58 protein-coding genes and 1 other RNA gene (1 of these 59 cut by a window edge) are annotated in these 56,890 nt (G+C 55.8%); 27 read left to right on the top strand and 32 right to left on the bottom strand.

The features are described 5' to 3' along the window. Positions 1-673, top strand: partial view of a fused MFS/spermidine synthase gene (locus IPM58_15245; GenBank protein MBK9308397.1) — the end only. Its footprint begins 878 nt before the window's first position; the window shows 673 of its 1,551 coding nt (coding positions 879-1,551); its start codon lies beyond the left edge, outside the window; it ends in the stop codon at positions 671-673. A 74-nt stretch (positions 674-747) separates the two neighbouring features. On the opposite strand, the gene otsB is transcribed toward IPM58_15245, so the two are convergent. Further along, entirely contained in the window at positions 748-1,506 is a 759-nt protein-coding gene (otsB, locus tag IPM58_15240) for a trehalose-phosphatase (GenBank protein ID MBK9308396.1), read from the bottom strand. Between the two features lie 18 nt (positions 1,507-1,524). Next, a complete protein-coding gene (locus tag IPM58_15235) occupies positions 1,525-3,756 on the bottom strand; it encodes a trehalose-6-phosphate synthase (GenBank protein ID MBK9308395.1) in 2,232 nt (743 codons plus the stop codon). Between the two features lie 352 nt (positions 3,757-4,108). On the opposite strand from IPM58_15235, the gene IPM58_15230 reads away from it, so the two are divergent. Then, a complete protein-coding gene (locus tag IPM58_15230; protein MBK9308394.1) occupies positions 4,109-4,546 on the top strand; it encodes an XRE family transcriptional regulator in 438 nt (145 codons plus the stop codon). 86 nt (positions 4,547-4,632) lie between these two features. On the opposite strand, the gene IPM58_15225 is transcribed toward IPM58_15230, so the two are convergent. Next, on the bottom strand, positions 4,633-5,235 hold the full coding sequence (locus IPM58_15225; protein MBK9308393.1) for a hypothetical protein: 603 nt from the start codon (positions 5,233-5,235) through the stop codon (positions 4,633-4,635). A gap of 61 nt (positions 5,236-5,296) precedes the next feature. Here IPM58_15225 and IPM58_15220 point away from each other — a divergent pair, with 61 nt between their 5' ends. Further along, entirely contained in the window at positions 5,297-5,770 is a 474-nt protein-coding gene (locus IPM58_15220; protein MBK9308392.1) for a hypothetical protein, read from the top strand. Positions 5,771-5,865: 95 nt separating this feature from the next. Next, the gene (locus IPM58_15215; GenBank protein ID MBK9308391.1) at positions 5,866-6,309 is read left to right on the top strand and encodes an OB-fold nucleic acid binding domain-containing protein; all 444 of its coding nucleotides are present in this window, start codon (positions 5,866-5,868) and stop codon (positions 6,307-6,309) included. A gap of 126 nt (positions 6,310-6,435) precedes the next feature. On the opposite strand, the gene IPM58_15210 is transcribed toward IPM58_15215, so the two are convergent. The 4 genes from IPM58_15210 to IPM58_15195 form a co-directional block, all read right to left on the bottom strand. Next, positions 6,436-6,678, bottom strand: coding sequence for a hypothetical protein (locus tag IPM58_15210; GenBank protein MBK9308390.1), 243 nt, complete (start codon positions 6,676-6,678; stop codon positions 6,436-6,438). Between the two features lie 599 nt (positions 6,679-7,277). After that, positions 7,278-7,478: a hypothetical protein gene (locus tag IPM58_15205; protein ID MBK9308389.1), complete on the bottom strand. Its 201-nt coding sequence runs from the start codon at positions 7,476-7,478 to the stop codon at positions 7,278-7,280. Between the two features lie 55 nt (positions 7,479-7,533). After that, positions 7,534-7,857 (bottom strand): helix-turn-helix transcriptional regulator, encoded by a 324-nt coding sequence (locus IPM58_15200; GenBank protein ID MBK9308388.1) that lies wholly within the window; start codon positions 7,855-7,857, stop codon positions 7,534-7,536. Further along, positions 7,844-8,203 carry a type II toxin-antitoxin system RelE/ParE family toxin gene (locus IPM58_15195; protein ID MBK9308387.1) on the bottom strand — a complete coding sequence of 120 codons (360 nt, stop codon included), beginning with the start codon at positions 8,201-8,203 and terminating at the stop codon, positions 7,844-7,846. The genes IPM58_15200 and IPM58_15195 overlap by 14 nt, the downstream gene beginning before the upstream one ends. Positions 8,204-8,858: 655 nt before the next feature. Here IPM58_15195 and IPM58_15190 point away from each other — a divergent pair. Beyond that, positions 8,859-9,014, top strand: coding sequence for a hypothetical protein (locus IPM58_15190; protein MBK9308386.1), 156 nt, complete (start codon positions 8,859-8,861; stop codon positions 9,012-9,014). Between the two features lie 26 nt (positions 9,015-9,040). Here IPM58_15190 and IPM58_15185 read toward each other — a convergent pair whose 3' ends face one another. Next, entirely contained in the window at positions 9,041-9,178 is a 138-nt protein-coding gene (locus tag IPM58_15185; GenBank protein MBK9308385.1) for a hypothetical protein, read from the bottom strand. An 82-nt stretch (positions 9,179-9,260) separates the two neighbouring features. Between IPM58_15185 and IPM58_15180 the strand changes: the two genes are divergently transcribed. Beyond that, positions 9,261-11,045 carry a recombinase family protein gene (locus tag IPM58_15180; protein ID MBK9308384.1) on the top strand — a complete coding sequence of 595 codons (1,785 nt, stop codon included), beginning with the start codon at positions 9,261-9,263 and terminating at the stop codon, positions 11,043-11,045. On the opposite strand, the gene ssrA is transcribed toward IPM58_15180, so the two are convergent. The 5 genes from ssrA to IPM58_15155 all read right to left on the bottom strand — a co-directional run bounded on the left by ssrA (position 11,024) and on the right by IPM58_15155 (position 16,859). Further along, positions 11,024-11,373: a transfer-messenger RNA gene (ssrA, locus tag IPM58_15175) on the bottom strand. The genes IPM58_15180 and ssrA overlap by 22 nt on opposite strands. A gap of 488 nt (positions 11,374-11,861) precedes the next feature. Further along, positions 11,862-13,106: an NnrS family protein gene (locus tag IPM58_15170; GenBank protein MBK9308383.1), complete on the bottom strand. Its 1,245-nt coding sequence runs from the start codon at positions 13,104-13,106 to the stop codon at positions 11,862-11,864. Positions 13,107-13,162: 56 nt separating this feature from the next. Continuing rightward, positions 13,163-13,585 carry a hypothetical protein gene (locus IPM58_15165; GenBank protein MBK9308382.1) on the bottom strand — a complete coding sequence of 141 codons (423 nt, stop codon included), beginning with the start codon at positions 13,583-13,585 and terminating at the stop codon, positions 13,163-13,165. Between the two features lie 188 nt (positions 13,586-13,773). Further along, on the bottom strand, positions 13,774-15,243 hold the full coding sequence (locus tag IPM58_15160; GenBank protein ID MBK9308381.1) for a DUF3482 domain-containing protein: 1,470 nt from the start codon (positions 15,241-15,243) through the stop codon (positions 13,774-13,776). After that, positions 15,240-16,859, bottom strand: a complete 1,620-nt coding sequence (locus tag IPM58_15155; GenBank protein MBK9308380.1) for a DUF2868 domain-containing protein — start codon at positions 16,857-16,859, stop codon at positions 15,240-15,242. Before IPM58_15155 ends, IPM58_15160 begins: the two co-directional genes overlap by 4 nt. Before the next feature lie 284 nt (positions 16,860-17,143). On the opposite strand from IPM58_15155, the gene IPM58_15150 reads away from it, so the two are divergent. Together IPM58_15150 and IPM58_15145 are read left to right on the top strand one after the other, a co-directional pair. After that, on the top strand, positions 17,144-17,365 hold the full coding sequence (locus IPM58_15150; GenBank protein MBK9308379.1) for a hypothetical protein: 222 nt from the start codon (positions 17,144-17,146) through the stop codon (positions 17,363-17,365). 569 nt (positions 17,366-17,934) lie between these two features. Then, positions 17,935-19,455 (top strand): vanadium-dependent haloperoxidase, encoded by a 1,521-nt coding sequence (locus tag IPM58_15145; GenBank protein MBK9308378.1) that lies wholly within the window; start codon positions 17,935-17,937, stop codon positions 19,453-19,455. Between the two features lie 104 nt (positions 19,456-19,559). Here the strand turns inward: IPM58_15145 and IPM58_15140 are convergent, their stop codons facing one another. From IPM58_15140 to IPM58_15130, 3 genes are all read right to left on the bottom strand, one after another. Next, positions 19,560-21,413 carry an ATP-dependent DNA helicase RecQ gene (locus IPM58_15140; GenBank protein MBK9308377.1) on the bottom strand — a complete coding sequence of 618 codons (1,854 nt, stop codon included), beginning with the start codon at positions 21,411-21,413 and terminating at the stop codon, positions 19,560-19,562. A 211-nt stretch (positions 21,414-21,624) separates the two neighbouring features. Beyond that, on the bottom strand, positions 21,625-22,152 hold the full coding sequence (locus IPM58_15135) for a hypothetical protein (GenBank protein ID MBK9308376.1): 528 nt from the start codon (positions 22,150-22,152) through the stop codon (positions 21,625-21,627). A gap of 43 nt (positions 22,153-22,195) precedes the next feature. Next, the gene (locus tag IPM58_15130) at positions 22,196-22,969 is read right to left on the bottom strand and encodes an NAD(P)H-binding protein (GenBank protein ID MBK9308375.1); all 774 of its coding nucleotides are present in this window, start codon (positions 22,967-22,969) and stop codon (positions 22,196-22,198) included. 54 nt (positions 22,970-23,023) lie between these two features. Here IPM58_15130 and IPM58_15125 point away from each other — a divergent pair, with 54 nt between their 5' ends. From IPM58_15125 to IPM58_15090, 8 genes are all read left to right on the top strand, one after another. Further along, positions 23,024-23,461 (top strand): hypothetical protein, encoded by a 438-nt coding sequence (locus tag IPM58_15125; protein ID MBK9308374.1) that lies wholly within the window; start codon positions 23,024-23,026, stop codon positions 23,459-23,461. A 125-nt stretch (positions 23,462-23,586) separates the two neighbouring features. Then, positions 23,587-23,928 carry a hypothetical protein gene (locus IPM58_15120; protein ID MBK9308373.1) on the top strand — a complete coding sequence of 114 codons (342 nt, stop codon included), beginning with the start codon at positions 23,587-23,589 and terminating at the stop codon, positions 23,926-23,928. 376 nt (positions 23,929-24,304) lie between these two features. Beyond that, a complete protein-coding gene (locus IPM58_15115; protein ID MBK9308372.1) occupies positions 24,305-25,492 on the top strand; it encodes a methyltransferase domain-containing protein in 1,188 nt (395 codons plus the stop codon). Beyond that, complete coding sequence (locus IPM58_15110) at positions 25,492-25,848, top strand: winged helix-turn-helix transcriptional regulator (protein MBK9308371.1); 357 nt, start codon at positions 25,492-25,494, stop codon at positions 25,846-25,848. Before IPM58_15115 ends, IPM58_15110 begins: the two co-directional genes overlap by 1 nt. 23 nt (positions 25,849-25,871) lie before the next feature. Beyond that, complete coding sequence (gene arsS, locus IPM58_15105; protein MBK9308370.1) at positions 25,872-26,909, top strand: arsenosugar biosynthesis radical SAM protein ArsS; 1,038 nt, start codon at positions 25,872-25,874, stop codon at positions 26,907-26,909. A gap of 10 nt (positions 26,910-26,919) precedes the next feature. Further along, positions 26,920-28,062 (top strand): inorganic phosphate transporter, encoded by a 1,143-nt coding sequence (locus IPM58_15100; GenBank protein ID MBK9308369.1) that lies wholly within the window; start codon positions 26,920-26,922, stop codon positions 28,060-28,062. Positions 28,063-28,144: 82 nt separating this feature from the next. After that, a complete protein-coding gene (hflK, locus tag IPM58_15095; protein MBK9308368.1) occupies positions 28,145-29,272 on the top strand; it encodes an FtsH protease activity modulator HflK in 1,128 nt (375 codons plus the stop codon). Continuing rightward, positions 29,269-30,129: a protease modulator HflC gene (locus IPM58_15090; GenBank protein ID MBK9308367.1), complete on the top strand. Its 861-nt coding sequence runs from the start codon at positions 29,269-29,271 to the stop codon at positions 30,127-30,129. The genes hflK and IPM58_15090 overlap by 4 nt, the downstream gene beginning before the upstream one ends. Positions 30,130-30,134: 5 nt before the next feature. Here the strand turns inward: IPM58_15090 and IPM58_15085 are convergent, their stop codons facing one another. The 4 genes from IPM58_15085 to IPM58_15070 all read right to left on the bottom strand — a co-directional run bounded on the left by IPM58_15085 (position 30,135) and on the right by IPM58_15070 (position 35,099). After that, a complete protein-coding gene (locus tag IPM58_15085; GenBank protein MBK9308366.1) occupies positions 30,135-31,817 on the bottom strand; it encodes a formate--tetrahydrofolate ligase in 1,683 nt (560 codons plus the stop codon). A 129-nt stretch (positions 31,818-31,946) separates the two neighbouring features. Continuing rightward, positions 31,947-32,978 carry a M23 family metallopeptidase gene (locus tag IPM58_15080; GenBank protein MBK9308365.1) on the bottom strand — a complete coding sequence of 344 codons (1,032 nt, stop codon included), beginning with the start codon at positions 32,976-32,978 and terminating at the stop codon, positions 31,947-31,949. Positions 32,979-33,100: 122 nt separating this feature from the next. Then, the gene (locus tag IPM58_15075; GenBank protein ID MBK9308364.1) at positions 33,101-33,430 is read right to left on the bottom strand and encodes a divalent-cation tolerance protein CutA; all 330 of its coding nucleotides are present in this window, start codon (positions 33,428-33,430) and stop codon (positions 33,101-33,103) included. Positions 33,431-33,731: 301 nt separating this feature from the next. Further along, the gene (locus tag IPM58_15070) at positions 33,732-35,099 is read right to left on the bottom strand and encodes a M20/M25/M40 family metallo-hydrolase (protein ID MBK9308363.1); all 1,368 of its coding nucleotides are present in this window, start codon (positions 35,097-35,099) and stop codon (positions 33,732-33,734) included. Positions 35,100-35,200: 101 nt separating this feature from the next. On the opposite strand from IPM58_15070, the gene IPM58_15065 reads away from it, so the two are divergent. From IPM58_15065 to IPM58_15050, 4 genes are all read left to right on the top strand, one after another. Next, positions 35,201-35,659: a hypothetical protein gene (locus tag IPM58_15065; GenBank protein ID MBK9308362.1), complete on the top strand. Its 459-nt coding sequence runs from the start codon at positions 35,201-35,203 to the stop codon at positions 35,657-35,659. A gap of 117 nt (positions 35,660-35,776) precedes the next feature. Further along, a complete protein-coding gene (locus IPM58_15060) occupies positions 35,777-36,337 on the top strand; it encodes a LemA family protein (GenBank protein MBK9308361.1) in 561 nt (186 codons plus the stop codon). A gap of 8 nt (positions 36,338-36,345) precedes the next feature. Continuing rightward, positions 36,346-38,118 carry a DUF2207 domain-containing protein gene (locus IPM58_15055; protein MBK9308360.1) on the top strand — a complete coding sequence of 591 codons (1,773 nt, stop codon included), beginning with the start codon at positions 36,346-36,348 and terminating at the stop codon, positions 38,116-38,118. Between the two features lie 9 nt (positions 38,119-38,127). After that, the gene (locus IPM58_15050; GenBank protein MBK9308359.1) at positions 38,128-38,862 is read left to right on the top strand and encodes a hypothetical protein; all 735 of its coding nucleotides are present in this window, start codon (positions 38,128-38,130) and stop codon (positions 38,860-38,862) included. Here the strand turns inward: IPM58_15050 and IPM58_15045 are convergent. The 8 genes from IPM58_15045 to IPM58_15010 all read right to left on the bottom strand — a co-directional run bounded on the left by IPM58_15045 (position 38,854) and on the right by IPM58_15010 (position 49,499). Next, the gene (locus tag IPM58_15045) at positions 38,854-39,927 is read right to left on the bottom strand and encodes an outer membrane beta-barrel protein (GenBank protein MBK9308358.1); all 1,074 of its coding nucleotides are present in this window, start codon (positions 39,925-39,927) and stop codon (positions 38,854-38,856) included. The two genes, IPM58_15050 and IPM58_15045, sit on opposite strands and share 9 nt — an antisense overlap. Positions 39,928-40,247: 320 nt before the next feature. Then, entirely contained in the window at positions 40,248-40,940 is a 693-nt protein-coding gene (locus IPM58_15040) for a response regulator (GenBank protein MBK9308357.1), read from the bottom strand. A 49-nt stretch (positions 40,941-40,989) separates the two neighbouring features. Next, positions 40,990-43,686 carry a sensor histidine kinase KdpD gene (locus IPM58_15035; GenBank protein MBK9308356.1) on the bottom strand — a complete coding sequence of 899 codons (2,697 nt, stop codon included), beginning with the start codon at positions 43,684-43,686 and terminating at the stop codon, positions 40,990-40,992. A 172-nt stretch (positions 43,687-43,858) separates the two neighbouring features. Continuing rightward, on the bottom strand, positions 43,859-44,431 hold the full coding sequence (kdpC, locus tag IPM58_15030; GenBank protein MBK9308355.1) for a potassium-transporting ATPase subunit KdpC: 573 nt from the start codon (positions 44,429-44,431) through the stop codon (positions 43,859-43,861). A gap of 40 nt (positions 44,432-44,471) precedes the next feature. Then, complete coding sequence (gene kdpB, locus IPM58_15025) at positions 44,472-46,589, bottom strand: potassium-transporting ATPase subunit KdpB (protein ID MBK9308354.1); 2,118 nt, start codon at positions 46,587-46,589, stop codon at positions 44,472-44,474. An 18-nt stretch (positions 46,590-46,607) separates the two neighbouring features. Continuing rightward, positions 46,608-48,413: a potassium-transporting ATPase subunit KdpA gene (kdpA, locus tag IPM58_15020; GenBank protein ID MBK9308353.1), complete on the bottom strand. Its 1,806-nt coding sequence runs from the start codon at positions 48,411-48,413 to the stop codon at positions 46,608-46,610. Beyond that, positions 48,413-48,502, bottom strand: coding sequence for a K(+)-transporting ATPase subunit F (gene kdpF / locus IPM58_15015; GenBank protein ID MBK9308352.1), 90 nt, complete (start codon positions 48,500-48,502; stop codon positions 48,413-48,415). Before kdpF ends, kdpA begins: the two co-directional genes overlap by 1 nt. Positions 48,503-48,746: 244 nt before the next feature. Beyond that, positions 48,747-49,499, bottom strand: coding sequence for a zinc ribbon domain-containing protein (locus tag IPM58_15010; protein MBK9308351.1), 753 nt, complete (start codon positions 49,497-49,499; stop codon positions 48,747-48,749). A gap of 164 nt (positions 49,500-49,663) precedes the next feature. On the opposite strand from IPM58_15010, the gene IPM58_15005 reads away from it, so the two are divergent. The 5 genes from IPM58_15005 (at position 49,664) to IPM58_14985 (ending at position 53,028) form a co-directional block, all read left to right on the top strand. Further along, the gene (locus tag IPM58_15005) at positions 49,664-49,909 is read left to right on the top strand and encodes a type II toxin-antitoxin system HicB family antitoxin (protein MBK9308350.1); all 246 of its coding nucleotides are present in this window, start codon (positions 49,664-49,666) and stop codon (positions 49,907-49,909) included. Continuing rightward, positions 49,893-50,132, top strand: a complete 240-nt coding sequence (locus tag IPM58_15000) for a type II toxin-antitoxin system HicA family toxin (protein MBK9308349.1) — start codon at positions 49,893-49,895, stop codon at positions 50,130-50,132. The genes IPM58_15005 and IPM58_15000 overlap by 17 nt, the downstream gene beginning before the upstream one ends. A gap of 600 nt (positions 50,133-50,732) precedes the next feature. Then, the gene (locus tag IPM58_14995) at positions 50,733-51,737 is read left to right on the top strand and encodes a hypothetical protein (GenBank protein MBK9308348.1); all 1,005 of its coding nucleotides are present in this window, start codon (positions 50,733-50,735) and stop codon (positions 51,735-51,737) included. 52 nt (positions 51,738-51,789) lie between these two features. Further along, positions 51,790-52,536 carry a hypothetical protein gene (locus IPM58_14990; protein MBK9308347.1) on the top strand — a complete coding sequence of 249 codons (747 nt, stop codon included), beginning with the start codon at positions 51,790-51,792 and terminating at the stop codon, positions 52,534-52,536. Between the two features lie 198 nt (positions 52,537-52,734). After that, positions 52,735-53,028: a PIN domain-containing protein gene (locus tag IPM58_14985; GenBank protein MBK9308346.1), complete on the top strand. Its 294-nt coding sequence runs from the start codon at positions 52,735-52,737 to the stop codon at positions 53,026-53,028. Positions 53,029-53,226: 198 nt separating this feature from the next. Here IPM58_14985 and IPM58_14980 read toward each other — a convergent pair whose 3' ends face one another. From IPM58_14980 to IPM58_14965, 4 genes are all read right to left on the bottom strand, one after another. After that, positions 53,227-53,802, bottom strand: coding sequence for a hypothetical protein (locus IPM58_14980; GenBank protein ID MBK9308345.1), 576 nt, complete (start codon positions 53,800-53,802; stop codon positions 53,227-53,229). A gap of 120 nt (positions 53,803-53,922) precedes the next feature. Continuing rightward, positions 53,923-54,135, bottom strand: a complete 213-nt coding sequence (locus IPM58_14975; GenBank protein MBK9308344.1) for an IS3 family transposase — start codon at positions 54,133-54,135, stop codon at positions 53,923-53,925. Positions 54,136-54,795: 660 nt separating this feature from the next. Further along, complete coding sequence (locus IPM58_14970) at positions 54,796-55,755, bottom strand: tetratricopeptide repeat protein (protein MBK9308343.1); 960 nt, start codon at positions 55,753-55,755, stop codon at positions 54,796-54,798. An 85-nt stretch (positions 55,756-55,840) separates the two neighbouring features. Then, positions 55,841-56,059: a hypothetical protein gene (locus IPM58_14965; protein ID MBK9308342.1), complete on the bottom strand. Its 219-nt coding sequence runs from the start codon at positions 56,057-56,059 to the stop codon at positions 55,841-55,843. A 230-nt stretch (positions 56,060-56,289) separates the two neighbouring features. Here IPM58_14965 and IPM58_14960 point away from each other — a divergent pair, with 230 nt between their 5' ends. Together IPM58_14960 and IPM58_14955 are read left to right on the top strand one after the other, a co-directional pair. Next, positions 56,290-56,526 (top strand): DUF433 domain-containing protein, encoded by a 237-nt coding sequence (locus tag IPM58_14960; GenBank protein MBK9308341.1) that lies wholly within the window; start codon positions 56,290-56,292, stop codon positions 56,524-56,526. Further along, positions 56,523-56,852: a DUF5615 family PIN-like protein gene (locus IPM58_14955; GenBank protein ID MBK9308340.1), complete on the top strand. Its 330-nt coding sequence runs from the start codon at positions 56,523-56,525 to the stop codon at positions 56,850-56,852. The genes IPM58_14960 and IPM58_14955 overlap by 4 nt, the downstream gene beginning before the upstream one ends. The last annotated feature ends 38 nt before the right edge of the window (positions 56,853-56,890 follow it).

The following is a 56,890-nucleotide window of genomic DNA, read 5'->3' as shown; positions in this document are numbered from 1 at the left end:
CGGCCTCATCCTTGGGCATGGCGGTGGCTCCATAGCCAAATGGTTGGCAACACATTGGCCGACATTGGAACTCGATGTCGTTGAGTTTGATCCGGTGGTGGTTCACATGGCTGAAGAATTTTTCGATTATCACCCCCCAGGAAACCATCATGTGTTCGTGAAAGACGGGCGGGCGTTTCTCAATGCCACGGAGCAGACCTACGATCTCATGTGGATCGATGCCTTCGCCCGAGACATGATCCCTTTTCATCTCACCACGGCGGAGTTCTACACCTTAGTGCGGGCGCGACTGAATCCAGACGGAGTCCTTGCAGTGAACCTCGCCTCATCCAGCAAGGAAGGAGACCTTGCCCGAGCTGCCGCCGTCGTACAAACTATGCGTCAGTCCTTCCCCTCTCTCCTGACATTCGCGGTCGAAGGCCCATGGAGGACCAGCATGACGCCGGCAAAAAACTTAATCTTTTTTGGGGGCCGTCCCATCGAAGCTGAACCCGCAGAAGAAATTGCAACTCGGATTTCTGCGATGGCTCAGAGTCATCGTCTACCAATGGAATCCATCGCGCTACTGGGTACCCGCCGGACGGAACCTTGGCCTGCCGGTGTCGTCTTGACCGATGACTTTGCTCCCTATGATTTACTCCTCGGACAGGAGCGATCGCCATTAGCGGAATAGTGCTGAAGCTCGTGCGGATTCTTCAGAAAAGGCACGGAGTCACATTCACCCCAGCCGGTCCAAGCAGGAATACTTCACCCAGCCATCTCAACAATCAACCGTAAGACCTGCGCGATTTCTGTTTGGCGATTGAGGAAGAACCGAGCTGATGAGGCATTCTTCTTCCCGATTCTCACGGTAAGGACCCGAGGATCTCGTAGAGCAAAAACATCTTCATCGGTTACATCATCTCCCACATAGAGGGCGGTCGTACAACCAAGTTGGCGTATGCATTCCTGCAACGCCGTTCCCTTGTGCCACGCCGTTGTTGGCATGACATTGACCACCGATTTCCCCAGCACGATCCGAGGAGTGGGATCCAATTCAGTAACAATCCGAGAGATCAGCGCCCGGGCCTCGCCTCGCTGTTGAACTGTTCGATAGTGGAATGAGAGCGAGTACGACTTCTGTTCAACCAACACGCCACATTCGAGTAACTCAGTCTGAAATTGTTCGGTGATCAGTTGAAGCCAGCCGTGACAGATCTCTTGGACTTGGAACATATCCTCCTGTACTACATGAGGACCTTCTGCACCATGGTTCCCGACCAGACAAGAGACCACAGCCCCGACACGAGCCCGAAGGTCCTTCAATGAACGACCTGAGATCACGGCGGTCTGAGCGCGTGTTGCGAGTGCCTCGAGCCAGAATTGGACCGAGCGCCCTAGGCGAGCACTACCAGGATCGGAAACGATCTTGGCGAGGGTGCCGTCAAAATCAAACGCGTACAGACACCGCCTCTTCGAGAGCGCCTCCAGCTCTCGTCTTCCATTTTCAGACAAGAGGTAGTCCATTGCTCGATCCCCACCCTATCAGGTCAACAAACTTGCCTGCCCGACTTGCTTCATCACTCGCTCCTTTTGACGCATGCGAGCGGCATCCATCAGCATACGCCCAGCCCAGCGATAGACGTTACACTCTTGAATCAGTCCACGCATGCTTTGCATACGGGCTCGTTGTTCCGTTTTGGGCATCGTCAACGCAAGGTGCAGCGCCTCGGCAAATTGATCGATGTCGTACGGATTGATCACCAGCGCTTCCGTCATCTCTCGAGCGGCACCGGTGAACTGGCTCAAGATCAACACACCCTGCTCGTCATCACGGGCACCGACAAACTCCTTGGCGACGAGATTCATCCCATCGTGCAGACTGCTCACGACGCACAGGTCCGCGCCACGATAACACTCGTACACCTCCGCCGGCTCATGATGTCGGATCTTTACGGCGATCGGCTGATAGCCGGCTCGACCAAACCGCTTGTTGATCTGTTCCGCCAACGCCAAGACCTGTCTGTTAAAACTGTTGTATTGCTCGATGACCCATCGACTGGGAGCCGCGATCTGAAGAAAAGTAAATCGCCCGATCCACTCCGGCTGAAGTTCCAGCAGCCGTTCCACCGCCATGAACCGTTCGATGATCCCCTTGGTGTAATCCAAGCGCTCCACTCCCAGCCCGATAAGGCGATCGGAAGGCATTCCGTAGCGCTCTCGTAGACTCATTCGGCATTCCGACACCGGCTGCTGGTCCGCCAGCCATTGGATAGGCCATTCAATGGAAATCGGATAGGGGTTGACCGCGGTCATCTTGCCTCCGAAGGAGATCGTCGAACTGTTGCGATCGATCCGTGTTTCGAGCAGCCGATCGACACTATCGATGAAATTATTGCAATGCACTCTGGTATGGAATCCTAGAATGCTGCTTCCCAGCAGGCCATCGAGAACTTCCTCCCGCCAGGGGCAGATCCCGAAGCTCTCGGCATTCGGCCAGGGGATATGCCAGAACATGATGATCGTCGCATTCGGTAATCGATCTCGAATCAACCTTGGAAGCAAGGCAAAATGGTAGTCCTGCACGAGCACGACCGGATTGTCGGTCGTCGCCTCCTCATATACGGCCTGCGCAAACCGCTCGTTGACGGCGGCATACTGTTTCCAATCAGACGACCGGAATGTGGGCCGGACATGGGCGATATGGCAGAGCGGCCAGAGCCCCTCATTGGAAAATCCATAGTAGTACCCAGCTTCTTCTTCCGGCGTCAGCCATACCCGACGAATCTGATACGTAGGATGGGTAGGTGGGACGGCAACATGATCCCGTTGGTCCACCATGGCTCGATCCGCCGATCCGCTTCCATGCGCAATCCATGTCCCGGAACAGGCCCGCATGACTGGTTCAAGGGCCGACACCAGGCCGCTCGCCGGCACCTGCACCACAATGTTCTGATCCTGCCAATTATGGGCGTAAGGTTGCCGATTGGAGACAATCAGGACTTGGTCCCCGGCAAGCTGTTCATGAAGGATCGACCTAAGGCTGGCCGGACTCCACGATACCTGGCTTTCATCGCGCATGCGGCGATCAGTCTCGAGCGCTTGAACCAGCGACCGCAGATCCTGAGCCAACGGGCGAAGTTCCGGCGCATGGTCCTCGTGCTTCAGACGAGCGAGAAGCCCTTCCCCGCCCAGCATGGCTCGAACACTTACGACCCATCCATGCCAGCTGATGTGTGCAACCGACACCGTGATCAGCGAGATCACCGCCGCGAGTCCCACAAAAAAATAGACGATGTACCACCTGGTGTCGCGGCTGCGTTGCTCGATGAAACTCATATCGTGGAGCAGAACCAGCCGTCCGATGGGATGCCCGCTTGATTCGATCGTCGCTGATGTAATGTGAACGAACCCATGGCCGAGCGAGATCATGGTCGACGAGCCTGGAGAGAGACTCATTGTCGCCTGGCACGTCACGTCTTCGGGGTAGGATTGGGTCTCGTACAACAGGCGGTTCTCACGACTGCAGAAGCCGATCGCATACAGCCGTTCATCCTGGGCGATACGAGTAAAATACGCCCGAATCTTGCTCTTGGAATTCGTCGCGACGAGGTCGGCGAGCGGCCTTTCCATCGTGCCGACCATCAGCTTGGACCGCAGGTCCAGATCCCGGACGAACCATTTTCGCTCCAGAGAATCGACAAGGCTGATGACCCCATAGGCGATAAAACCCAACACGAACGCCAGCGGGATGATGAATCGCAGTGAGAGTCTCATATGAGGCCAATAGTGTACGTTGCACTCATAGACTAAATATACCCGTGTTGTATACTTAGGTTATTCTTTTTATTTCCATAGAAGATCCGTTTCGAATAGGAGGAGATATACATGTCCGTTCGCTCCATTGCGATAGAGCGATGAAAGGCATGCGGCGCGCACGAAGTAATAGAAGCGGGAAGTCAGAGAAAGATTACTGGAGAGGCCATATCTCGGCGCCACCAGTCTCGATACTAGGACAAAAAGGCACCGGTACGCGCAAACGAGGTATTAGGAGGAATGGGACTACCGGAGGTGTTGATCCGCGGGCGCTAGTCCGATAAATCGAAAGAGAGCCCGCGGCACGCACGAAGTGCGGATTGAAGTGCGGATTGGTGGAGGCGACGCTGCGCCATCCCGATCTCGCCACCACGCGCAAGTGGCGATCACAGGCTTCGAGAACCACCTGATTTTCTACATCCCACAACCTGACGGCGTCTCGATCGTGCGCGTGCTGCACGCGGCGCGTGATTGGTGGAGTCTATTAGGTCTCGAAACCTCGTGGAGCAGCCGGATACCCATGAAGTGTGGGAGTCAGGCGTTGGGGATTAAAGGTGTTGCATGCGTTTCAGAAAAAAGCCCGGGCCACGAGCGTGCGCGATCTACGCTCATGCGGCAGATCACCGAATTCATTGAGGGGAACGGGTGTGCTCAAATAGAAGTGGGCACTAAACGGGGAGTCACGCAACCTCACATCAATAATCTTCTTCACGGACGGATCTCTCGCTCTCAATTGGATGCACATCGGTAAGATCCGATGTGGATGAATCCTCACCGTTGACTACCTTGCAAGAACTGTTCGCACCCGCTCCAGAACGCTCCGAATCGTAGAATCTGCTATATGCATTCCATGACCGACATCCAAATCAGCATGCTGCAATCGAGCAAGGCGAGCCGGTACATCGTGATATGCGGTGGGTCCTTGATTGAGAGAACTACATAGACTTCTCTGGCTTCGTCGTACTGTTTATTGGATTCGAGGGTTCGGGCCCACAAATATCGCACCGCTCGGCTTTCGTCGTGAGTAGCCGAACCATGCGTTGAGGCTTCCTGCAACACTCCTAATGCCTCCTCGTGTCTTCCCACGGCCTTAAGACACAATCCCTTCTGGGCAAGTGCCTTGACGGCCCAGGAATTCTGTGTGGCCAGCCGATCGAAGAACACAATCGCTTGTGTATATTCCCCGGATTCCTTCAGCGCCAGCCCTTCGCGGTACAGAGATGAAGGATCTTTCCCTTCCCGAGTCCTAGCAGTCTCCGCATCGCTCACCTCGATGAAATGACACGCAGGCACCTCACCTTGAGCCTGCCCTTCTGTTAAAACATTGATTTTGAGCCGTTCAGCAGCGAGTTCCTGTTCAGACAAGTTAATGTCCTCTGGTGATACCGCGAATGGGAAGACCCCATGTTTGGCTCGCGCCGTTGCGGCTGCTCGAACCATATGACCGGTGATGGTATCCAATCGCTCGCAGCGATCTCACACAATCTGGTGGCGCTATACTATGAGTATGCACACCTCGACACGGAACAGCGTCCCTGTGCTGATGGCCCTGCTGTCCGTTGTAACGGCAAGTGTCAGTACCGCAGACCCCCTTCCTGGATCGAAGCCGCCTGCCTGGCGCTCGTATTCCGTCACCTCCATTCAATCGATTCTGTCCGACCCAAGACACTATCAATTCCGACTCGTCCGGATCCGAGGCGTGGTGCAATCCATTTCTCAGGTTCCGCAGCAGACCGCGTGTGGGTTAGGAGTCGGCTATCAGATTCGCGTGAAGGATGAGTCTGGCGAACTGACCGTGATTGATCTTGGGCCGTGCGGACGAGGGAATAGAGGACCGGTGTTACCAGAAACGCTGGCCGGCGGTGAGCACATTGATGTGCTCATTCTCGTTCCGTTCACCAATACCCCGCGAGAAGCCCCCAACCCACCTGAGGGGCTTCTCCAGTGGCTTGAACGAACCCCATCACACGATTGAACAGCTCTTTTCTTCTCAGCATGCACAGGATCGGAACACTCCACGAGGGGGAACGAAAGGGCCCGCACGGTATACTTGGGACAGTAGGAGGAGGCATGTCCGTACAGCCGTGGTTGATCAGCAGACTGCTCACGCTGAGTTTCTTCCTGGGTGTCAGCAGCGTCAGTGCCGGTGACCCAGAGCGTGTTTCGATTCAGACCTTGTTCTCACCACAAGCCCTCTCCTACCAACAACATGCCGTGACCGTCGAGGGGGTGATACAGGACCTCCAGATGTTCTCCCCATTTGATCGCACGAATGGTCGATCGACTCCCGCAAAATGTCTGCTCTATGGTCGAGCCGCCTTCCTACTCGAAGATGAGACGGGAATTATCCCCGTTGAAGTATTGGGAACCTGTCACCCAGACGTGGTGGAAGTACTGCCGCACAATGGCGATCATGTCCGCATCACGGGGCTCGTCCAGGTGCTGAAGAGTGAGGCTCCCCGTCTCGTGCGCATCCAGGCGATGACGATTCAGATTCTGGAATCGACGCCCTAGTGCTATCGCCGCCAAGCAGTTGATCGAGATGCGTCGCAAATTTATGATAGCGCTTCATCGTCGTACTTCCTTTCTATTGGATGCAGGAAGCCCCCGACCCGAGGGCTGGAGGCTTCCACACTGCGATCAGCGACCCGACCGCTCCGTGACCCAGAGTTTCGCCTGTTGGGTGACTGCGACAAGCGCGTCCAGGTCCGCCAGGCCGAAGGATTCGGAATTCTTCCACACTCCATCCTGGCTCTTGTATGAGCGAGCCATAGTCACGTTGTAGAACGAACCGTTCACGCCTTCGTTCCTCCAGATGCTCGCTGTGATGCGGCTGCATCGAAGCGTCGTGACCGGCTGAGGTTTCTTGTCTTGAGGTGCCATAGTGTTGTCTCCTTTAAGTTAGAGTTGATGTGTTGGCCTCTCACGAGGAGAGGGAGGCCACACAGCGACGACAAAGGAGAGAGAGGCCGTCGCACCCTGGCGGGCCGGCGGGCGCGATGCGGAGGAATGACCGCGGAAAGAAACCGCCTCAGAGGCGGCACGCGGGCATGATCGACGCAGCCCGATGGCGGAAAGCCAGGACGGCGGTCGGATGCGCACAGGCACCGGACCCGAAACCACAAGCTGGCTCTCGCACATCAACAGCACGGCATGGCAGAGCAGCTTCAACGGACGAGGCGAGAAAGTCCTGTGCTCACATATCGACATCAGTTCGCCTGCTTGTCGAGGTGAAGGATGATCAACGAGTCAGCTTCGAAATGGTCTTGAGCTTGATGCGGATGTCGGCTAGAAAGCGACGTACCTATCCAGGATGGTCACTGAGTGCAGGGGAATACCGAACGGCAGACGGGACGAGCTGCCGACTAAGTTTCCGAAAGGTTCTGAACAGGTCGTGCAGACGGGTCCGATCTCGAACGGCGTACGGGCCAGTTCTTTACCAGTTGACGTAGAGGTTGGTGTCAAGAATGAGGCGCTGCGTCTCAGCGAAAGACTTTCCAAAGATGCATGCGTCCCTTCGCTCGCTTCAACGGTTGGTCGAGCGTGTACTCCCCCACCACAAGCGCGAGGGCGCGTTCGATGGCATCGGTCTCAGTTTTGGCACCGAGCACGGTCTTCGCGCGCGTGAGCTTCGCGTGACCGAGCCGGAGATGTTTGTGTCGGATCGCGGCGCGGTGTCTCATGGTCTTTCTCCACTCGACGTTGATGTTTCTCTGCACGCTGGATGCTGAAGACGCACTACCGCCGCGCACCGGCGACCTTCGGTCGTGTTGGAACGAGATGGCAGGCGTCCGCTGTTAGTTCCAATTTGCCACCGAGCACACCAAGAAGCTTTTGCAGGGTTGGAAACGCCGGGAAATGCGCCCCGCTTTCCAAGCGAGCAATCTGCGGCTGTTTCATGCCGGTGAGTTTCGCGAGCTCGGTCTGACTGAACCCACGTCGTTCCCGCAGCCTCGCCAACTCCACAGCAATCCCCACTTCCTGCTCTGCCTTCGCAAGAGCCTCAGCGAACTTTGGCTCCTTCTTGATCTGTTCATTGATGTACTGTTTATGCGTTTTCATCGTGACTCCTTCGCTTGACCTCCTCGTATCGTTGCTCTGCGAGGGCGATGTCTCGCTCTCGCAGTTTCTGCCGTTTCTTCTGGATCGCATGCAGGATGACGAACCGCTGCCCCACGAGTGCGGCATAAAAGAACCGGTACTCCGTTCCCGACCATTCCGGACGCAACTCCCAGATCTTTCCTCGTACATGGGCCGCAATCGAGGCTGGAAGACGGGTGCCATCAATTTCCAGCCGACTGATATAGGCCAGACATTTGGCTCGCGCCCCATGGGACAAGGCGTCGAGAAATGCCTCAATCGGCTTATCTCCCTGTGCCGTCTCATAGTAGATTACTGTCCAGGCCATGTGGATGAACTATAACACTTATGTTATAACTCGTCAAGGAAGGGATCGTGAAGGCGTTCTACCTCTTCGATACTATTCAACGTTACAGATCAACTACGTATCTGTGACAGCGGTTAGAGACTACCACCCTTTCGTGACCAGGCGGTTGTAGAGAAGATACACACCCTCCCGGCGACGCATTCTCACTGCTGACAAAACGATATGCATCCCCAGCCTTCCTGCCACCTCCGCACTCCTCGCTGAAGAGCTGGACCGATCCTAAACGGCCACAGAAACCGGACTCACACACCAACCTCTTCTCAACATCGTGTTGCGCCCCTCACCCACGCGGGGCGCAACAGCTCTTCTGAATCTGTGGCCGCGCACGACTGCAGGCGTGACACCATCCGCGGTGGCACGGTTGCCTCGGGCGTGCCACACTCCTTCATGGGCGACGGCTGTTCTCTTGGCACGGTCGAAACGCCTCGCGCGACACGACGGTGCCTGAGTCCACCTGGCACGGCGTCTCCGGACGCGGTGCCTCAACTGTGTGGCTGCCAAAGCTCCTCGCCCAGCCTAGGCTAACGACACCCGAAAAGAAACTCGTCCGACACTTCGCCTTTGTGCGGCCCCCCTACCTTTTCGGTATGGTCATAAATATTGAACCCTCTCATAAGTGCCACGGACTAGACGCTTTGTGTATGACCCAAATACCGATGAGACGGGCATAGCCGAGATGCTGGCTCGCAAGCGACGGAACGGGCCGATCGGTGATCGGCAATTCAAATTTGTTGGTCGCTTCGCACGGTTCGAGGATCAATTCCATGAGTGATCATGCTCTCTAAGATAACTGCTTCATCACGCACTCGCGATGCCGCTATGCGGCAGGAGTCCAGCCACCGAGGGCATACCTCGGATGCCTGGCCGCCACATGTCTTTGATACCGTGGTCGATATACTGGCCGAGATCCTCGTTGCGGAATACCAGTCGACTCATGCCATAGCTTTCTCTCCTCGCTTGACATTGTCCGAGAAGCAACGGCATCCTTCAGTCCCTCAAGATGGCGAAGGAGTTTAATATGCGTGCTGCGGTATACGCGAGGAAATCTACCGAACAAACGGGCGTGGCAGCGGAAGCTCGCTCCGTGACGCGACAGATTGAGAACGCAAGAGCCTACGCCGAGTCTAAGGGCTGGACGGTTTCCGACGAACACATCTACATGGATGACGGGGTTAGTGGCGCCGAGTTCGTGAAACGCCCAGGATTTTTACGACTGATGAATGCGCTGAAACCCCGCCCTCCGTTCCAGGTCCTTGTGATGTCGGAAGAATCGCGGCTGGGTCGTGAGGCCATTCAAGTCGGGTATGCGTTCAAACAGATTGTCGATGCCGGCGTTCGGGTTTTCTTCTATCTCACGAACCAGGAACGGACACTCGACAGTGCCACGGATAAGATGATGCTCGCTCTTACCAATTTTGCGTCAGAGTTTGACCGCGAAAAGGCGAGCCAACGGACCCATGATGCGATGATGCGTAAGGCCAAGAGTCTCTACGTGACCGGAAACAAAATTTACGGATACGATAATCAGCCAGTTTATGGCACCGATCGGAACTCAGATGGGACACTCAGGCGTCAACATGTCGTGAGGAAGATTAATCCCGAGCAATCAAGAATCGTAGCGCAGATTTTTGAGCACTATGCGACAGGTTGTGGCCTGGCGGCTATAGCGAAGACCCTCAATCAAACGAAGGTCTCTCCGCCAATGGGTGGGCCTCTCGGTTGGTGTCCGACGGCCATCCGGGAGATCCTTCGGCGAGATCTCTATCGGGGCATTGTGTGGTGGAATCGAACGCAGACTATTCAGCGAGACGGTACCAAGAAACAGCGGAAACGGCCGAAGTCCGACTGGCTTCGCCTCGAGGCTCCAGAATTACGCATTGTGTCAGATGCCTTATGGACACAGGTTGAAGCGCTGCGACAGCGAAACGCTGCGGCGTATAAGCGAGAAGGTCAGGGAAGGTTTGTGTCGCGCCCTACAGGTGAGAACCAGCGCAGCGCGTATCTCCTGAGTAGTATCGCCAAATGTGGCAGGTGCGGAGGCTCCATTGTGGCTATCAGTAAAGGCCGTGATGGGAAGTCCGGGCAGACGGTCTATCGATGTTCCTATTTTCACAAGCGTGGAACGTCAATCTGTCGGAATGCAGTCTCCATTAAACAAGACCTTCTTGATTCGGCCGTCCTGACCGCTATGAATGAGGCCATCGACGGACGAGTCGTTTCAGCGTCAATCACACGAGCATTGGAGAAGTTGCGGGCACAGCAGGCTCACTCTCCTGACCGGCGTTCGGCCGTCACTCGAGAACTGTCTCTCCTCGAAACGCGCCTCCAACACCTTGCGGATCTCATCGCGAGCGGTCACGGGACACCTACCGTCGTCCAGTCCCTTTATCAGGAAGAAGTGCGAAAGGAAAGCCTAGTCGCCGAACTCGCGCAGCTTCAAGCCCTGACCACTACCTTATCTTTGGATGAACGACGGATTACCAAACAACTACGAGGTGCCTTAGGCAATCACCCTGCATTACTGGGGCGGCACGTGCCTTTGGCTCCTCAGATGCTGAGGACGTTGCTGGATGGACACATCCTCTGTGAACCCATTGAGGAAGACCACAGGCCCGGCTACCGCTTCACGGCAACCGGGACATTTGGCCGATTGTTAACCGGAACAAGCGTAAGGCGCCGGGGCAAGCGAATTGAGAAAGAAGCAGAACACTCAAGGTTTTTATCCGCGGGCACCAATTCGATAAGACGAAAAAGAGCCCGCGGGTCAACCGAAGGTTGGTTTGGTGGAGGCGAGGGGAGTTGAACCCCTGTCCGAAGATCGTCAGTGCACTGTGTCTACATGTGTAGCCGACAATTTAAGTTTCGCAGCCATCCACGCCCATCGGCAGGCTTAGAACAGCCACTAGCCCAGAAAGTTCTCGTCCGCAGCCGCTGAGCACCGACTTTGGACCAGCCCGCTGCATCACGCCATTCCACCCCCGCGGGCCTCAGATGGAACGACGTCTCAGCCTAAATTAGGCTGCGAGTGCCAGTTCTTGATTGGCAGTTGCGTTTTCTCGGACTTTTACGAGTTCCCGAGAGCTCGACATGCGACAGTGACCTCAGTATCCCCGTCGAAACCGGTCGCCCCCCTTTCTCCAAATAGATTTAGGAAGAAATAACGTTTTATTAAAACACTCCATGGCTTCAAGAGTCCACATAATGATCTATCACACTATACACACTATTCCTCTTCACCAGGAGGAACAAACATTGAGATGACCAATATGACAATACCTGCTCCACTGATCGCCATACCCCACTTTACAAAACCACCGAGGTCCGCCAGGTTGTTAAAGAAGCTCAAATCCCGCTTAGGGCTGACTCCCCATCCCACTGGGAAGCACATGAACCCTACAGCAACAATCAACACTCCGACTAAGCGCGTCCAGCTTTTGGGCCCCATAGCATTTGCGTCTCTTTGATAACCGCCCTTACAGGCCTTAACTCCAGACACACGCTACCGACTTGGACATTGATGCTTCGTTCACTGCTACTAGCTTATCAGATGGGCATCCTCCCGCACGGATCAATGGCCGCCAGTTACCAAGCACTCCAATCCTTTTTCTCCTTACATCCTCTACTCATCCAGGCTCGGGCCGACAAGGTATGGCCCATAGTGGAATGCGAAGAGCAAATACGCCCCGCTCCAACTGAAAGCGGACAACCCAAGCATCGTATGGGTCAGGGTCGTGGGCACATCGGCACTCGGCGCAAAGATTCGCAAGAGGGCCCCAAAGTTAATCAATAGGTAAATCACCACGGTCAGCCGATCGGCGTGGCGTGGCCGTCCGGTATGGCCCAGGCTCGCGCGAGTCATCACCGCCAACGTCATCGTGCCCATCGCGCCGGTGGTCAGGAGATGAATGGCATTTTCGGTGGTAAATCCGACCCCGAGAATCGATGCGCCAAGGGCGACGAGGAACAAGCCGATCCAAGCGTAGCCGATGTGGAGGATCAACACCAATGGTTCCTGCCAAGTTCTCCACCCTCTCCAGCGTAGCCATCGGATGAGACTTGCAATCCCACCCACGATCAGTAGGATTCCAGTCCAGAGACTCTCTGGCTGGAGATTCCAGGCCGCAACACCCAGCAATACCAACACAATCGCAACCGCATCGACTCGAGAAAAGACGATGGGTAACGGGGAGACGTTCCGATCTTCCAGGTACTCTCGAGCAAAGGTAGGGGCAAGCCGCCCACCGATGATTGTCAACATCAGCGTCATGACCGACAACGCGAAGCGTTCAGGAGAGTCTGTGGGCGACCCGCGCAACGCTGAGAGATGAAAGAGGATATTGGCACAGGCGTACAAGCTGACTAAGACTCCGATCGGTGTTCGATCCCAACTGCTTGCCGCAGCAATTTCGCGCCATACATAGACTGCCAGGATCACCAAGAAGGCCCCATCGATAACGGCGACTGTTGCTGCCCCCGCCAATGGGAACGCCATGAGAAGCCGCCCTCCGAGCCACAGCAGAAACAATAACAACAGTGGCGTTCCTCTCAAGGGCATCCGGTCCGTCCAATTGGGCATGGCGGTCAACAAGAACCCAGCGATCAAGGCGGGCAAGTATCCAAACAGCATTTCATGGACGTGCCATTCGCGTGGAGAATAGAGAAAGTCCACCGACACTCTGCCTATGAAGAGGGCGACCCACGCGAGAACAGCGAAACCCGTGAATAGGGCCGCACCGAAAAAGAACGGTCGGAACCCATAGGATAAGAAGACCGGCCCCTTATATGGCGGAAACGTGGGTTCGTCGTCTTCTTGAACGGAAGCTACAGTCGACTGGGTAACAATCGGGATTTCCTTGGCAGACATATCGACAAGGATTCTCAGACGTGAATCAATGGATTGTCAACCGAGGACCTATCCGCTCATTTCCCCTTTGCACATCGCTCTTGCACCTGACGGATTAGGGAGATGGTATTACTGCGCGTAGCGGTTTCCCCGATCATGACCACAACGATCGCTGCATCAGGCGTCAAGGCCATGGCGCGCCACCCTCCCTCCACGTCGGGGTGAGAGTATGCCCGCTGCCCAAGGTTCGGAATCAGTTCATAGCCTGGAGCCTGCTGCGGATCGAGCCGGAAGTCAGGACCGACGGCTTGAATGATTGCAAACGACTCTTCGTCCTTCCCGAACCACTGACAACCCGTTCCCATCGCCGCTGTTTCTCCCGACTCAACGGCGGTTCCCAGCAAGGTCTGAACTTCACTGGCCGTAAATAGTGTGCACAGATTCTGTGGGGCTGCGTAGACAGACGTCCAACCCAAAACAAAAGTAAGACAAAGACCCATCGAAACTCGGCAACTGGTAGGCATCAGTGTTGGTTCCCTCTCAAAGAAGACGCGTAGGCTTAGACGCGTACGTGCAGAAGGAGAGTCGACTTCCAGGCCATCCTTCTGTCCATTAAAAAATGGAGCGGAGCATGCCGGTTTCGCCGGACACCGTCAAGCCACGTACTTCAAGCAGGCCCTTGTTCTGATCAAATGCGGTCTAGAAATCGCTTGGAGGCAGGATAGACGTTCCAGAGCAGTTCAAGTGTGATTGAGGTCAGCAGTGTCGTGAGTGGTTTTACATTCTCCTCTGGTTGGAGAATGCCGTCTTGTCCACGCAGGCGGGCCCATTGCTGATGCAATGTAGGGCGGTGCTTGGAGACTGAGTCCTTCACCTTCTCGACCCAGAACCTGGGATCTTCCGGATCCGCAACATACTGTCCCTGGCCTCGGCCGAAATGGGCAATCGCGAGATACCGGATGATCACGTCTTGGGCCAGGACGTCAAGATAGTCATCCGACCAGATCACCAGGGCTTGGGTGTGAGTGACCTTCCGTTCCGCCCAGGCCTCACCTCCAAGAAAGCCGAGGACACCACCGACGACCGCCCCGGCAACGGTGAACAGACCCATGCTGACCCCACCCGTCGCCGCATCCAGATGGAGCCCGGCATAGGCCCCACTCGTCAAGGCTCCACCGATCCCGCCGATCGCGGTTCCGCTGAGGGTCGCTTCCCCCATCCCCTGCGCACCTCGTTGTACTTCGACATGTTCCATTCTGGCCTGGATCACACCGATTGCATCACCCTCAAGACCATGCAACGCAATAACTGCTTTGGTCGTCGCCCCGACCTCATTCACCAAATTTCTCAAGAGCCCATCGACAGCCTGTTGCTTCTGGATTTCCATCGACGAACCATCACCCTTGGTCATCACCCGAGCGCTAGCCGCTCGGGCCACCAGCATCGCCCACTGCTCCATAGCCGTATGAAACACAGCCAGGTTCGCTTTCTGCCAGACGGCAAACAGTCGACTCATGAGCTGGCCGTCGTCCGGAAGAAGGGCCGACCGAATTGTTTCAAAGAGAATCCCTTCCTGAACCCAACAACGGCTGAACGCATCAAGGCTGTGCACGCCCCTGACGAAGCCACACCGAACAAAGTAATCCTTCCAAGGTCGTTCCAGACGTTCTTGATCTTCACGGTCTTTTGGTGGGCCGGTTTGGTTCAACAGCACGACGACGGGCTTGCCGATCCATTCGAGTAGTTGCAGTTCCGACTTGATATAACCAGCCATGGTCGGTTCCTCTGTCGCATTCACCAAATAGAGCACAACGTCCGCTTCTTGCTGAACGTTCAACACCGCCTGTTGCGCACACCAGGATGGCCGATCACGAAATCGGTCCCATACATCCGTCAAGATTCGAAGGATGGGGTTCTTGGCTCCCTGCACCCGTGAGAGAATCTTCTGACAGTTGGGAAAGCCAGGGGTATCCCAGAGCTGCAGAGATTCCCCCGCCTCCGTTTCGAGGATGGTGTATTTTTGGTTCTCGATTGTCACGTGCGCTCGATCGGCGACCAGACCAACCTCTTTTCGGAGCAGGGTTCTGGCTAACGTAGTCTTCCCAATATTCGTATGGGAAATCAGAGACAGGGCGATCTGCGACTTCTTGGTGCTCACGGTCTCCCTCGAAAATCACCCGGCCACAAACAGTTAGATACGGCTTGGAGCTCTCTGTCCGGCGATCCGGAGGGGTCCTGGTATATCAGGGCTTTCACGCCACACTCCTTTGTGAGCGTGGCCCAGGCCTGACACCGTTCCTTCAGACGTTTCTCATGGTCGATTTGTGAATACGCTCCGCAATCCAGTAGGACCAACAGCATATTCGGTCGGCCTCTCTTTTGAATCGTGGCTTTCAATTCTTCCAAAAATTCGCTGTGCGTTTCTTCAGGGGCCTGAGCCACATTGAACAGGACCACGACGCACAGGCCTCGATCGGAATCGACAGAACAGTGTGGGGGACGTTCGCCATACTGAACCGAGGCCTCGACATGAATATCCGCCAGCACACCGAAGGCGTCACTGAGAAACACCATGAGCCGATCATCCGCCTCCTTCACGCGATGACTATAGGCCAGCACCTCCACGTGCAACCCCTTTCCACGATAGGGATTCAGCAGACGCCGGAAATACGGTTCGTCACTCGGTAGGTGCATCGCATCGGCCAGGCGAGTCTTGCGCATCCATGCGGCTGCGGCAAGCACCATTCGGGGCACAACAATAAACAACCCCGTCGTCACTGCCCAGAAATGGATCCAAACTGCTGCGTTGGCCTTGGCTGAGCCGCGGAGATCGGCGATGGTCTCTACGCCAGGGACCGGAGTTGCCAAGAGCCAGCTGGCGGGTGCGAACAGGATGGAGAGAAAGCTGTAGACCCCCTCAGCCTCCATGAAGGTACTATCCCATCCGGCTTTGTACAGAAAGCTAAATCCACGCAGATAGAGTCCGGCGATCACCCCGATTGCCAACGCGGCCGCGGCCACATGAAGCAGGCTGCGCGCATGGGTACTCAACAGATCTTGAACGCTGTGGAGGAAGCGTCCCGCGTAGGACGCAAGCGATGCGGCGATCCATTGCGCTTCTTCAGGACCCTGGGTGCGGTCGGAGCGAAGTCTGTGAAGCCGCCTCTTCATATCAAGACCCAAGAACCATTCCACGAAACCAGGCAACCCCGGTTGCGACCGATCCCGCGACGATCGGGGCAGGATCCTGTTGTAGAGTAACCCGACATAGGCAACCGTATTCCAAAGAAGGAGAGTGAGGAGGGGGAAGTTCAGAAGATTGATGTGCCCGGCTGGTCCGATAGGATCGGCGAGAAAGCCTCCCACCACGGCACAGCCGATCAGCAGCGTGAGCGGCGTCTTGATCCGTAGTACTGCAAACGCCGAGGTCAGTGCGGGATGTTTCTGCATCAATCGCTCGGAGATTCGTTCAGCCCGCTCAATAACCCGAGCCTCCCCGGCACGCGCGGAATCTTCTGCGGAGGCATAGTCTCGTAGATCCTCCCCCTGGCGAGGAGGCTCCCGTTCATACCGCAAGATAAACTTGTGGTCGGGATCATGTTCTTCACAGGCCTGAACCAGGAGCACCTTGGCAGCTAGCTGGGTCGGATGGTTAACTCGATGGTCATTAGCATCTTGGGGCTGGCCCGTTCGCCGAACTGGATGTTCCCCTCCACTGGACCACGGATTCCGGCTGGGCATTATCGGGACCCGGAACAATTCCGTCAATGACATGTTCGGGATCTTTCCTGCCACGTCATGCAAGGGTGGGGTTCACTATACTTAGCTCTGTATCATTTTGTCTCTTTGGGCGTATCACTCTAGATACGTTCGGCACTAACTCCATGCCACCATAGCCGATGATCGGATATGCGGAAGCCCCCTCAGTTGCACGTCTCTCAAGCATCTTCGCCGCCGTAACGGACTAGAACCCTTCTTGGCATCATCATTGCGTATGGAAACGAGTAAACCATGAAGACGAGCAGAGCTGCACGTCTGAAAACAAAGGAGGGCCTGAGATGAAATGCGCACGATGTAGTGGGCTTATGGTTGCGGATCATTTACTTGATATGCAGGAGAGCTATGTGCCGATGTGGATGAGCGGTCTGCGATGCGTGGCATGCGGCAACATCGAAGATCCCTTGATCCATCATCATCGGATGGTTCAACACACGAGGAACGCTCGACGGAATACCTCTCGGTTTGACCGAGTCCCGATGCGACCGCCAGTGGCCGCGTAGTCGAGGAACCTCGTCGAGGTGCTCAAAGCCCGTGGTTTATGTTCGTCCTGAGAGAGATCCTCACCCCATCGAGATCCGAGAGGTCGAGGCTCTGATTTGGCTCGCGTCATCCTCTCTCGAAGGGTGAACACCAGAGGTGTCCTGCGATTACAGCGCCGGGTTGCAGAACACTTGATCTTTGCTATCCTCGATCCAGTGCGTGCTCTGAAACTGGCTCAGAATCTGACTTGTTGCTGAGGCGTTCTGCCATCTACACTCGCATATGCCCGTCGAGATATCGTCATAGCACGAGCTTGCCGACGAACGGCCATCTTCAGAACCTCTAGGATCTCCCCCTCCTGTATCAAAACAGATTCACCGTGTATCTAATTGTCTTTCGATCGTCATGTCCTCATACCCTCTCTCGGGTGGCTCAGCTCGCTAGACAAACGTAAATACTGATATTTGTGTATACGCGCAGCTATCAATCACAAGTAGCGCTCCGGCACGACATGTGCCTTACCCATATCGACGTTGGTTCAGGGTAGCAACGAAGCCATTGGCTTCTCACTCTTTTGGAGGAATCCATTATGGAGAATCGTCGGTATCGCTTATTCACCGCTCTCACCGGGCTTTGCCTCTTAACGGTGAGCCTGTCCCCCCCAGCTCAGGCTCACACCGAAGAAACCGTGGTCGTGACGTGGAATAAGGCGGCCCTTCAAGCCATTCGCGACACGCATCCCGGTCCTCCGATAGTCGCCCGCATGCTCGCTATCACCCATACCTGTATGTATGACACCTGGGCTGCTTATGACAGAGTCGCAGTAGGGACCCGGCTTGGCGGAACCTTGCGACGTCCGGTCGCTGAACACACCATGCCCAACAAGAAGAAGGCCATGAGCTTCGCAGCCTATCGGGCCCTAGGGGATCTTTTCCCAACCGAGGTGCCAAAGTTCAATGCTGTGATGACGCAATTGGGATACGACCCCACGGATACCTCGACCGATCCCAGCACACCGTCGGGCGCTGGGAACGTGGCGTGCCAGGCGGTCTTGGACTATCGGCACCACGATGGCTCCAATCAAGTGGGCGATCTTCATCCAGGGGCCTATTCCGATTACACCAACTATCTCCCAGTGAACGATCCCAATCACCTCAATGATCCCAACCGCTGGCAGCCTCTCAGCGTCAGCGACGGGCACGGCGGGTTCGTCATCCAAAAGTTCATCGCCCCCCACTGGACCAACGTGATCCCGTTTGCGCTCAAACGTCCGGATCAGTTTGCTCCCAAAGATCCAAATTTCTATCCTCAGGATGCCTGGCAGTACCTGAAGCAGGCCCAGCAAGTGTTGAACTACAGCGCCACCCTCACGGATCGGCAGAAGGTCATCGCAGAATATTGGGCTGATGGCCCGAACTCCGAATTGCCACCTGGCCACTGGGCCCTCTTTGCGGAGTTTATCTCCGGGCGTGACCATCACTCGCTCGACGAGGACGCGAAGATGTTCTTTGCCATGACCAACGCGGTATTAGACGCGAGTGTCTCCTCGTGGCATTTCAAGCGATTCTATGACTATGTTCGTCCGGTAAGCGCCATTCACTTTCTGTTTACTGGACAACCAGTACGAGCCTGGGCCGGCCCAGGGCTCGGCACCCGCTTGATTGATGGAGCACATTGGCAACCGTATCAAGCTTCGACGATCGTGACTCCTCCGTTCGCAGAATACGTGTCTGGCCATAGCATTTTTAGCGCCTCCGCAGCGCGAGTTCTCAAGCTCTTCACGGGAAGTGATCGCTTCGGGCACTCGGTCACCATCCCAGCGGGGCAATCGGTCGTGGAGCCCGGGCTCGTGCCAGCCTCCGATCTGACCTTACGCTGGAGAACATTCAGTGACGCGGCCGATGAGGCAGGCATTTCTCGGCGGTACGGTGGTATCCATTTTGTGGACGGCGATCTGCAGGCCCGCAAAATGGGGAAGAAGATCGGGAAGCAGGCCTGGCGGAAGGCCCTCACCTACTTCCATGGCACAGCTGGGACGCCACTGGACGACAGCAAACGTGACCATGATGACAGGGAGGACGACCACGACGATCGGGACGAGAGAGACTAGGACTGCCCACGGTTGCCGGTCTCTTAGGGAGGTAGGGATTCTCCCCCTGCCTCCCTACCTGCTCAAGCGAGCACAGGTCTACACTGGTCCATCCTTTTACCAGCCTACCGCTCCCCATTGACCACAGCCAACACTCGCCGACCATACCGTTCAGCTTTCATCTCGCCGATGCCTGGAATCTCGAGCAGCGCCGCGGTCGTCTCTGGTTTGAAACCGGCAATCGCCTTCAACGTCTTGTCATGGAAAATAAGGAAGGGTGCGACACCCTCTTCCTCGGCCAGTTCTGAGCGGAGCTGTCTGAGCCGTTCAACCAGCTGTCGATCCGGCCACAAAACCTCAGCGGCAGCGACAGGTGCACGTCGAGGCCTTTGTACCGATCCAGCCAGCTGTTGGTCTTCGACCTGTTCCAATGCCGTCTCGCTGATCCCTTGCAGAACCTCCCGTCCCTTATGTGTCACATCGAGCGTGGGATATTCCATGCCTTCAACCTGAAGATGCCCTGAGTTGATGAGGCTTTTCACTCGGGCGGTAACCGACGGCTTCGTCTGCGCACGACAGATTCCATAGGTCGGACAGGTGTCGGCCCCACAAGCCAGTAGCGCTTTCGAGCGACTGCCACGAAGGATGTCGACGATTCGATTCAGGCCGAACCTTCCTCCACACCAAGAGACCGTTTCCAAAATCTCCCGTGCGGAGCCGGTTGTCTCCAGAGAGGCCGTCCGATCCACCTGCCGAACAGGCGCAATACAGCGATCGCACAGGCCACATGGACCCAAGGCCTGCTCGGCTTCGTCGCTGAAGTATTCAAGGATGGCGAGCTGACGACACCTCGACGTCGAGACATACCCCAACATTTCCTGTAAGAGCGTCCTCATTCGTCCAGCGCGATCAACGCCCTCGGAATCTTTTGAAGCCTGCTCGATGAAGTAGTCCTGCGTGGCCACATCACGCTCATGGAACAGGAGGACACAGGCGGCCCGCCGCCCATCGCGGCCGGCGCGGCCGGCTTCCTGGTAGTAAGCCTCGAGACTTCCCGGTACGTCGAAATGGACGACTAGGCGGACATCTGGCTTGTCGATGCCCATACCGAATGCATTCGTGGCAACTAGAATTCTCAGAGCACCCCGCCGAAAACTGTCGTGCACAAGTCGACGTTCCTCATCCGAGAGACCGGCATGGTAATAGTCAACGGCCGTGTGAGATTGTTCCAACCAGGCAGCCACCTCCTCCACGGCTCGACGAGTCGCGCAATAGACAAGGATCGTACCCTTTTCCACCTCGCACACCAGACGCCCCAGCATGGCCAGCTTATCTTGGCGAAGCTGGCAAAGATGAACAGAAAAAGCGAGGTTCTCTCGACGAAATCCGGCAACTAGTTGGAACGGTTCGCGAAGCGAAAGCCGTTGGCAGATATCGCGTTGCACACGAGCGGTAGCCGTGGCCGTCAAGGCTAGACAGGGCGGGCCGGTGAGTTCTCGGCGAAGGCGACCGATCTTGAGAAAGTCTGGTCTGAAATCATGCCCCCACTGCGAAATACAGTGCGCTTCGTCCACGACCAGCAGCGAAACCCAGAGTGAGCGCAACAGTTGGAGAAACCCTTCATGCTGCATTCGTTCCGGTGCCAGATACAGCAACTGGACTCGTCGGTGATGGAGGTCCTGCAATACACGGTTCTTCTCTAAGGCCGTGAGGCCGGAGTGAAAGGCCGCCACTGCAATCTTCCGCTGCCGCATGGCCGTCACTTGATCTTGCATCAGCGCGATGAGCGGGGAAATCACCAGGGTCAGCCCTGGCAAGAGAGTCGCCGGGAGTTGGTAGCACAAGGATTTTCCCTGTCCCGTCGGCATGACGGCCAAGGCATCGCGCCCGGCCAACACGACGCGGATGACCTCCTCCTGGCCCGGACGAAACGTCGCAAAGCCGAACTGTTCCTTAAGCTGTCGAGTCAGAGGTTCCACGGGGAAGCTGAACTAAAAGGATGGAATGGTACACACATCGACGCGCTCGAAGTATAGACGAGCGGCCACGAGCAAGTCGAGCCACCCGGGACGCGCGAGCAGCACTCGATCCATGCACGGCGACGGACATCCGTTGACCAGCATCGAGCGCCCTCGCGAGTGACCGGAAATCAGCAGCGGTTGGAACTGCGACGACTCGTTCTAGAAGTGATCACGCCGCCAGGGATCCTGAACGAGCGGCCTGATCTGCACGCAGATTTCGGGTGTTGATTTGCTCAGCCTTCGGCTGGAGGCTACTCACCTTGCGCAGAATCATGGTTCGCAAGTCTTCATCCTCAAGATTGGAAAGTGCTTCCCGCACTCCTGCGACATCCCCGTCCTGCGCAAGATGGGCGGCAACACCGATGAGCGGTAAGGTGCCGGCCTCGCCCATTGCCTTGGCGATCTCGATGGCCCCAGACCGATCGCCGGCCTTGACGAACACTTGTGGAAGCTCCAGATAGAAGTGACTTGCCAACAATGAACGATCCGGGCACGAGACAATCGTATCTTTCACAGCCTGGACATTCCCTCGTTCGGATTCGATGAAGAGCATCATTTGCCAGGCATCCCGGAGATATCGCCTGTCGACCACTCCGCTGATGGTTTCTCGAGCGCCGATCGCATCGCCTGAAAGCGCTTGTCTGATCGCTTGATCCTTTAACTGTTCATCCGTCGGTGTCTGGGTTGGCATCATCATTCGCCTCCTCCCTTCGGTCGATTGAAGTATCCCATTGGAAAGTTCAGCACGCCTCTTTCGAAATGTAGCGACGAAAGTCGTTCCTGTCGACTCTTTCGCGACAAATTGACAGCCCGCTCATCGGAACGTCGTTGCGGGAGCGCAACGACATGCCCTTGTGCTTGGGAATCATGTGAGGCGTTCGCCCTTCACAAAGATTCGTTGTCGCATAAAAATGTCCGATGTGTATCTCCCTGAGAATGAACGCCGCAAGATCGGCGCGGCTGATCTTAGATAGGAGGCCGATCCGAAGAGAGGCACTGGCCTGGGGTTGCCCTCGCGGTACCGAATCAGTCAATCGTGGCGGCTTCACGATCGTCCAGTCCAACCCACTCGTCCCGACAAATTGTTCCTGTTCTTCCCGATCTCGAATGGCCTGAGGGTGCCATCTCGCAAATCTCCGAGCCATCCACTCCATCGGGTGCGATCGGTTTGGCGCAGGTCCGATCATCGCACCTGTTTGGCAGACTAACCGATTGCACCCTGTTTGCTTCATCGTCGCAATAATCGCGGTCGTCGCCTTCGCACCGAATACATCGGTATAAGGAGGCCGTGGCCCAATTAGGCAATAAACGGCCACGCTGTCGGCAACTGTCTCAACGACCCGATCGAAGTCTTCAAAGTTGCCCCGCACGATCCGGCCATGAACGATGGCGCCTTCACCCGTACTCGTCGGGCGCACAAATCTACACACCTCCCAGCCTTTCATGCCCGCGATTTCGGCCAGTTCACACCCAGTTCGCCCACTGATTCCGAAAATAGCCAACTTGTGAGCCATTGTAATGACTATCTTCCGTGAAGACGGGCTGCACTGCGATTGAGATCTATCGAAATGAAGGAAAATGAGGAGGAACTGCGCAAGTTTAACCCATTGGCTTTCTTAATATTTTTCCGGTTACCTTTTGATGGTTGTTGTTTCCTCTCTTCACTTGCGCATATGAAAACTCCGGCTATACTTTCTCTGATGCGCTCCTCCAAATACATCCTCTGGCAAGACGACAACGGCTGGCGTGGCTACCTGGAAGGCTATCCCGAGTATGAAGTCCAAGGGGAGTCGTTTGAAGAGCTTCAGGTGAAACTCTGGCAGCTACACCAGGAACTATCCAGCCAAGAACAGGAGCAAGAGCAGTATCAGACTGAAGAAGAGAACCAATCCCACAGTCATACCCCTACGATGTCCCGCCCCACGTCCCGTCCTATGCCCCGCGCCTTCATCCAACGTCGGGCACGGGTCGAACAGCTCATCTTCGCGATGATCAGCAATCGCTGAGTACTCCGCTCACTCCAACCCTTAGTTTCTTCACACGCTCGGTATTGAGAGCCGTCTAGAGTCAGCCATAGGGCTTGCTTCCTGCCATTCCTTGACCGAACGATAGTCATGTGTTCGAATCTAGTATGACTTTACAACGCCAGAGAGACGAGCATGACGACCTCACGGTTGTCCGTTCGGATGAGTTTCCCATGCAAGAGGTCGACTACCACTTCTTGGAGGATGAGGAGCGATGGCTTGGTTGTCTACGCAACTACCCTGACTTCTGGGCTGAAGGAAACTCATTTGCGGAGCTGCAGTCAAACCTCCGCAAACAGTTTTTTGACCTTTCCTTGATCGAATCCCTTAAGAACGGGAGCGTCATTCAACTCACCCCCCATCCGGTGAAGCGCCAGGCGTGGGTTAGGCTCCGTAGCGCCTTCAGCTCCTTGTTTACGCAGCTCAGGAGAATCAGGGGTGGGCCTTGACCTGCTCTTGAGGTAAGAAACCGAGTGAGTCCTTCGCAGTGGATCTTGCAGGCCGGAGCTCTCAGGGAATTCTCGCCCTCCAGAGAACTCTCTCGGTTCCCATAATAATGACCACAAGACGCTAAGACGCTGCTCTTTCGATGGACTTGCTGTAAGAATTTCGTCGCTCACACGACTAGATGCCATACCGTTCTTCTTCTGGACGAGGCTAGCGAGGTGAGTCGCCACTGCAAGCCGGCTTCCAGAAGCGCCTCACGCTTTTTGTAGAGGTGACGGCTCCCTGGTCCTTACTCGACTGAATACCCGATTGACGCCGATCCGAAGGATTGATACATAGACATAGCTCCATACGTCATTCAGAAGGAGAAGGCCGGCTATGCCCACGGACGAAATTACGCAAAAAGTCAGCGACCGTTATGCTAAAGCCGCCAGTACCGGCGAACAAATGTGTTGCCCCACGAGTTACGACATGGGGCATCTCAAGACCTTTATTCCCGAAGAAGTGCTTAAAATTTCGTATGGTTGCGGTACACCGGCCGGGCTTCAGACCGTGCGAGCCGGTGAAACCGTGCTAGACATTGGTTCAGGCGGTGGGATCGATTGCTTTGAGGCTTCGCGCTTGGTCGGCCCATCAGGACGCGTCATCGGCCTCGACATGACCGATACGATGTTGGAGATCGCCCGCAAGAACGCGTCGGTCGTAGCCACGAACCTCGGCTATTCTGCATCAAATGTGGAGTTCCGGAAGGGTCTCGCGGATGCGATGCCCGTGGAGAACGACACCATCGACCTGATCATCTCGAATTGCGTGATCAACCTGGCACCGGACAAACGAAAGGTATTTCGAGAAATGTATCGGGTCGCCAAGCCCGGTGGACGGTTTACCATCTCCGATATCGTCGCGGATCAGACCGTTCCACAATACCTCGTCCACGATACTCAGAAGTGGGGAGACTGTCTCTCCGGTGCCTTGACGCTGACCGACTACATGACCGGCATGACGACAGCCGGGTTTCTCGGGATTCATCTGGTGAAATTTTCCCCCTGGCAAGTGATCGATGGCATCCATTTCTTCTCCGTGACCCTAACGGGCTACAAGCTGCCCCCCGCAGTGGCGACCACTTCGGTCTGGTACGCCACTCTTCGCGGACCCTTCAGCCGAGTGACGGATGAACAAGGCACGGTGTACGAGCGTGGTGTTCCAAGACTGATCAAGCCAGACGAGGCGCTGTTGCTGAGCTCTGCTCCGTTCACTGAACACTTCCTGCTGACCACCGACCCGGTCCAATTCGACGACAATGATCCACGCTGGACCGCCGTGCTTCCGGCTCAGGCTCCCTGTACGTGGCAAGGGCACTACGCCTTGCTCGCCGGCCCGTTCATGGAAGCTGCCGACGATGATCATCATCTCTACCGACGCGGGGAACCACTGGAGATCTGTTCCAAGACGGTGGCTGTGCTGGAAGCTCAAGGGTATCGGCCACATTTCGCCATTCTCAATCGAGCCGGGGAACGCGTGGGTGGAGAAGTTGTGACCTGCTCGCCGAACGGAGCCTGCTGCTGATGAAATCTACATTGGAAGCGGATGTTCTGAGCCCACGCCAATGTGCCACGGTGCTGAAGGCCCTGGCCGATGAGACAAGATTGCGCATTCTCGAGTCACTGCTGGTGAAAGACAAATGTGTCACTGATCTCGTACGCGAACTAGGCTGTCCGCAACCGCATGCATCCCATCACCTGCGTATTCTTCGGGACTCCGGTGTGGTGGAAGGGATTCGTGAAGGGAAGCAAGTGTGCTATCGAATCACCCCGGTCATGCAGCGCGCACTGGCCGGCCGGCAAGGCAAAGCCCTCGACTTTGGTTGTTGCGAACTGCGATTCCCTGAATCGGTGCTCGCCACAGCCAAGGCTCGTGACTAACGGATGACGCTGAGACCATCTCGATGCCATTCACCTTACTGGGACAACGCAATCCGCTTGCCTCTCCGTCCGAACAGCTTAAGCTGTTAACCGAATGCGGTCCCCGTCTTCCCTTTGAGGCACGACTGGCTGAAGCCGGGTTGTCTCCCCTGCATGCGAACGGTATCACGGTCTTCCAGATCAATCTCGGCAAGCTCTGTAACCAAACCTGTCGCCATTGCCATGTCGATGCGGGTCCCGACCGCACCGAAATCATGTCGCGTGAAACCGCGGAGCTGTGCGTTGCCGCACTTGCCCGGACCGCTATTCCCACGGTGGATATCACCGGCGGCGCACCGGAACTTAATCCGAATTTTCGATGGCTGGTCGAACAAGCCCGGCGATTCGACCGGCATATCATGGATCGCTGTAATTTGTCGGTGTTACTGCTTCCTTCCCAGGCCGATCTCGCGGAATTCTTGGCAAGTTATCGAGTGGAAATCATCGCCTCGCTCCCCTCCTACCGAGCCGGCCAAACCGATGCCCAGCGCGGGGACGGCATCTTTGAGAAATCGATAGAAGCGCTCCGTCTCCTAAATCGACTCGGCTATGGACGCCCCGATAGCGGCCTCACCTTGAATCTGGTCTACAATCCGGTGGGAGCCTTTTTCCCCCCAAGACAGGAGGCGATTGAAGCGCAGTTCAAGAAAGAGCTTCGCGCCCGTCACGGCATTGAGTTTAACCGGCTCTACACGATCACCAACATGCCGATCAGCCGGTTCCTGGAGTTCCTCGTCCAAAGCGGTAACTATGACCAGTATATGACGCGTCTCACCAACGCGTTCAACCCCGCTGCTGCCAGCGGCGTGATGTGTCGCTCGACTCTCTCGGTTGGCTGGGATGGCCGGTTGTACGATTGCGACTTCAACCAAATGCTCGACCTTCCGGTCGACCATGGCGCGCCGTCCCACATTCGAGATTTCAACCAGGCTCAGCTTCACGATCGCCGGATCGTCACCGGGAACCATTGTTACGGCTGCACGGCCGGTTCCGGTTCGTCTTGTGGTGGAGCCACCTCGTAACCAGGTACCCATGGACCTGACCGTCTTCATATATCTCCTGATCCTCCTCCTGGCCTTTGCCAACGGAACGAATGATGTGTCGAAGGCCATCGCGACGCTGGTGGGCAGCGGGATCGCCAACTATGGGACTGCGATCGCCTGGGGAACATTCTGGACGATGGTCGGTGCCGCCGCTTCGGCCTTTGTCGCCTCCGCCATGGTCAAAACCTTCAGTACCGGCTTCATCGAGCCGGATCTCGTGATTCCCTCCGTGCTTGCCCCGGCGGTTTTATGCGGGGCTATCCTTTGGGTTCTCTTTGCGTCCAAGGCCGGACTGCCCGTCTCGACAACCCATGCATTGACCGGCTCGCTGGTTGGAGGAGGATTGCTGGCCTTCGGTATCGACGGATTGATCTGGTCGACTGTCTCCAAGAAAATCGTGCTTCCGCTGTTACTGAGCCCCTTTCTTTCCTTCGGTCTCTCCATGATGTTTCATCCTCTCATAGCCGTGATCGCCAAACGCTGGGAGGGGCTTTGTGTCTGCATCATGCCAAGCCATCGAGCGCTCGTGACGATCGATCCACAGGGTTGCACACGCACCCTCTTTCAAGCCGGAGGCAGCGGCATGCCGGTCGCTGCCGTCCCGTCGCAATGCGACCGAGCAGGACTATCCGGCCCCGTCATCGGCCTCGATTCTCTCCACTGGTTATCCAGCGGGCTCGCCTCGCTCGCGCGAGGCACTAACGATGCTCCCAAGATCGCCGCGATGCTCTTGCTTGGCAGTACCGTGACAACATGGCCAAGTCCTACCTGGCACATCCTCGTATTTGCCGGGGTGGCGATCGCCATGGGCATCGGCAGCTACTGGGGAGGGCGGCGCGTCACGGAGGTGCTTGCAGAGAGAGTGACGAAGATGAACCATACAGAAGGTTTATCGGCCAACCTGACGACGTCGTCACTGGTGCTGCTATCAGGTACGTTCGGCTTGCCTGTCTCAACTACGCATATCAGCAGCTCCGCGATCATCGGCATCGGACTCCTACGAGGGACCGGTTCTCTTCGCTGGACCACGGTACAAGATATCGTGCTGGCCTGGCTTGTGACGATTCCCGCCGCCGCCTGTTTGGCCGGCGCAGCCTATTTCCTGCTTTCCACGGCCCTCCAGACCTTTTAGTCTTGTCACCAGCACTTCAGTCTGCTAAGGTGTCGCCTCATCTTCAGTCATTAATAACAATACAACTCACACGTCATTTATTATGGTCTGGGACCCAAAAGATCCATGGGGTAAGAAGTCTGACCCGCTTGAAGAGGCACTCAAGCAGGCTCAGTCGCAACTGAAAGATCTCTTTCCACCCGGTGGGTTGAAAAGCCTTCTCCCAGCTGGGGGCAGCTGGAATATTATTATTGCCGGTCTACTCATCCTGCTGGTTTGGCAAAGCGTGTTTATCGTGGCGCCCGATGAAGAGGGCGTGGTGAAACGGTTCGGCGTACCGGTCCGCGCCGTCGAGCCTGGGCCGCACTTCAAGATCCCCTTCGTCGAAACCGTCCTTCAGCCGAAGGTTGCCAAATTATATCGAGTCGAAGTGGGCTTCCGCACCAGCCAGCAAGGGCGCCAGCAAATGGTTCCTCAAGAAGCGTTGATGCTCACCGGAGACATGAACATCCTCGGGATTGAGTTTATCGTCCAATATAAGATCAAAGAAGCCCGTGAGTTTCTCTTCAATGTGGCAGATATCCATGAAACCATCGGGAAGGCGGCCGAAGCCTCCATGCGCGAAGTGGTCGGGAAGAATAAGATCGACGAGGTCCTGACGACCGGCAAGGCCGAAATTCAACAGGGCGCCCTGATTCTGTTGCAATCCATTTTGGATCAGTACAAATCCGGTGTGCAGATTGCCGCCATCCAACTCCAAGACGTCAACCCCCCGGACGCGGTTGCCGCCGCTTTCAAGGATGTGACCAACGCCAAAGAGGACCGGGAAAAGCTCATCAATCAAGCCCAGGGCTACCGCAACGACATCATCCCAAGGGCAAAAGGTGAAGCCGCGGAGATGGTGAATCGAGCACGGGGATTTGCTCAGGCTCGGCTCAACCGTGCCCAGGGAGAGACGAACCGCTTCCTCGCCACCTTGAAGGAATACCAGCAGGGGAAGGATGTCATCAGCAAGCGCATTTACATTGAAACGCTGGAAGAGATACTCCCGAATGTGGAGAAGGTGATCATCGACGGCAAAGGCGGCGACCGTCTGCTGCCATACCTCCCGTTGGACCGTCTCTCCAAGTCACCCTCGGCGGCCGTGATCAAACCGGCTCCTCAACCTGAAGCTGAGGAGCCCAGACCAGAGTCTCTCCCGACGTTGAAACCGAGAGGGAGCAGATCATGACAAAGCAGGGATTGGTCATCACACTCCTAGCCGTGATCGTCGGCTTGTTCGTGCTGGGCGCCTCACCGCTCTTCGTGGTCGATGTGATCCAGAACGCCATCGTCGTCCAACTCGGCAAACCCGTCCGTAATATCACCGAGCCCGGGCTGTACATGAAAGTCCCGTTTATCCAAGAGGTGACGTATTTTGAGAAGCGGTTGCTGGATTATGATTCCAACGCGCAAGACGTCATTACCCAGGACAAAAAAACGCTCTTACTGGATAACTTTGCAAAATGGCGGATTACCGACCCGCTGAAGGTGTATCAGGCGTTTCAAAGCCAACGCGGCGCCCTTCAGCGCCTCCACGATATCATCTACTCAGAGCTTCGCGTGGAGCTGGGTCGACATGATTTAATCGAGATCGTCTCCAGCACCAGAGCCGACATCATGCGCGTGGTCACCGAACGGGCCAATGAGAAGGCTTCGATCTACGGCCTCGAGATTCAGGATGTTCGGATTAAGCGGGCAGACCTTCCGGAACAGAATGAAAAGGCCGTCTTTGCCCGTATGCAAGCTGAGCGAGAACGGCAGGCCAAGCAGTATCGAGCCGAAGGGGCGGAAGAAGCACAAAAAATTCGATCGGAAGCTGAAAAGGATCGAGAGATTATCCTTGCCCAAGCCTATAAGGAGTCAGAGGAAATTCGGGGAGGCGGCGATGCTAAGGCGTTTCGGATCTACGCGACTGCCTACCGACAAGATCAGCGGTTTTTCGAGTTTACTCGTTCGATGGAAGCCTACAAAAACGTGTTCAAGGACAAGTCGATGCTAGTTATGAGTCCGGATTCTGAATTCTTTCGATACTTGAAGCAACGCTGATTTCTTCACGACAGTCCCACGATTTTCCCAGTCCTTGGATCAAGGCCGATTCGCTCACCGGCTGGTTTTTTTGGCAATCCTGGCATCAACTGAATCCCAGAACACACTGCCGTGACAAATCCGGCTCCAGCTAAGACTCGTAGCTCACGAATCGGTACTGTAAACCCGGTCGGCCTCCCTTTGAGCGTAGGATCATGTGACAAAGACAATGGCGTCTTAGCCATGCAAACGGGTAGCCCCCCAAATCCTAGGTCTTCCGCCATATCAATCTGACGTTCCGCCGCCGGTTCAAATCGGACCGTTTCCGCTCCATACATCTGTGTGGCAATCGTCTGAATCTTCTTCCTGATCGGCCAAGACAGTTCATACAGGTGCTGGAATTGAGCCGTTTTTTCCGAGGCCCTGGCCACCGCGACGGCCAGCTGTTCGGCACCTTTTCCCCCATCAGCCCAATGGGTGGAAACTGCCGCGTCTACGGCTCCCATCTTCTGCGACTGTTCCCGAACCCAATCCAATTCGTCTTGCGGGTCATCCTTGAAGGCGTTGACCGCGACCACCACCGGTACCCCATGAGCCCGAACATTGGCGATGTGCTGCGCAAGATTGGCGATTCCCTTCGCCAACGCCTCCTGATTCGGTCCAGTCAAACTCAACGGCAGTGCAACTCCGGCTTTGGCAGCCCCTCCGCCGCCATGAAGTTTCAAGGCTCGTAACGTGGCCACAACCACCGCGACTGTTGGGATGAGTCCGGACGTACGGCACTTAATATTAAAAAACTTCTCCGCCCCTAAATCGCTTCCAAAACCAGCTTCGGTTACGACGAAATCGGCACATCGAAGGGCGATCGTATCCGAAATAATCGAACAATTGCCGTGGGCGATGTTACCGAAGGGTCCGGTATGAACAAACGCGGGGGTACCTTCGAGCGTTTGAACCAGATTCGGCATGAGTGCATCCTTCAGGAGAGCGGCCATTGATCCTACACAGTTAAGTTGTTCGGCCGTAACTGGACTGCCGGACTTCGTAAGTCCCACGAGTATGCGGCCAAGCCTCTCCCGGAGATCAAGTGGGTCCTTCGCCAGCGCCAGCACAGCCATAACCTCCGAGGCCTCCGTGATGACGAACTGACCTCGGCGACCGCCAGTGGCTTCCCCGAGTACAATCTCCCGAAGGGCCCGATCGTTCATACTCAGCGATCGTGGCCACAGGATTTGATGGGGATCGATCGACAACGTGTTTCCCTGAAACACATGGTTGTCGAGGAACGCAGAAAGAAGATTGTGGCTGGCTGCCACAGCGTGGGCGTCACCCGTCAGGTGAAGATTGATATCTTCCATCGGAACGACTTGGGCACGCCCGCCGCCCGTTCCTCCGCCCTTCATGCCGAATACGGGGCCTAAGGAGGGTTGCCTCAGAGTAAGCGCGGTCCGATGCCCGAGTCGCGAAAGCCCCATCGCGAGGCCGATGGATGTCGTAGTCTTTCCTTCTCCTAAGGGGGTGGGGTTGATCGCCGTGACCAGGACGTATCGTCCTTTTGGTTGATCTTTAAGCCGATCCAACGTCTTCAGGGAAACCTTAGCCTTATCCCTTCCATAGAGGGTGAGCTCCTCAGGACGAACGCCGAGCTGAAAACCGATATCACTGATGGGAATGGGGTTAACGGACTGCGCGATTTCGAGGTCGTTCAAGGGACTATCTTTGTGGTCAATTTGGTTGGAGCAAGATCAAACACAACGATGTTGTGAGGATCAGTGTGGTGTTGGAACGCAGCCTTCTTGTTCTGCCCTTACGAGCAGGCCTATGGCTCGAATGAACGATTACTCCAGAATGTATTTCCTTGGGTCAAGCGCTTGACCGTTTACCTTGACCATATAGTGAAGGTGGGGACCCGTGGAAAGTCCTGAGCTCCCGACAAGCGCAATGACATCACCACGTTCAACTCTCTGGCCCTCCTTCACAACCGCCTTGGCGAGATGCCCATACAGCGTTTCGACTCCATACCCATGGTCTACACGGACATTATTCCCAAGCTTAGGATCATAACCGGTCGACGTAATCCGTCCCTGTGCAGGAGCACGAACCGGCGTATTCGGCGCAGCCCCGATATCCAACCCATCATGCCAAGCTGGTTTTTCGGTGAACGGAGAAATGCGAGGCCCAAACCCTGATGTCACCCAACCTTTCACCGGCCAAATAGAGGGTGTTGAAGCCCATCGAGTCGAGCGCTGTTCGGCCGCCTCCGACAATCCGCTGAGGAGACGTTCTTGCGCAGTAGCCGCCCTCTCAAGCCAGTCTAGTCCGTCCTTAACCGATGCGACTGCATCGAGATGACTCTTTGATGGTGCAATTCCGACAGCAGAATGTTGGTCGGTTCCTTCAACCCCGTCCTTTGAACCGCCAGGGATTGAGCCCATGCTCGTGCTATTATTCTCGTGAGGACTGGGCATAGACCCCGCTTCTTCAAGAATCGGTACTTCCTCGCCGCCTCGACCATTCACCATGTCACCGGACTTTGGAACTTCTATACCCAACATGACCCGGAGCCTTTGATTGACCTCATTCATAGCGCCGATACGTTTCTTTAAGTCATCAATGGCTGTCATGAACGCTGCAGTTTGCTCTCGTGCACTCATCGCCTCGCTACGGAAGGAGGCCAACTCCAAAACTTCTCCCGTTCGCACGACATAATGCGAGACAACAGCGAGATCGATAAGCGCCAGAATTCCAGCACAAACCAGCAAACGCCGCAGGAGCTTCCTCGAAAAACTGAAACGAAGAGGCTTCGCGGTGGACCCCCTAAAGACTACAATTGTGTAGGAATCGCCATCTTGCGTCGTCGTCTGAGCCATAGCTACCGCCCCCTATCATCCTGCTGGGCCTTGCCTTCTTCAGCCCAGCAAATTACCGACTTTCGTTCCTGGTGGTCAACCGAAAACAAAGTGTGTGTATACTGCTGCTTCACTCCCATGAGCTAGGACGTCTCCCGGTCCACCCATTCAAGATACATAGGCAACCCTTCCACCACAGGAATCGCTATTATTTCCGGCACCTTATAGGAGTGAAGCTCTTGTATCGCTGTCTGAAGCGAAGGGTATTGTCCAGAAGTCGTCTTGATCAACACGAGCGATTCTTGATCATTCATGATCTTACCTTCCCACCAATAGGTCGAACGTACTGTGGGAATGGTTGACGCACAGGCCGCTAGCCGAGCACGGACCACATGCTCGGCAATCTTAGCCGCCTCATCTTGGTTGGAAGTAGTAACCATAACAACTACCACATTGACCGGATCAGCCTTCATCAGACAGCCAGGATACTGAAAAGCCTATCCACAATCAACTTCAACGGCTTATTACACCTCGATTTCTGATGATTGTGATAATTGTATCGAGCAACATCTATGCCCAATTAAAACTGCTCAAAAATTACCATCCCTTTATTTTACAATTGCTTATGATCTATTAGTTATTTGAGCGGAAGGACGCTGAAGCCAAGAGTTGTCTGATAAACAACACGGTTAACCAATTTTTGTGAGGCACTGTTCAAGAACGGCCTATCGATAGGCCGTGGTTCATGTTACCCACAACCCATTGTCTTTTCTATCATTTTCCAATCCTTGCAAGCTCTTCAAAGTACCGAGCAAAGGCTTTCATCCCGCCCGAGGCCTGGCCCCAATCATAGTATTCGTTAGGAGCATGGTACCCATGTTCCGGCAAGCTTAATCCCATGAAGAGAACCGGAACCTTCCACGTGTCCTGCATCGTTACGACTGCACCGATTGATCCTCCCTCCCGTACGAAGGCGGGATTTTTACCGAATCCTGCCTTGAGAGCCCGTTTCACACATTCCACGTAGGGTCCGGTCAAACTGCCCTTGAACGGATGGAGCATGCCTTCTCGTTCCACCTTCACGTTTGGATTCACTTTGGCAACATGCTTCTTCAACTTGGCAAATATCCGCTCGGGCGTTTGATTCGGAACCAGCCGCATGCTGACCTTCAGCTCGGCATGACCAGGCACCACCGTCTTGATACCTTGCCCCTGATAGCCCCCAGTTAAGCCATGAATCTCAAAGGTTGGCGATGCCCAGATCCGACGCATGACGTCAACTGGATTATGCACGCGAAGAGATCGAAACCCATAGGCATGCTGGAAACGCTTGACCTGGAAACCGGAGGTGAGGAAGCTCGTGATCTCTTCCTTGGTCGGCTCGACCACGTCGTCATAAAAGTCCTGGATTTTTACTCGACCGGTCCTCGCATCAAGACACGTATTCGCGACCTCCATTAACTCAGCCAGTGGGTTTCGCGCAGCCCCTCCCGTGACACCTGAATGAGCATCCTTGTCTCCGGTTCGGAGCGTCAACCGGGCACCAAGCAGCCCCCGCAGGCCGGATGGCACGGCCGGCTTGCCTTTTGAAATCCAGATTGTGTCGGAGACGACCACTGAGTCCGGTCGTGGAACGGCGCTGCGGTCTCGAAGCCCTGTACGAAAATGAGGGCTCCCAATCTCTTCTTCCAGTTCCCACAAAAAGCGGATATTGATCGGCACACCTTGTTCAAGAGCATAGCGGGCACCGAACAAAGCGGTCAGGGCTGGCCCCTTGTCGTCGGTCGCACCTCGGCCGTGATAGATGCCGTGGTTATTCCTAAACGCGAAGGGAGGATGCTTCCATTCTGGTTCTTGTGCAGGCTGTACATCCAGATGATTGTAGATAGTGACGGTCGGGTAGGTCGCCCCTGTTGTCCAGCCACCGGAGACGAGGGGATAGCCACCGGTCTCGACCACCTGAGCTTGGGCGCCTATCCCCGTCAGATACTGCGCAGCCAAATCCGCCATGCGTCGGATATCGTTCTTTCGGGATGAGTCCATACTGATCGACGGCACCTCCACCATCTGCCCCAAGAGATCTTCAAATGTCGGCCGTGACTCGGTAATGAAAGTCCGAAGCTGCCGCTCGTTTTTCATCAGCATGATCCTCCGTAACAAAAAGACAGCGGATTATAGCGGCCATGCCTAGGAAGAGAAAGTCACTACGGGGCGAGGCAAAGAAGATGATAAGATGCATCCACATGAGGACATGGACTCTGTTCCTTGCCGTTATCCCTGTGGCATTGTTCGAAACCGTCACGCCTCGGCTTGTGTCGGCGGAGGAACCAATCGCCATCCAGCAAATACTCGAGGAGCCACAAGTCTACCACCTACGGCACGTCACCATGCACGGCACAGCGCGGGATGTGCAGCCACTCGCCCCCTACACCGTTCCCAATGGAGACAACTGTTACGGCGCGTATCTGTTTCGCTTAGAAGAAGACGAGGCGACGATTCCGGTGGCCGTATTGGGCATTTGCGGAAGACCATTGGTCCGAGACCCCGACATCGAGGATGGCGAACGCATCGAAGTCAGTGCGACGATCCAGGCGCCGAGTCACGGCGGATATTATCTCAGCTTCAAAGGATTGAAAGCGGTGACTGAACAAGAGGGTGTCGTGCAGGCTGTGGCTGATCGCATCCTTCCGCTCGTCGAGTAGCACTCGATACCCTACCCACCTGCAGGTATCACCCCTTTACTTTACAGCTCCTCGCGCCGGCGATATAGTCGCGTCAGGTTCAGCACTCTTCAATACAAGTAAAACAGGAGACGCCCTATGGCGTGGATCATCCTAGCCGCCTTGGCCATATCCATACTGCTCGCGATCGGCATGTACAACAGTCTCGTGCGGTTGACGGTCCAGACCGAAAACGCCTGGGCAGACATCGATGTTCAGTTGAAGCGGCGCCACGACCTGATCCCGAACCTCGTTGAAACAGTGAAGGGCTATGCCGGTCATGAGAAACAGACCCTTGAGGCCGTCATTACAGCCCGCAATCGTGCGATGTCGGCGACTACTCCTTCCACAAGAGCCGAGGCCGAAAGCATTCTTGCTCAATCGCTGAAGTCCTTGTTTGCTCTGGCAGAGGCCTACCCACAACTGCGCGCAGTGGAAAGCTTCACGCAACTACAGGGTTCTCTGGACCAGATTGAAGACGCCGCGCAGAATGCCCGTCGGTACTACAACGCAGTAGTGCGAGACCTGAATACGAAGATCCAGGAATTTCCCTCCAACATGGTTGCGCATTCCTTCAACTTCAAGACACGCGAATTCTTTGAGATCGCGGATGTCGCCGAGCGAGCCGTGCCGAATGTCAGCTTCGAACAGACACGTTGATTGATCTTGTGACCAGACTCCATTCCCTCAACCTCGCGCCTCTCTCACTGCCCCTTCTCAGCACCATCCTGCTTCCGGTCTGTCTGCTCGTGATCGCCCACGCTCCGGCGCAGGCTCGTACGATGGTCATCGAACAGTTTCACGCCGATATTCAGGTCCTCACCGACGGAGATCTCATTGTCACCGAAACTATTCGTCCTCGATTTACGGAATCGTGGAACGGGTTGAAGCGTGACATCCCGGTCGAATACCGAACACCGCAGGGGTTCACTTACACCTTGTTGCTGGATCTCATCAGCGTAACAGACGAACACCTCATTCCGCTGAAGTACGAGACCTCTCGTGATCGGCACTATCGAATCTTCAAGGTCTGGTTGCCGGGTGCACAGAACACCACGAAGACGCTGATTCTGACGTACCGGGTGTCGAATGGGCTGAAATACTTCGAGGAACACGACGAACTCTATTGGAATATCACGGGTGATGAATGGGACGTGCCGCTCGAATCGGCAGGAGCCAGAATTCTTCTTCCTCCAGCGGCGACCGGCGTCAAGGCCTTGGCATTCAACGGGGCCTATGGGGCAAGAGAACAGGAGGCCGAGGTGCGCATCACCGGCCCGGAAGTTCTCTATCAGATGACACGGCCACTCGGCTTTCGCGAAGGGCTCACTGCGGTTGTCGGGTGGGACAAGGGAACGGTCACCGAACCCACTTTACTACAACTGGCCGGCCTATTCCTGCGATCCAACTGGCCGGTGGCCATACCTATGGTTGTTTGTGGCCTGATGTGGCGGCTGTGGTACGTGCGCGGCCGTGACCCACATCTGCGCCCCATTACGGTCGCCTATGAACCACCGGCACAGCTGACGCCTGCCGAGCTCGGGACGCTCATCGACAATTCACCAGATCTGCGCGATATCACTGCGACACTGGTAGACCTCGCTATTCGCGGGTTTCTCCGGATAGAGGAGCGTCAGGAATCTCAATTCCTCGGTCTCTGGTCGAGCACGTCGTTTGTGCTGCATCTCACAAGGAGCAGCACCGAATGGGTCGACCTCAAACCGCACGAACGAACGATCATGAACGGAATCTTTTCAAACGGAAATGCAACCATCGTCACTCTAGCCGATCTTAAGAATCGCTTTTACATCCATCTGGATGGAATTAAATCCTCCCTCTTGGACCAACTCCTAAAGAAGAGATATTATGCGGCTCGCCCAGACCGTGTCAGATTCATCTATGTGGCCATCAGCATTGCCGTGACCATCGCATCGGTCTACGGAGCTGCAATTCTCCAGGAACATTATGGCATCGCACTCCAGACCGGTCTTGCGGCAGGGCTGTTGTCAGGACTCATCATTGTAGGATTCGGATGGTTCATGCCGGCTCGAACGATACGAGGCACGCGCGTGCTTGAACAGGTGCTCGGGTTTGAGGAATTTCTCACCCGCGTTGAATCGGATCGCTTTGCACGGGTGATCAAGACACCCCAAATGTTCGAAAGGTTTTTGCCTTTTGCGATGGCGTTAGGAGTCGAACAGAATTGGGTTCGGGCCTTCGAGGGCATTTACACCCAGCCACCCACCTGGTATCAAGGATCGAACCTCGCAGACTTCAGGCCGAGTCGCTTTGTCGGGAATATCTCGCAGATGTCTGCGGCAGCCGGCATGGTCATGACCGCTGCGCCACGGAGTTCAGGTGGGTCCGGCTTCGGTGGCGGTAGGTCGTCAGGCGGATCTTCCGGCGGAGGATTCGGCGGCGGCGGCGGAAGCGGATTTTGAACGTCGAAGATGATGCGACAACCTTTCAGGATCGCCTTCGGGCTAACGGTGGCGCTTTCGGCTGGCTGTGCCGGCAGCCAGGGATTCGATCGATCCGCGATGACCGAAGTCCTCCACATCGCTTCCTCCTCAGATGAGGGGAATCGTGACCCATCAACCCAGAACCCTGCGCTCTCTCCACCGGTTCGGCTCGCGATCTTTTTTGCAGATCACGAATTCCCAAACCATCAGTCTCTGAGCAAAGTCGAGTGGCGCAGTGCGGATCGGGAACAGCTCCTTCAGGGCCTGGCTTCCTTGCGAGATCAGAAGCTGGTGACAGACATCTTTGTGTTGATGGATTCCACTGTTCAGGCGGAGAATATTGACGGGATCAGGCAAGCCGGCGCCCGGTACGGAGCGGACGCCGTGTTGATCGTCGATGCAGCCGGGGCAATCGATCGGTACAACAACCGCTATGCCTGGCTATACCCCACGCTAATCGGTGCCTATCTCGCACCGGGCACTGAAAGCGCCGCCCTCGTAATGGCCACGGGCAGCCTGTGGGCAGTGCATTCCGAAGGGCACACACCCATCCAGACAGTCGAAGGTGTATCAACGATAGTTGGATCGGCGGTGTTCGTTGAAGATAGCGCCGCCCTACAGGAGGCGAAGGAGCACGCCATACAAGCCCTCAGCACGCGTATCGTCGAGCAGCTGCAGCTCTGGATAGAAGAGACGGTGTCCCCTCTCTCCCAGTTACGGTGAGTCAAAGCCCACGAGCACTCCGAGCAAAAGCAAATGTTGGCCAGGAGTCAGGCCGGCAACACCGGGGCGGATCTCGCCGTTTTTGAAAAATCCACCTCCGACTCCGGTCGATTCATCGTAGCGGTGTTCAGCGCGTACGATTGTATTCATCCAGCGGTACGGGAACCTGTACTCGACCGTCGACGTGACGGCCTTCACAAACTGTTCTGCCCCTGTCCACCGGCCATTCCGATCCCAGTAAAACTCGGGCCGAACCGCCACAGACCAAGGCCCACTGATATGCCATCTCACGACGATATTCCCCCCCATAACAAAGGCCCGGGGGCTTCCAACCCGTCCAGCGACATTTTCCGTTCCAATATCAAACGATGTGGCGACCGTCACATCGTCACTTTTCCACTCCACGATATGATTTCCGTACAAGCGCCAGAACTCCAGCGAAGTCTCCGTTTGATCTGGCCCCCCATAGAGTGTTTGGATCAGCGTCAATCGTGGGGTGGCTCGCCACACCCATCGCCCGCCATAGCTCGGGAGATCGTTCGGACGGGCCAGGTGATAGTAGCTATTCACGACAAACGCCGCGACCGTGAACTCCTCACTCAACGGATACTGAACGTTCACACCCAGCATCATATAGGGGCTATTGTCGGCGATCCAAGAACGGGTGTAGTTGGCATTGTCTCCGGCATAGAGCGATTCATACCCCATCAGGCTGTTAAACAAACCGGCCGTCACCATCAGTCCCCTTCCGACCGGCGCAAGATAGGACAGATTGGCACGATGGATGTGGCGCAATACATCCGATCCATCGATCCGCCGTTCACCCTGTAAAAAAGCAAACCCCTCTGTATCCCGCCCTCCTTGGAAACCCAACTCCATGCCCCAGCGTGAAGCCGTGCCGGCATCCTTTCGGACATAGGCCAGACCCATGTTGGGAGATAACTCGTTATGATGAGCGGCTGTAGCGCGACTACGCCAAAGGTGGTTATCGGGAGAGTTAAGATTCCCGACGTACCCGACATCCACATAGGCTCCGTAGTGCCAGTTAGATGGGATAGAGTCCATGGAGCTAGCCGAACCAGCACCAGCTATCGGGGGTTCTTCCGATGGCTGGCTCAAGTGCTGGGCCAAACAAGTAGGCGCTATTGCAAATAGCTCTACCACGATCAACGGCACGCTGATCCAAACGCGCCAGCTGTAGCAATGATTGATGGTCTTCGCGTAGATCATGAGCAAATATCCGGCGCCTGATTACAGCAAACATTCATTTACAATTCGGCACCTAACTCTCTCGCCCAGCTTACAAACTATACTTCGTCAGATATCAAAACGGGATAAAAGCCAAAGGGTGAATTGACGTGGAGCATGAAAGGAGACAAGGGAGGTTATTCCGCGCGGAGTCGATATCCAACTCCCAGTTCCGTCACGAGATACCGAGGATGAGCGGGGGTTTTCTCCAGTTTGTTTCTCAGCTGTCGCATATAGACCCGTAAATAGTGTCCTTCCTCCACATGGAGCGGACCCCAGACCTCTTTCAAAAGTTGACGGTGAGTCAGTACTTTGCCGGCATACCTGATCAACGTGATGAGTAGCTTGTATTCGATCGGTGTGAGATGAACTTCCTTCTTTGAGACAAACACCTGTCGCCGACCAAGATCGACCTTCAGATCGCCGAGCACAAATACCGACTCAGGGGCATCGGCAGATTGAGCGGCGTGGCGAAGTGCCGCACGCATCCGTGCAAGGAGTTCGTGGACTCCGAACGGCTTAGTCACATAATCGTCGGCGCCGAGATCGAGTGCCGCCACTTTGACCTGTTCCTGGTCTCGAGCTGAAAGCACGACGATGGGGGTGGCAGTCCATCCCCGCATCTGCCGAATGATCTCGCTCCCCTCGATATCCGGCAAACCGAGGTCCAGCAGAATCAGGTCAGGATTTCTTGCTTGGGCTTCGGTAAGCCCGTCCCGCCCCGTCGTCGCCTCGTACAATCGAAAGCCATGGGCAGGCAGTATCGTCCGGAGAAACCGGCGAATTTCCGGTTCATCTTCGATGAGGAGGATCGTGGCTTCCTGTGACATATGAACCCTGCGGCCTCGATCACCGGTCTTCAATTAACCAGTATTACGCTTACCGATTCTCCGCCTGCTCTCTCTCCACAGACGGCTGCTGATCCAGTAACGGAATCGAAAAGCGAAAGCAGGCGCCGCCTCTCGAGCGATTCTCAGCCCAAATACGGCCGCCATGCGCTTCAACGATGCCGCGACAAATCGTCAGCCCTAGCCCAACCCCTCCCTCTCGCGCAAGTCTACCGCGATAGAACTTGTCGAAGATGTGGGATTCATCCCCAACGGGAATACCAGGTCCTCGATCTGCGACTTCAATGATCATATCCCGATCGCTCGCCGATGCGGACACGTCAATCGTACTTCCTGAGGGCGCATACTTGACGGCATTTTCCACAAGATTGATGACCACTTGTTCCAGCAACACTCCATCGACCAGCGCCAGCGGCAGATCGGCTGGAAACGCCGTGTTGACGGTATGATCTCGCAACCGTCCCTCCAGTCTGGCCAGAGCTGCACCGACAACTTCATCGAGAGGATGCCACTCTTTGCTGAGCTGCACAACTCCTGCCTCAATGCGCATCATATCGAGCAGGTTCTTCAGCAACCGGTCAAGACGATCAGCTTCTCGATAAATGGACCGAGAGAGCTCGTGCCGAGCGGCAGGGTCGAGTTCCCTCTGCTCGTCCGCCAAGCTGCTGGCAGCGCCGGTAATGGTAGCCAGCGGAGTCCTCAGATCGTGAGATACCGAACTGAGAATAGCGTTCCGCATGCGCTCCGTTTCCACCCGCACATGGGCACTTTGCGCTTCCTCAGACAGACGCGTCCGCTCGATCGCCAACGCCACCTGATTCACCAGGGATTCGAGCAAGTGTAGTTGCTCGGGATCCAGCAACAGTCCCTGGTCTTTTGACTGAACTGCGATCACCCCGATCGCACCGGATGATCCAACCAGGGGCAGATACAGCGCGCTGGCCCCCGGCAGTGTATCCGTCCCCAGTCCGGCGCGTTCACTATGGTCGAATACCCATTGAGCCACCCCCGACTCTTTTGGATCCAATTCAAAGAACAGGAGTTCCTCGCGTTGCAGCTGCACCCGATTCTCCGCATCTGCCAGGAAAATGGCAACTTGAGCGTCAAACACGTCCCGAAGATGCTTGGCCGAGACCTGGGCCAGCATGCCCGTCCCCCGATGAGTGGCGAGATCTCGACTCATAGCATAGAGTACTCCTGTACGTTTTTCTCGGTAACGAGCCAGCTCGGCTTGCTCGTGGAGACGGACGGCGAGATTACTGATGACCATGGCAACCACCAGCATCACGCCGAATGTGAGGAGATATTGGGCATCGGACACCACGAAGGTGAAGTAGGGCGGTACAAAGAAGAAATCGAACGTCGCCACGCTCAAAATCGAAGCCAACACCGACGGTCCACGTCCCCAACGAATCGCGATGACGATCACGGCCATGAGATACATCATGATCAAATTCGCCGCCCCGAACGATGGAAACATCAGCCAGGCGACCGCCGTCGCAATCAGCACCCCAAGCGAGGCATGGACATATTCGGAGACATCGCCGGTCCTTCGGAGACTGCGGCGGACGAGCGGCTGCCCTTCGCCGGCCTCTCCGGTAATGACATAGATATCGATCTCCCCGCTTTGATGGACGAGGTCCGATACGACCGACCCGAATACCCATTCCTTCCACCACGACCTGACCGGCTTCCCGACGATAATCTTGGTCGCGTTTCGGCTCCGCGCGTAACTCAAGAGTTCCTGAGCGACGTTCTCGCCAATGAGCGTGGCGGTTTCGGCCCCTAACTGCTCTGCCAATCTCAATGTTTGTACCAGACGATCCCGTTCGGGTTGCGGCAAGCCAAGATGTCGAGGAAGCTGCACATAGACCGCGATCCACTTAGCATGGAGGTCGGCCGCCATCCGGCGAGCGGCTCTGATCAAACGAGGCCCGCGCGGCTTCATGTTGACGCACACCATGATGGTTTCCGCCACCGGCCAGGTTCGTACCACAGCGTGGTCGCGCCGATAGACTTCCATCTGCTGGTCGACCCGCTCGGCCGTGCGGCGCAACGCGAGCTCGCGAAGCGCGATCAGATTTCCCTTGGCAAAGAAATTTTTGATCGCATGCTGGATCTGCTCCGAGACATACACTTTTCCATCTTTGAGTCGCTGAAGAAGATCGTCGGGCGGAAGATCGATCAGCTCCACGTCGTCTGCCCGCTCAAGCACAGAATCCGGGACGGTCTCACGCACCCGTACGCCGGTAATCTGCGTAACCACATCGTTCAAGCTTTCTAAGTGCTGCACATTCACGGTGGTATAGACCGTGATATCGGCCTTCAATAACTCCTGAACATCCTGCCATCGCTTCGTATGACTCAGGCCCGGCGCGTTGCTGTGCGCAAGTTCGTCGATGAGGATGATGGTGGGATGTCGCGCGAGGGCCGCATCGAGGTCGAATTCTCGCAGCGTGGCGCCACGATACTCGACGGCGCGGCGCGGGAGGACTTCAAGCCCCTTCACCAGAGCCTCGGTCTCCGCACGACCATGCGTCTCCACGATACCGATGACGACATCGACACCGTCGCGCCGCTGCTCATGCGCTGCTTCGAGCATGGCGTACGTCTTCCCTACGCCTGGATTGGCGCCGAAGAAGACCTTGAGTTTCCCCTCGGCTCTGCGGGTTTCCTCCGCCTGCACATGCTTCAACAGTACATCGGGATCTGGTCGTTCTGGACTCATGAGAGCACTCCCGGTGCAACGTGGCGCGCAAAGTTGATGACGACTTAGCACACGACGCTTGAATTTTAGGGTGGGGCCGGAGAAGCGTCAACGGCACGCTCAATCGTCCGGAGACTGAGAGTGCTTCAACCGACCCCTCTAAACGTGACAACCGAGCATAGCCGCAGTGAAACTAATGCCTCTCGTCCAAGGCAAGATTCAGTAGAAGAACATTGACTCGTGGTTCTCCAAGAACGCCGAGCTGGCGGCCCTGTGTGTACTGGACCACGAGGTCGCGCACACCGGCTTCATCGAGCCCTCGAACACGCGCTACTCTTCTGATTTGGTACTGTGCAGCCGCCGGGCTGATGTGAGGGTCCAGCCCGCTTCCTGATGAGGTCACTAGATCGACAGGGACCGGCGCGTCGTTGCCCGGATCTGCTGCCCGTAAGGCACCTATTCGCGCTTTGACCGCCTCGATCAGTATCGGGTTGATGGGTCCGAGGTTTGATCCCCCGGATGCCCCGGCATTGTATGGAAACGGCGAGGTCGCCGACGGGCGACCCCAGAAATACTCCGGTCTGTCAAAATACTGTCCGATCAACTTGGACCCGATCACCTTGTCTTCGCGCACGATCAAACTGCCGTTCGCCTGGTCTGGGAAAAACACCTGGGCCAACCCGGTGACCGCCAGCGGATAGACCAGCCCCGTCAAGACGGTCATAAGTAACAGCATAGTCAGAGCGGATCTTATTTGGTCTTTCATCTCTCTCTCCTGTTTCCTCGCAATCTAATCGTTAGCTGGCTCAAACAAGATGCAAGGCGACCAGAATCAGATCGATCAGCTTGATGCCGACGAACGGCACCACCACGCCGCCCAATCCGTAGATCAAGAGATGCCGCCGGAGCAGCGCCCCCGCGCCGATCGGGCGATAGGTGATTCCTTTTAAGGCAAGCGGGATCAGTACGATGATAATTAACGCGTTGAAGATGACCGCGGAAAGGACCGCGCTCTGCGGAGTCGCCAGCCGCATCACGTTCAATGCATTGAGCGCCGGATAGGTCGTGGCGAAGGCCGCAGGAATGATGGCGAAGTATTTGGCCACATCGTTGGCCATGCTGAACGTGGTCAACGCGCCGCGGGTCATGAGCAATTGTTTGCCGATTTCCACGATTTCGATGAGCTTCGTGGGATTGGAATCCAGATCGACCAGGTTGCCCGCCTCTTTTGCCGCCTGGGTCCCGGTGTTCATTGCGACGGCAACGTCAGCCTGCGCCAGCGCCGGGGCGTCGTTTGTTCCGTCCCCGGTCATAGCCACGAGCCGGCCCTCTGCCTGAAGCTCCCGAATCAACTTGAGTTTGGCCTCCGGCGTGGCCTGGGCCAGGAAATCATCCACTCCGGCCTCCGCCGCCACGGCCGCGGCTGTTTGCGGGTTGTCGCCTGTGATCATGACTGTCTTGATGCCCATGCGGCGAAGCTCAACAAAGCGTTCTCTAATCCCGCCTTTCACGATGTCCTGTAGCGCAATCACCCCTAGCACCTTGGCCATCTCCGCCACTACCAAGGGCGTTCCGCCTTGCTTGGCGATCGTCTCGACATTCAGCCGGACAAACTGAGGAAAATGCCCTCCCTGCGACGTCACATAGGCTTCGACCGCATCCGCTGCTCCTTTGCGGATCTGCCGCCCGTCAAGATTGACTCCGCTCATTCGTGTCTGAGCCGTGAAGGGAATGAATGTGGCGCCCATCTCATGAATATCACGCGCACGCAAACCAAACTTTTCTTTGGCCAGCACGACGATGCTGCGGCCCTCAGGCGTCTCGTCCGTCAACGATGAGAGTTGAGCCGCGTCAGCCAACGTCTGGGCTTCTACTCCCTCTCCCGGAATGAAGGCTGTCGCCTGACGGTTGCCCAGCGTGATGGTGCCGGTCTTATCCAGGAGCAGGACATCCACGTCCCCGGCTGCTTCAACAGCCTTTCCCGACATCGCAATGACATTGGCCTGCACCATGCGATCCATGCCGGCGACACCGATGGCCGAAAGGAGAGCCCCAATGGTCGTCGGAATCAGGCAGACCAAGAGTGCCACCAATACAGTGACGGTGACCGGCGTCCCTTGCCCCATGGCTTGCACGCCGTACAGCGAGAACGGCAACAATGTCACCGTGGCCAAGAGGAAGATGATGGTCAGGGCTGCGAGCAGAATGGTGAGGGCGATTTCATTCGGCGTTTTTTGGCGTTTGGCTCCTTCCACCATAGCGATCATGCGGTCCAGGAAACTTTCTCCCGAAGTTGCCGTGACGCGAATGATCAGCCAGTCCGACAACACGTTCGTGCCGCCCGTGACGGCGCTGCGGTCACCGCCGCTTTCTCGAATGACGGGCGCGCTTTCGCCAGTGATCGCGCTCTCGTTCACTGACGCCACGCCGTCGACAACCTCGCCGTCGGCCGGAATGAACTCTCCTGCCTCCACGAGAACCACATCCCCCTTCGTGAGCTGATTCGCTGACACCACACTGAAGGTATCGCGTCGCTGGAACTGACAGTTCCACGGGGTATGATGCTCGCTGCCGGGATCGACCGTGCCGAGCTTTTTGGCCGTAAGTTCATGACGCACCCGCTTCAACGAATCGGCCTGCGCCTTGCCCCGACCTTCCGCCATCGCTTCCGCAAAGTTTGCAAACAGCACAGTGAACCAGAGCCAGACCGTGATCGAGAGAATGAACCAGGCGGAGGCTTCCCCGGTTCCTGCTAGCGCCTGCACGAACAGGATCGTCGTCAAGACGCTTCCGACCCAGACGATAAACATGACCGGATTCTTGACCTGATGACGCGGGTCGAGCTTGAAGATGGCATCGCGCCACGCATGGCGTATCACTGCGGTGTCCAACAGAGACTGGGAATTGTGTGCTTTTGTCGGCATGCTCATGGGATGTGATTCCTACTGTCCTTTCATCATCAGCTCTTCGACGACGGGCCCCAAGGCCAGAGTCGGAAGAAACGTGAGCGCCCCGACCATCACCACCACGCCGATTAAGAGAATTACGAACAGCGGGGTGTGAGTCGGCAAAGTACCGGGTCCGGCCGGCACGAGGGTCTTGCGGGCTAGGGCCCCTGCGAGTGCCAGAATCGGGATAGCCAACCAGAACCGCGAGATCAGCATCGCGATCCCTCCGGTGAGGTTGTAGAAGGGAGTATTCGTGTTGAGTCCTGCGAACGCGCTGCCGTTGTTGTTGCCCTGGGATGTATAGGCGTAGAGAACCTCACTGAACCCATGAGGACCGGGGTTCAAGATAGACGATCGGCCTGTCTCAGTGCTGATCGCCAAGGCGGTGAGCCCCAAGACGACAATGGGCATGATGAGAATAAGCAGCGCGGCCAACTTCATCTCATAGGGCTCGATCTTCTTCCCTAGATATTCCGGTGTCCTCCCGACCATCAACCCGGCAACGAACACAGCGATGATGGCAAAGACGATCATTCCGTACAGACCTGAGCCGACCCCCCCGAACACTACTTCGCCGAACTGCATGAGGAAGAGCGGCACGAGTCCACCCAGCGGCGTATACGAATCGTGCATCGAGTTCACCGAACCATTGGACGCAGCCGTCGTCACGGAGGACCACAGGGCTGAATCGGTAATGCCGAATCGCGCCTCCTTCCCCTCCATGTTGCCTCCGGCTTGACCGCCTTGAGGCTGCTGATCCACACCGACACCCGTCAGAAGCGGGTTGCCGCGTTGTTCCGACCACAGCCCGAGGGAAACAAAACAGAAAAGAAGAATGGTCATGGCGGCGAGAATAACCCAGCCCTGGCGGGCATCTCCCACCATTCGACCAAACGTGTGACAAAGCGCTGCGGGAATGAGGAGGATCGCCAAGAGTTCAAGGAAATTGGACAGCGGCGTGGGATTTTCGAACGGATGCGCGGAATTGGTGTTGAAAAAACCGCCGCCGTTCGTACCGAGTTCCTTAATGGCGATTTGGGAGGCAGCCGGACCTACCGCCAGGGTCTGCGCGATTGCCGTGGCAAGCTCGGTTTTCGGTTTCCGCTGTTCATCGAGCACCGGCTTACCGTTCGTATCGGTCATAGTCTTGTCATGACCAGCTGGTTGTAGAAGGGTCACCGTCTGATATGAATTGAAGGTCTGGACAACTCCCTGAGACACCAAAAGAACGGACAACAGCAGAGCCAGAGGCAGTAGAATATAGAGAGTGCTACGGACCAGATCGCTCCAGAAATTCCCGAGCGTCGTTGACGTGCTACGGCTCAAGCCCCGGATCAATGCAACGAGCACTGCCATTCCCGTCGCGGCGGAAGCAAAGTTCTGTACGGTCAGGCCGAGCATCTGAGTCAAATAGCTGAGAGTGGTTTCCCCGCCATACGCCTGCCAGTTGGTGTTGGTCGCGAAGCTTGCAGCCGTGTTGAAAGCCAGGTCAGGTGCGACTCCATCAAGATTGGCCGGGTTGAGGGGCAAGAAACTCTGAAGCCGCTGCAAGCCGTAGAGAAACAAGAGCCCGACTGCATTGAAGAGCAGCATAGCCGTTCCATAGCGTTTCCAGTCCATCTCATCGCCTGGTCGAACGCCGCAGAAACTATGCATGGCCCGTTCAACGGGACCGAGGAGACGGTCCAAACCGCAGGGTTTGCCTTCATACACTCTCGCCATGTACCAGCCTAGCGGCTTCACGAGTGCCAGCAACACGACGAAGTACACGAGTACTTGGAGGATTGCATTCGTGGTCATCAGAAGCGTTCCGCCTTCAGCAACATGATCATGAGATAGATCAACAGACCGACAGACACAATTCCGCTCAGCACATACATCACATTCATGCTCACCACCTTAGAGTCGATTGAGGCCCGAGATCAGCCACCTGGAGAGAATGAAGAAGCCCACCACCAGCCCGATGTAGATCAAGTCCATCGCGAGTTCCTCTATGGCATTCAGTCTAGCTCCCTCGTTATAAAAACGGCGTTAAAATGGTCGTGAGTATCGTTAAGAAAAGATCACAACTCGTGCAAGACAGTGAAATGTTGGTGAAGGTGTACTGACGTTGCGCAGAAAAACCGAGGTGAGTTAGGCCGACAGCCGCCGATAGTGGCGCAACAAGAGAGCACCCCCCCAGAGGAAAGATCCGAGCATCAAGAGGATACCGAGATTGTACGTGAGATGAGCCAATCGATGATCCCATTCCAATAAGCCCAGCATCGTCAGAATATTATTCCAGTCATGTCCGTCGGTTTCTTTTCCGGTGACGCCGCCGATGAGCATCAGGTCCAATGCCCGCGCATCGTTGATGTACGGAGCAATGTCCATCAGACTCTCCGCTGTCCACCACAAGGCTACCGAAGCGCCGAAGGGATCACGCGTCTTGATCAGGAAGGTGCCGAGACAGATCATCGGCATGAGAATCTGGCCCAGCGTGCCCCCCAAAATCGTCATGAAGCGACCGAACGGGATGAAGACCACATGGCCGGCTTCATGAAAGGGCAGATTGATCAAGTGCAGGAACGACTCGCCGGTGTAATTTGTTTCGAGCGGCGTCGTGATAAAGGCCCAGCCCCACCACACCATGGCTACGAACACGGCCGCTCGACCATAAAAGGTCATAGATTCGGTCGTGGTATCCGATTCAATGAGCCACTGCTTGGCTGTCAGGAACCATTCAGACTGTGTAAATGCTGGCTTGACTGGTGAAAGGCGCCCCATTGCCGCAAGCGGTTTGTACTTGGCGAAGATAATCCCACATCGCACACATTCCGTTGCCTCCTCAACTCGTTCAGCCTGGCATTTCGGGCAATGCGTTGTAGGTGTCTCACTGGCGATCATGTCCCCACTCTAGGATCGAGGGATGAATCGGACAAGGAAATCCCAAGAATAGTGCGTGGATAGAATGGATCGAGCGATCGAGGAACCTGGATACACCCTGGGATTCGCTTGCTTCGCATGGAGAACAGGGCTATTCTCAGGGCTGCCGATGAGGAGGATTTTGTATGAGTTACTTGCAGCAGACCATCAAAGCCGTGATTCGCCCTGGCGACGAAGCCGGTTACGTGGCTGAGTGCCTGGAAATCGCTGTCGTCACGCAAGGGCGGACTCTCGATGAAACCGTCAAGCATCTGCAAGAAGCAACCGCGCTGCATCTGGAAGGCGAGTCGCTGGAGGCCTTTGGCTTACGCGACAAACCCACTCTGGTGCTGACCATGGAATTGGACCCCGTCCATGCCCAAGCTTCGTAGGCTCGCTGGTCGCGATCTCCTCACCATCCTCCAAGGGTTCGGTTTCCGACAGGTCTCTCAGCGGGGAAGTCACGCGAAGCTGGCTCGTGAAGTCGGGGGAGCACGCCAAGTCTTAACAGGTCCCCTCCATGCCGAGCTCGATCCTGGCACCTTACGCGCCATACTTCGCCAAGCGAGTCGATTCATTTCAGAGTCAGAGTTGCGCCCGCACTTCTATACCTAACAATTCCTAGGAAAGCAGCCTGACCCTATTTCCCTTCCCACACTCCGTCGCCTCTTCAAGCCGTTCAGCCTGGCATTTCGGGCAATGCGTCGTGGAGGTATGGGTCGATAACATGTCTCCACTCTAGAAGCGTGGAGCGAGTCGGACAAGAAATTCTCAAGAATGGGGCGTCGATAGAATGGATCCAGCGATCGAGGAAGATGGATACACCCTTTCGATTTGCTTGCTTCGCATGGAGAACAGGGCTAATTCTCACGACTACTGATTAGGAGGATTTCTATGAGTTAAAGATATTCGACTCGATAACTCCGATACGCACTCTACGCGCCCGTCAGTTAGATGACCAGCCTAGTCCTATTTTGCTTTCTTGCCATGTATCGAATTATATACTTACATCGTATCCGAATGGATACGATGCCTCTAGTCTGACCCCCTAGACCCATCTACAAACCTCCATAAGTCGTTGACAGAACGGTCAGCGGAAATAGTCCGCTTACGCTGGCATGGATCCTGCTCACCTGAGCCATATCCCGCATGAATCCACTTTCTCAATATCGCTCAGACAACCGACATTCTCTCGCGGGATAGAAGGAGGACACAATGAAAGAGTACCAAATAATCCCAAGTATGAACGGCATCCCCCTTGAAGGACAGTTTGCTCGCTCATGGCGATCGAGAATCCTCCTGCTGGCAGGAGTCCTGCTGGGTGTCACAATGGTATGGACTCCACAGGCCGAGGCCGGCTCGGTGGGCTGGTCCTCCATCAAGATCACCGAATCCGGCTTTGATTTTGGCGGGGAGGGTTTTGTGGCCGGGGCTCCGACGAAATCCGGCTACCTGGCCTGGGATTTAAACGACGGCAAACTGAAGCCTGCCCTGCACGGCCACCTCCACTTAAAGGACGTGCGCGACCTCTGTGCGCGCATGCGCCTCGACTACTACAGCATCACACATATTTTCCTCACGACGAAGTATGGCGGCCAAGTGTGTGCCGACAATGACAAGCGCCATGAGTGGGACGTGAACCTCGCGCCTTATGAAAGCAACAAGATCGGCAAAGTGAAGGTCTCCATCGAGAAACTCACGGCGAAGAAAGACTGGACGATCGTGGGGTCGGAAACGGTCAATCTCAGTACAGTCCATGACAAAGTGAAGATCACCGAGGACGGTTTTGATTTTGGTGGGGAAGCATTCGCGCTAGGCGCCCCGACCAATGCTGGGGATGTGGCCTGGTCATGGAGCAACGGCCAAGTGACACCCCACCTGACAGGGGTCTTGCATATCAACAATGCTGCAGGTGCCTGCGCCAGAATGAAACTCGATTATTTTCAGGAAGATGGTACGCGATTGGCTGAAGAATTTGGCGGCAAGGTTTGTGCGCCCGATAATCAGCACCACTCGTGGACGGTGGACCTGATGCCTTTTAGCGACGGCAAACTAGAATCGATCAAGGTCAGCATCCAAACCCTTGCAGCCGACGGCCAATGGAGGACCATCGGGACGGAAACATCATGGTACGTCTATCACGCAGCGACCGTGGCGCTTTGCGGAGGTGGCGGGGGTTGCCTGGCAAATCAATTTCCTCTTGGGGTTGAAGTGAAATAACGAGGAGGAACCCTGGAACCTTGCTCGCGCCATGAAAGAAAGGAGAACGAATATGAGTTACTCGTCACACAACAGCGGTCTGATCCGAAGGCTGGCCGTATTCTCAGTGGTCGCGGGCTTCTTTCTTATGGGTGAACCGACCCAAGCAGAGCGCTATCCGAAAGATGTCATGTTGAATGGAGCCGCAGTGCCGTCCGAGCACATCTCGGGATTTAAGGGAGCCGACTTCGAAGTCGGCATGCCCGACACCTCCACGAACGAGGACTATGCAATCTACGGTCTGACTTCAGAGGAACGCCGAGACCACCCGTGCTACATCACAGTGCAGACAGAAAACGTGAACGACTCTGGCCAAAAGCAGGACCTTAAGAAGGAACTGTGCGGCGGCAAGGAGCGGAGCAAGGAGATGGTGGCAACCTATACCGACGCCTCTTACGGTAAACGCTCGTTCATAACCGGTGTAAGTGTGTGCATGAACAACGACAATACCAGAGTAAAAGGTCTGCAAATTCGTGGCGGAACCATCACCGATGACGCCAAGCTAGGGAAGCTGGAGCGCAAAACAGAGGGGCAAAGCACCTTTGGACTGGAACGACAGGCGCCTACCGAGCCACGGGACAACCGCCCTAATTGCAATAACAATTGGAAACGTTGGGCGCTGTGCCCCCAAGACAATCAAATCGCCACGGCGGTGGTGCTGCATTTCGAAGCCGGGAAGGAGCCGCGCTCCTTGACCGGCATCGGGCTCAAGTGCCGGAACGTCGGCCCCGTGTACGTGTTACCGGAAGATCGCAACTGAACGACCTGTCTTAGTTTGTCCTTCGAGGATTTCAGGATAGAATTGTGGAGAATTGCGAGCTGAGGGTTTCACAAAACCCTCAGCATCTCCATATGCAATCTCGCTTGTCAGTTCAACCTTCATGGTGGGTACTAGCCGCAGGCATTGCTCCGCTCTAGACGTAGCACGCTAACGGAGAAACAAACGGAACAACCCTTAGTGGCCAAGGCCCTAAAGTCCTGCCATGAAAGCCCAGAGCAATCAACCCTTCTTTGTCTCCGCCTTGCCAGGCTAGAGGAACTTCTCCCCTTCATAGAATCAGTCAAAGTCAATCGAGGAACTTTTCCTGAGTTACGAGACCCGGACGATGCTAAATTCATCACCTGTGCAGCAACGGCTGGAGTACGATGGCTAGTCAGCGGAGACAACGATCTCCTCAGCCTTCGCCACATCCAATCTGTAGAGATCGTCTCAGTCACGGCAATCCTCCAACTCCTGAAAGCCAGACCATAGAGCGTCTGCTAAGGGCAGGTGTAAGCAAAGCGTGAGGCCTGTAAAGATATTTAATCCCATAACCTCGACAGTCTGTGCAAGACACTCATCGCTCCTTTCAGCCACGTCAACCATCAGAACTCAGGCCTGTCCCTATTTATTCTCTGTGCCTCGCTGTTCTTGCCTCAGTGAAAGAGTCCCGGCCCCGTTGCTTCAGCCTCAAAAATTGTTCGGAATACCTCTTTCATTGGCCATCGATGCTGGAGATTCCAGTTCACAAGCAGAAGGCTCGTCGTATAAGGGATTCGACTGAACGTGTGCGACGGAGCCTTCGAGCAAACGCAGGATATCTTTTCCTCCCTGACGCATTTCAGCGTCGCCTTCGAGTGCTTTTCTCAAGTCCGCAAGTGTTCTGGAGAGCTCGGTTCGCAGTCCTAGTTTCGTGGCAACCACAATGCCCTTTTCATAAAAGGAGCGTGCGCGGTCATAATGTTTCTTCCTCAGGAGGAAGTCCCCACGCTGGAAGTAGGCCTCCATAAATGCACGAGCCTCCCCTTGGCTGAGAGAAAACATTTCGTTGTTTATCTTGAGCGCCTGATCGATCTGGTCTTGAGCGGCGAGGCTGTGGGCAAGGGAAAGGTACACAAATGGTTCACGGTATCCATGCTGAAGCGCATACATTAGATCAGTCTCCGCAAGGCGATAGTTCTCAAGACGGTTCTGGATCCAGCCCCGATAGACATAGACTATTGCTTTGTCAGGGGCTGCCTGAATGAGGACCGTGTAGTCGCGCAAAGCCTTGTCATATTCTTTCAGGCATCCGTAGCCGTAACCTCGGTAAAAGAGAGGCAGCTTACGAGTCGCGTCTCTCTCAAGCGCCGAAGATGATCTTCCCCTGATTTCGTGGACACGTGGTTACGCGACTGCGGCCCTCGCTTCATACTCAGCTGGAGACTTATACCCGAGGGTTGAGTGCCGTCGTTGCCGATTATAGAAGACCTCAATGTACTCAAAGATCTCCTGCATGGCTTCGTCTCGGGTTATATAGTGCCGATGATAGACCAGCTCGCTTGAGCGTCCCGAAGAAACTCTCGACGCACGCTTGTCCCAACAATGCCTGCGGCTCATACTGGGAATAGGCCGTACTCAGCCAGTCGGCGCTGGTAGTTCGTCGCGGCTGCTGTACCGCGGTCCGAATGGTGCTCGAGCCCCGCCCTGGGAGTGCGGTCATTACGGCCATCGTCAGGGCTTGCTCAGCCAGCTCACCGGTTAATGCTGGCCCTGGCTCCCAGCCACGACCCGACGTGAATACAGATCCGAGCAGGACGGCCAGATAGAGCCAGCCTTCTCCCCGTCCAGATGTAGGTCAGGATCTCCCGCCCACACTCGATTGGGCGCCTCAACGTGAAGACCCGAGCCAGGGTGTTTCGCGGCCACGGGAACGCATGCTGGGACTGCGTGGTAGCGCCACTTCGTCACCGTCTTGGCTCGGATGCCAGCGTGGCACATCAGCCGAGCGATGCGATGCTCTCAACCCGGTGGCCCTGCACGGGTGCTCGCCAGATTCGTGGACTCCCGTGGGTCTGGCGCTGTCGTGGTGAAAGGCCCGAATTCGGTCAACAGGCCTCGATTGGCTACTGCCAGGTGCTCTCGGACTGCCCGCCAGGCATAATATCCTGAAAGATACGGCTGGCTCGGCACATGAGGCGGATGGGATAGCGACGGTCGTGTTCCTGGATCACCCGATATCTCATCCGGGACTCCTTCGCGAAGAACGCCGCCGCACGTTTAAAAATCTCGCTCCTGCTTTAGGACAGCATTCTCGCGCCGCAGTCGGACCAGTTCGGCCTCTTCAGCTCGGAGGTCCTGCCGCGTCTTTCCACGCTCCTCCGCCTGCTGCTGCTCCACCCGCCAGCGGTAGAGCAGATGGTCGGCAATGCCCAGGTCTCTGTCTGCGCAACCGGTCGTGCCGAGTCTCGGACCAACCTGCACTGCTTCTGTCTTAAACTCTTCCGTATACTGCCGTCTCGTCTTGGTGCTCATGCTGCCCTCCACTTCATCAAACTCCTCCTTATACAGGTGTCTGTGAAATCGGGGTAAGGTCAAAGATAGATCATCGATGGCCTCGCGGAACTTCCCTTTCGCACCTAACAGTTTTCCGCGTAGGAGATACCCGCGTGGATCTTTTGGGTCGTGCACGATGATGGCCTCAAAATCTTCTGCGGCTTTATCAAGCATATCCATTGCCCAGTACGTATTACCTCTCGCTTCAAGCAACGAGACTATTAGTTCGTCGGGCGCTTTCACTAGCGCCGCGGAATAATCCTGTATGGCCTCCTCGCGTTTCCCTAGTTGCTCGAGAGCAATTGCACGAAAACCATACGCTCGCACATTCTCTGGGTCCAAGCGGATAGCCTCCGACAAGGTTGCACAAGCCTCGCCATGTCGCTCGAGTTGAATCAACATTTCTCCTAAATACGTGTAGGTATCTGCTGTCTTTTTGCCGCGCGCTATCGCCTCTGAGAACTTCTCGGCTGCGAACTTGTAATCCTGGTTTTGACGGCGCGCAAGCCCTTCTTGGTACAACGCTTCTGCAGTGGGCGACGCATTCTGAAGATTCTTCGCTTCAGCGGCGTAACAGACAGACATCCCTCCAACAAACGCCTCACACAGCACGATGGCCGTGATGCCGAGGAGCCGCCAGTCCAACTTGTTTAGAGAGAGAAGGAAAGCATCTGACACACTCATCTCTACACTCTAGGGTCGTGCGCAAGATCGGACAAGAGAATCTGAAGAATGATGCAAGGATATAAGGAACGAATCTAGGAACCACTCAGTGGAAGGAAAAGGGCACCGGGGCAAAGGTGATGACAAACACGGCGAACGCAATCCAGCCGACGATCGTCCGATTGCGACCCAGCGGGACATGGGGATCCATCACCGGGGGATGGCCGACTCCAAAGAGCCCCGCCATGAACGCCCACAGAAACCAACCAGGCCAACCGAAAAATCCCAAGGCCAGGACAATGGATTCACATCTTGTCCCGAGCATCGGCCCCGGAATTAACCAAGCAAATCATGGAACGGCGCAGGATGGCGACGGAACAGTGGCGACGTTGCAGCAAGCTGCCACTCAAATGAGGAGCTGTTTCTGGAAAGCTCGCCTGATTCATGATGCCCAGCGTCTTGGTGAATTCCCTCACGTCATTGCTCAACGTCAAACCCAATGCTATAGTGCATTCAGCGATGCCCCGCACAGTAAAAGGCTTGCCCCTACCTTCTATGAAGACAGAACTGCTCCAGCGCATCACCATCGAGCCGGGTCAATGCGGAGGCCGTCCTTGCATTCGTGGTATGCGTATCCGCGTCCAGGATATCCTGGACATGCTAGCGGCAGGAACTTCTGAAGAAGAGATCCTACATGACTACCCGTATTTGGAGCGCGACGACATCCGAGCCGCGATGACCTATGCTGCCGCCTACCTGAACCACACAATTGTGCCGGCCCAGACTAGATGAAATTTCTGGTAGATGCGAACCTTCCTCCAGGTCTTGCTGCTTGGTTTCGCGAGCGTGACCACGAAGCGATCCACGTCAATGATCAGCCGGGCTTAGCATTCGACGATCGTGGCATTTTCGAATTTGCCCGTCAGAATGGATTCGCCATCGTCACGAAAGATGAAGACTTTGCTCCTCTCGCCACGCTCGGTGAAAGGCCCGCTCCGGTCGTATGGGTGCGGATCGGCAATGCCACGAACGCGGAACTCCGAAACCGACTGGAACCGGTTTTCCACGAGATCGTCCAGCGCCTTGATGCCGGCGAAACTCTCATCGAAGTCGTCTGACACCTCGCACAAGTCTCAATCGCTATCGCCCTACCTTC

The sequence above is a fragment of the Nitrospira sp. genome (genome assembly GCA_016715825.1).
In the GTDB taxonomy this organism is placed as follows: domain Bacteria; phylum Nitrospirota; class Nitrospiria; order Nitrospirales; family Nitrospiraceae; genus Nitrospira_D.
This window is presented reverse-complemented; position numbering and strand designations above follow the sequence as displayed.

What these genes read in the sequence shown, in the direction of transcription:
- kdpB (MBK9308354.1), bottom strand. Translation starts at nt 46,589, where the DNA reads ATGCCGACAAAAGCACACAATTCCCAGTCTCTGTTGGACACCGCAGTG.
- kdpA (MBK9308353.1), bottom strand. Translation starts at nt 48,413, where the DNA reads ATGACCACGAATGCAATCCTCCAAGTACTCGTGTACTTCGTCGTGTTG.
- IPM58_14965 (MBK9308342.1), bottom strand. Translation starts at nt 56,059, where the DNA reads ATGCTCGGGACAAGATGTGAATCCATTGTCCTGGCCTTGGGATTTTTC.
- kdpF (MBK9308352.1), bottom strand. Translation starts at nt 48,502, where the DNA reads ATGAATGTGATGTATGTGCTGAGCGGAATTGTGTCTGTCGGTCTGTTG.
- IPM58_15000 (MBK9308349.1), top strand. Translation starts at nt 49,893, where the DNA reads ATGCCCAAGCTTCGTAGGCTCGCTGGTCGCGATCTCCTCACCATCCTC.
- IPM58_15130 (MBK9308375.1), bottom strand. Translation starts at nt 22,969, where the DNA reads ATGGCTCACAAGTTGGCTATTTTCGGAATCAGTGGGCGAACTGGGTGT.
- IPM58_14995 (MBK9308348.1), top strand. Translation starts at nt 50,733, where the DNA reads ATGAAAGAGTACCAAATAATCCCAAGTATGAACGGCATCCCCCTTGAA.
- IPM58_14970 (MBK9308343.1), bottom strand. Translation starts at nt 55,755, where the DNA reads ATGAGTGTGTCAGATGCTTTCCTTCTCTCTCTAAACAAGTTGGACTGG.
- IPM58_15205 (MBK9308389.1), bottom strand. Translation starts at nt 7,478, where the DNA reads ATGAGACACCGCGCCGCGATCCGACACAAACATCTCCGGCTCGGTCAC.
- IPM58_15050 (MBK9308359.1), top strand. Translation starts at nt 38,128, where the DNA reads ATGATGCGACAACCTTTCAGGATCGCCTTCGGGCTAACGGTGGCGCTT.
- IPM58_15040 (MBK9308357.1), bottom strand. Translation starts at nt 40,940, where the DNA reads ATGTCACAGGAAGCCACGATCCTCCTCATCGAAGATGAACCGGAAATT.
- IPM58_15035 (MBK9308356.1), bottom strand. Translation starts at nt 43,686, where the DNA reads ATGAGTCCAGAACGACCAGATCCCGATGTACTGTTGAAGCATGTGCAG.
- IPM58_15075 (MBK9308364.1), bottom strand. Translation starts at nt 33,430, where the DNA reads ATGAAGGCTGATCCGGTCAATGTGGTAGTTGTTATGGTTACTACTTCC.
- IPM58_15185 (MBK9308385.1), bottom strand. Translation starts at nt 9,178, where the DNA reads ATGAGTCGACTGGTATTCCGCAACGAGGATCTCGGCCAGTATATCGAC.
- IPM58_15120 (MBK9308373.1), top strand. Translation starts at nt 23,587, where the DNA reads ATGACTTTACAACGCCAGAGAGACGAGCATGACGACCTCACGGTTGTC.
- IPM58_15235 (MBK9308395.1), bottom strand. Translation starts at nt 3,756, where the DNA reads ATGAGACTCTCACTGCGATTCATCATCCCGCTGGCGTTCGTGTTGGGT.
- IPM58_15170 (MBK9308383.1), bottom strand. Translation starts at nt 13,106, where the DNA reads ATGTCTGCCAAGGAAATCCCGATTGTTACCCAGTCGACTGTAGCTTCC.
- IPM58_15045 (MBK9308358.1), bottom strand. Translation starts at nt 39,927, where the DNA reads ATGGACTCTATCCCATCTAACTGGCACTACGGAGCCTATGTGGATGTC.
- IPM58_15220 (MBK9308392.1), top strand. Translation starts at nt 5,297, where the DNA reads ATGAGTATGCACACCTCGACACGGAACAGCGTCCCTGTGCTGATGGCC.
- IPM58_14990 (MBK9308347.1), top strand. Translation starts at nt 51,790, where the DNA reads ATGAGTTACTCGTCACACAACAGCGGTCTGATCCGAAGGCTGGCCGTA.
- kdpC (MBK9308355.1), bottom strand. Translation starts at nt 44,431, where the DNA reads ATGAAAGACCAAATAAGATCCGCTCTGACTATGCTGTTACTTATGACC.
- IPM58_15010 (MBK9308351.1), bottom strand. Translation starts at nt 49,499, where the DNA reads ATGATCGCCAGTGAGACACCTACAACGCATTGCCCGAAATGCCAGGCT.
- IPM58_15200 (MBK9308388.1), bottom strand. Translation starts at nt 7,857, where the DNA reads ATGAAAACGCATAAACAGTACATCAATGAACAGATCAAGAAGGAGCCA.
- IPM58_15195 (MBK9308387.1), bottom strand. Translation starts at nt 8,203, where the DNA reads ATGGCCTGGACAGTAATCTACTATGAGACGGCACAGGGAGATAAGCCG.
- IPM58_15125 (MBK9308374.1), top strand. Translation starts at nt 23,024, where the DNA reads ATGAAGGAAAATGAGGAGGAACTGCGCAAGTTTAACCCATTGGCTTTC.
- hflK (MBK9308368.1), top strand. Translation starts at nt 28,145, where the DNA reads ATGGTCTGGGACCCAAAAGATCCATGGGGTAAGAAGTCTGACCCGCTT.
- IPM58_15180 (MBK9308384.1), top strand. Translation starts at nt 9,261, where the DNA reads ATGCGTGCTGCGGTATACGCGAGGAAATCTACCGAACAAACGGGCGTG.
- IPM58_15090 (MBK9308367.1), top strand. Translation starts at nt 29,269, where the DNA reads ATGACAAAGCAGGGATTGGTCATCACACTCCTAGCCGTGATCGTCGGC.
- IPM58_15135 (MBK9308376.1), bottom strand. Translation starts at nt 22,152, where the DNA reads ATGATGATGCCAACCCAGACACCGACGGATGAACAGTTAAAGGATCAA.
- IPM58_15215 (MBK9308391.1), top strand. Translation starts at nt 5,866, where the DNA reads ATGTCCGTACAGCCGTGGTTGATCAGCAGACTGCTCACGCTGAGTTTC.
- IPM58_15225 (MBK9308393.1), bottom strand. Translation starts at nt 5,235, where the DNA reads ATGGTTCGAGCAGCCGCAACGGCGCGAGCCAAACATGGGGTCTTCCCA.
- arsS (MBK9308370.1), top strand. Translation starts at nt 25,872, where the DNA reads ATGCCATTCACCTTACTGGGACAACGCAATCCGCTTGCCTCTCCGTCC.
- IPM58_15155 (MBK9308380.1), bottom strand. Translation starts at nt 16,859, where the DNA reads ATGTCATTGACGGAATTGTTCCGGGTCCCGATAATGCCCAGCCGGAAT.
- IPM58_15110 (MBK9308371.1), top strand. Translation starts at nt 25,492, where the DNA reads ATGAAATCTACATTGGAAGCGGATGTTCTGAGCCCACGCCAATGTGCC.
- IPM58_15065 (MBK9308362.1), top strand. Translation starts at nt 35,201, where the DNA reads ATGAGGACATGGACTCTGTTCCTTGCCGTTATCCCTGTGGCATTGTTC.
- IPM58_14960 (MBK9308341.1), top strand. Translation starts at nt 56,290, where the DNA reads ATGAAGACAGAACTGCTCCAGCGCATCACCATCGAGCCGGGTCAATGC.
- IPM58_15145 (MBK9308378.1), top strand. Translation starts at nt 17,935, where the DNA reads ATGGAGAATCGTCGGTATCGCTTATTCACCGCTCTCACCGGGCTTTGC.
- IPM58_15080 (MBK9308365.1), bottom strand. Translation starts at nt 32,978, where the DNA reads ATGGCTCAGACGACGACGCAAGATGGCGATTCCTACACAATTGTAGTC.
- IPM58_14955 (MBK9308340.1), top strand. Translation starts at nt 56,523, where the DNA reads ATGAAATTTCTGGTAGATGCGAACCTTCCTCCAGGTCTTGCTGCTTGG.
- IPM58_15100 (MBK9308369.1), top strand. Translation starts at nt 26,920, where the DNA reads ATGGACCTGACCGTCTTCATATATCTCCTGATCCTCCTCCTGGCCTTT.
- IPM58_15165 (MBK9308382.1), bottom strand. Translation starts at nt 13,585, where the DNA reads ATGGGTCTTTGTCTTACTTTTGTTTTGGGTTGGACGTCTGTCTACGCA.
- IPM58_15210 (MBK9308390.1), bottom strand. Translation starts at nt 6,678, where the DNA reads ATGGCACCTCAAGACAAGAAACCTCAGCCGGTCACGACGCTTCGATGC.
- IPM58_15115 (MBK9308372.1), top strand. Translation starts at nt 24,305, where the DNA reads ATGCCCACGGACGAAATTACGCAAAAAGTCAGCGACCGTTATGCTAAA.
- IPM58_15060 (MBK9308361.1), top strand. Translation starts at nt 35,777, where the DNA reads ATGGCGTGGATCATCCTAGCCGCCTTGGCCATATCCATACTGCTCGCG.
- otsB (MBK9308396.1), bottom strand. Translation starts at nt 1,506, where the DNA reads ATGGACTACCTCTTGTCTGAAAATGGAAGACGAGAGCTGGAGGCGCTC.
- IPM58_15005 (MBK9308350.1), top strand. Translation starts at nt 49,664, where the DNA reads ATGAGTTACTTGCAGCAGACCATCAAAGCCGTGATTCGCCCTGGCGAC.
- IPM58_15150 (MBK9308379.1), top strand. Translation starts at nt 17,144, where the DNA reads ATGAAATGCGCACGATGTAGTGGGCTTATGGTTGCGGATCATTTACTT.
- IPM58_14975 (MBK9308344.1), bottom strand. Translation starts at nt 54,135, where the DNA reads ATGAGCCGCAGGCATTGTTGGGACAAGCGTGCGTCGAGAGTTTCTTCG.